The organism is Streptomyces sp. AHU1 (assembly GCF_045343905.1).
In the GTDB taxonomy this organism is placed as follows: Bacteria; Actinomycetota; Actinomycetes; order Streptomycetales; family Streptomycetaceae; genus Streptomyces; species Streptomyces triticiradicis.
The window spans coordinates 7,081,635-7,139,305 of the sequence record NZ_CP174283.1; the positions used below are offsets into that span (position 1 = coordinate 7,081,635).

49 protein-coding genes and 1 pseudogene (1 of these 50 only partly in view) are annotated in these 57,671 nt (G+C 72.6%); 39 read left to right on the forward strand and 11 right to left on the reverse strand.

All coding sequences use genetic code 11. The features are described from left to right. The first annotated feature begins 31 nt into the window (after positions 1-31). From ACICHK_RS31380 to ACICHK_RS31390, 3 genes are all read left to right on the forward strand, one after another. Complete coding sequence (locus ACICHK_RS31380) at positions 32-2,614, forward strand: hypothetical protein (RefSeq protein ID WP_406839514.1); 2,583 nt, start codon at positions 32-34, stop codon at positions 2,612-2,614. 159 nt (positions 2,615-2,773) lie between these two features. Further along, positions 2,774-3,250: a hypothetical protein gene (locus ACICHK_RS31385; protein WP_406839515.1), complete on the forward strand. Its 477-nt coding sequence runs from the start codon at positions 2,774-2,776 to the stop codon at positions 3,248-3,250. Between the two features lie 690 nt (positions 3,251-3,940). Then, positions 3,941-5,230 carry a hypothetical protein gene (locus tag ACICHK_RS31390; RefSeq protein ID WP_406839516.1) on the forward strand — a complete coding sequence of 430 codons (1,290 nt, stop codon included), beginning with the start codon at positions 3,941-3,943 and terminating at the stop codon, positions 5,228-5,230. A 262-nt stretch (positions 5,231-5,492) separates the two neighbouring features. Here the strand turns inward: ACICHK_RS31390 and ACICHK_RS31395 are convergent, their stop codons facing one another. Next, complete coding sequence (locus ACICHK_RS31395; protein ID WP_406839517.1) at positions 5,493-5,666, reverse strand: hypothetical protein; 174 nt, start codon at positions 5,664-5,666, stop codon at positions 5,493-5,495. A 514-nt stretch (positions 5,667-6,180) separates the two neighbouring features. Between ACICHK_RS31395 and ACICHK_RS31400 the strand changes: the two genes are divergently transcribed. The 5 genes from ACICHK_RS31400 to ACICHK_RS31420 all read left to right on the forward strand — a co-directional run bounded on the left by ACICHK_RS31400 (position 6,181) and on the right by ACICHK_RS31420 (position 10,665). Continuing rightward, on the forward strand, positions 6,181-7,176 hold the full coding sequence (locus tag ACICHK_RS31400; protein WP_406839518.1) for a helix-turn-helix domain-containing protein: 996 nt from the start codon (positions 6,181-6,183) through the stop codon (positions 7,174-7,176). Between the two features lie 334 nt (positions 7,177-7,510). After that, positions 7,511-8,347, forward strand: a complete 837-nt coding sequence (locus ACICHK_RS31405) for a calcium-binding protein (protein WP_406839519.1) — start codon at positions 7,511-7,513, stop codon at positions 8,345-8,347. Between the two features lie 157 nt (positions 8,348-8,504). Further along, positions 8,505-9,320: an AIM24 family protein gene (locus ACICHK_RS31410; RefSeq protein ID WP_151473813.1), complete on the forward strand. Its 816-nt coding sequence runs from the start codon at positions 8,505-8,507 to the stop codon at positions 9,318-9,320. A 127-nt stretch (positions 9,321-9,447) separates the two neighbouring features. Beyond that, on the forward strand, positions 9,448-10,056 hold the full coding sequence (locus ACICHK_RS31415) for a dihydrofolate reductase family protein (protein WP_151473812.1): 609 nt from the start codon (positions 9,448-9,450) through the stop codon (positions 10,054-10,056). Between the two features lie 216 nt (positions 10,057-10,272). Further along, entirely contained in the window at positions 10,273-10,665 is a 393-nt protein-coding gene (locus ACICHK_RS31420; RefSeq protein WP_406839520.1) for a ribonuclease domain-containing protein, read from the forward strand. Positions 10,666-10,693: 28 nt separating this feature from the next. Here the strand turns inward: ACICHK_RS31420 and ACICHK_RS31425 are convergent, their stop codons facing one another. Then, entirely contained in the window at positions 10,694-10,900 is a 207-nt protein-coding gene (locus ACICHK_RS31425) for a hypothetical protein (RefSeq protein ID WP_406839521.1), read from the reverse strand. Between the two features lie 169 nt (positions 10,901-11,069). Here ACICHK_RS31425 and ACICHK_RS31430 point away from each other — a divergent pair, with 169 nt between their 5' ends. The 4 genes from ACICHK_RS31430 to ACICHK_RS31445 all read left to right on the forward strand — a co-directional run bounded on the left by ACICHK_RS31430 (position 11,070) and on the right by ACICHK_RS31445 (position 15,122). Continuing rightward, a complete protein-coding gene (locus ACICHK_RS31430) occupies positions 11,070-12,353 on the forward strand; it encodes a histidine kinase (RefSeq protein WP_406839522.1) in 1,284 nt (427 codons plus the stop codon). Positions 12,354-12,707: 354 nt separating this feature from the next. After that, positions 12,708-13,379, forward strand: coding sequence for a response regulator transcription factor (locus ACICHK_RS31435; RefSeq protein WP_192582758.1), 672 nt, complete (start codon positions 12,708-12,710; stop codon positions 13,377-13,379). Positions 13,380-13,423: 44 nt separating this feature from the next. Then, the gene (locus ACICHK_RS31440) at positions 13,424-14,599 is read left to right on the forward strand and encodes a cytochrome P450 (RefSeq protein ID WP_406839523.1); all 1,176 of its coding nucleotides are present in this window, start codon (positions 13,424-13,426) and stop codon (positions 14,597-14,599) included. Between the two features lie 31 nt (positions 14,600-14,630). After that, the gene (locus tag ACICHK_RS31445; RefSeq protein WP_406839524.1) at positions 14,631-15,122 is read left to right on the forward strand and encodes a hypothetical protein; all 492 of its coding nucleotides are present in this window, start codon (positions 14,631-14,633) and stop codon (positions 15,120-15,122) included. A gap of 67 nt (positions 15,123-15,189) precedes the next feature. Here the strand turns inward: ACICHK_RS31445 and ACICHK_RS31450 are convergent, their stop codons facing one another. Then, on the reverse strand, positions 15,190-16,203 hold the full coding sequence (locus ACICHK_RS31450; protein ID WP_151473797.1) for a Gfo/Idh/MocA family oxidoreductase: 1,014 nt from the start codon (positions 16,201-16,203) through the stop codon (positions 15,190-15,192). A gap of 128 nt (positions 16,204-16,331) precedes the next feature. On the opposite strand from ACICHK_RS31450, the gene ACICHK_RS31455 reads away from it, so the two are divergent. The 11 genes and pseudogenes from ACICHK_RS31455 to ACICHK_RS31505 all read left to right on the forward strand — a co-directional run. Then, a complete protein-coding gene (locus tag ACICHK_RS31455; protein ID WP_151473828.1) occupies positions 16,332-17,069 on the forward strand; it encodes a GntR family transcriptional regulator in 738 nt (245 codons plus the stop codon). A 244-nt stretch (positions 17,070-17,313) separates the two neighbouring features. Then, positions 17,314-18,501 carry an ROK family glucokinase gene (locus ACICHK_RS31460; RefSeq protein WP_225860930.1) on the forward strand — a complete coding sequence of 396 codons (1,188 nt, stop codon included), beginning with the start codon at positions 17,314-17,316 and terminating at the stop codon, positions 18,499-18,501. After that, positions 18,498-19,079 carry a sugar kinase gene (locus ACICHK_RS31465; protein ID WP_151473796.1) on the forward strand — a complete coding sequence of 194 codons (582 nt, stop codon included), beginning with the start codon at positions 18,498-18,500 and terminating at the stop codon, positions 19,077-19,079. Before ACICHK_RS31460 ends, ACICHK_RS31465 begins: the two co-directional genes overlap by 4 nt. 127 nt (positions 19,080-19,206) lie before the next feature. Next, positions 19,207-22,206, forward strand: coding sequence for an SNF2-related protein (locus tag ACICHK_RS31470; RefSeq protein ID WP_406839525.1), 3,000 nt, complete (start codon positions 19,207-19,209; stop codon positions 22,204-22,206). Continuing rightward, positions 22,203-24,812: an SWIM zinc finger family protein gene (locus ACICHK_RS31475; protein WP_406839526.1), complete on the forward strand. Its 2,610-nt coding sequence runs from the start codon at positions 22,203-22,205 to the stop codon at positions 24,810-24,812. The genes ACICHK_RS31470 and ACICHK_RS31475 overlap by 4 nt, the downstream gene beginning before the upstream one ends. Positions 24,813-25,122: 310 nt before the next feature. After that, entirely contained in the window at positions 25,123-26,418 is a 1,296-nt protein-coding gene (gene pcaC / locus ACICHK_RS31480) for a 4-carboxymuconolactone decarboxylase (protein WP_151473795.1), read from the forward strand. A gap of 59 nt (positions 26,419-26,477) precedes the next feature. Continuing rightward, complete coding sequence (locus ACICHK_RS31485; protein WP_151473794.1) at positions 26,478-27,113, forward strand: MBL fold metallo-hydrolase; 636 nt, start codon at positions 26,478-26,480, stop codon at positions 27,111-27,113. 106 nt (positions 27,114-27,219) lie between these two features. Then, positions 27,220-28,002, forward strand: a complete 783-nt coding sequence (locus ACICHK_RS31490) for an exodeoxyribonuclease III (RefSeq protein WP_406839527.1) — start codon at positions 27,220-27,222, stop codon at positions 28,000-28,002. A 146-nt stretch (positions 28,003-28,148) separates the two neighbouring features. Next, positions 28,149-28,589 (forward strand): DUF6278 family protein, encoded by a 441-nt coding sequence (locus ACICHK_RS31495; protein WP_151473792.1) that lies wholly within the window; start codon positions 28,149-28,151, stop codon positions 28,587-28,589. Positions 28,590-28,736: 147 nt separating this feature from the next. Then, a complete protein-coding gene (locus ACICHK_RS31500; RefSeq protein ID WP_406839528.1) occupies positions 28,737-28,904 on the forward strand; it encodes a hypothetical protein in 168 nt (55 codons plus the stop codon). Between the two features lie 139 nt (positions 28,905-29,043). Further along, positions 29,044-29,298 (forward strand): annotated as a pseudogene (locus tag ACICHK_RS31505) (amino acid ABC transporter permease); the annotation flags it as partial. A 36-nt stretch (positions 29,299-29,334) separates the two neighbouring features. On the opposite strand, the gene ACICHK_RS31510 reads toward ACICHK_RS31505, so the two are convergent. Further along, a complete protein-coding gene (locus ACICHK_RS31510) occupies positions 29,335-30,909 on the reverse strand; it encodes an alpha/beta fold hydrolase (RefSeq protein ID WP_406839529.1) in 1,575 nt (524 codons plus the stop codon). 234 nt (positions 30,910-31,143) lie between these two features. After that, entirely contained in the window at positions 31,144-31,968 is an 825-nt protein-coding gene (locus tag ACICHK_RS31515) for a hypothetical protein (RefSeq protein WP_406839530.1), read from the reverse strand. 103 nt (positions 31,969-32,071) lie between these two features. Between ACICHK_RS31515 and ggt the strand changes: the two genes are divergently transcribed. Next, positions 32,072-33,889 (forward strand): gamma-glutamyltransferase, encoded by a 1,818-nt coding sequence (ggt, locus tag ACICHK_RS31520; protein ID WP_406839531.1) that lies wholly within the window; start codon positions 32,072-32,074, stop codon positions 33,887-33,889. Positions 33,890-33,949: 60 nt separating this feature from the next. Here the strand turns inward: ggt and map are convergent, their stop codons facing one another. Next, positions 33,950-34,717 carry a type I methionyl aminopeptidase gene (map, locus tag ACICHK_RS31525; protein WP_406839532.1) on the reverse strand — a complete coding sequence of 256 codons (768 nt, stop codon included), beginning with the start codon at positions 34,715-34,717 and terminating at the stop codon, positions 33,950-33,952. Positions 34,718-34,749: 32 nt separating this feature from the next. On the opposite strand from map, the gene ACICHK_RS31530 reads away from it, so the two are divergent. Further along, positions 34,750-35,004, forward strand: a complete 255-nt coding sequence (locus tag ACICHK_RS31530; RefSeq protein WP_406839533.1) for a helix-turn-helix domain-containing protein — start codon at positions 34,750-34,752, stop codon at positions 35,002-35,004. A gap of 165 nt (positions 35,005-35,169) precedes the next feature. On the opposite strand, the gene ACICHK_RS31535 is transcribed toward ACICHK_RS31530, so the two are convergent. Then, positions 35,170-35,697: a hypothetical protein gene (locus tag ACICHK_RS31535; protein WP_406839534.1), complete on the reverse strand. Its 528-nt coding sequence runs from the start codon at positions 35,695-35,697 to the stop codon at positions 35,170-35,172. Positions 35,698-36,702: 1,005 nt separating this feature from the next. Between ACICHK_RS31535 and ACICHK_RS31540 the strand changes: the two genes are divergently transcribed. The 8 genes from ACICHK_RS31540 to ACICHK_RS31575 all read left to right on the forward strand — a co-directional run bounded on the left by ACICHK_RS31540 (position 36,703) and on the right by ACICHK_RS31575 (position 47,082). Continuing rightward, entirely contained in the window at positions 36,703-37,572 is an 870-nt protein-coding gene (locus ACICHK_RS31540; protein WP_406839535.1) for a hypothetical protein, read from the forward strand. Between the two features lie 309 nt (positions 37,573-37,881). Beyond that, entirely contained in the window at positions 37,882-38,724 is an 843-nt protein-coding gene (locus ACICHK_RS31545) for a nitrilase-related carbon-nitrogen hydrolase (protein WP_406839536.1), read from the forward strand. Continuing rightward, positions 38,721-40,004 carry an aspartate aminotransferase family protein gene (locus ACICHK_RS31550; protein WP_151473785.1) on the forward strand — a complete coding sequence of 428 codons (1,284 nt, stop codon included), beginning with the start codon at positions 38,721-38,723 and terminating at the stop codon, positions 40,002-40,004. Before ACICHK_RS31545 ends, ACICHK_RS31550 begins: the two co-directional genes overlap by 4 nt. Before the next feature lie 148 nt (positions 40,005-40,152). Then, complete coding sequence (locus ACICHK_RS31555; RefSeq protein WP_406839537.1) at positions 40,153-41,742, forward strand: PucR family transcriptional regulator; 1,590 nt, start codon at positions 40,153-40,155, stop codon at positions 41,740-41,742. 193 nt (positions 41,743-41,935) lie between these two features. Further along, entirely contained in the window at positions 41,936-42,778 is an 843-nt protein-coding gene (locus ACICHK_RS31560) for a nitrilase-related carbon-nitrogen hydrolase (protein ID WP_037621540.1), read from the forward strand. 208 nt (positions 42,779-42,986) lie between these two features. Beyond that, complete coding sequence (gene hydA, locus ACICHK_RS31565; RefSeq protein ID WP_406839538.1) at positions 42,987-44,387, forward strand: dihydropyrimidinase; 1,401 nt, start codon at positions 42,987-42,989, stop codon at positions 44,385-44,387. A gap of 18 nt (positions 44,388-44,405) precedes the next feature. Further along, positions 44,406-45,428, forward strand: coding sequence for a TIGR03842 family LLM class F420-dependent oxidoreductase (locus tag ACICHK_RS31570; protein WP_406839539.1), 1,023 nt, complete (start codon positions 44,406-44,408; stop codon positions 45,426-45,428). Positions 45,429-45,555: 127 nt separating this feature from the next. Next, a complete protein-coding gene (locus ACICHK_RS31575; protein WP_406839540.1) occupies positions 45,556-47,082 on the forward strand; it encodes an NCS1 family nucleobase:cation symporter-1 in 1,527 nt (508 codons plus the stop codon). 20 nt (positions 47,083-47,102) lie between these two features. On the opposite strand, the gene ACICHK_RS31580 is transcribed toward ACICHK_RS31575, so the two are convergent. After that, on the reverse strand, positions 47,103-47,771 hold the full coding sequence (locus ACICHK_RS31580; RefSeq protein WP_406839541.1) for a hypothetical protein: 669 nt from the start codon (positions 47,769-47,771) through the stop codon (positions 47,103-47,105). 525 nt (positions 47,772-48,296) lie between these two features. On the opposite strand from ACICHK_RS31580, the gene ACICHK_RS31585 reads away from it, so the two are divergent. The 5 genes from ACICHK_RS31585 (at position 48,297) to ACICHK_RS31605 (ending at position 54,045) form a co-directional block, all read left to right on the forward strand. Further along, on the forward strand, positions 48,297-48,944 hold the full coding sequence (locus ACICHK_RS31585; RefSeq protein WP_406839542.1) for a DUF4232 domain-containing protein: 648 nt from the start codon (positions 48,297-48,299) through the stop codon (positions 48,942-48,944). 192 nt (positions 48,945-49,136) lie between these two features. Then, positions 49,137-50,957 (forward strand): gamma-glutamyltransferase family protein, encoded by a 1,821-nt coding sequence (locus ACICHK_RS31590; RefSeq protein ID WP_406839543.1) that lies wholly within the window; start codon positions 49,137-49,139, stop codon positions 50,955-50,957. 140 nt (positions 50,958-51,097) lie between these two features. Further along, entirely contained in the window at positions 51,098-51,964 is an 867-nt protein-coding gene (locus ACICHK_RS31595; RefSeq protein WP_406839544.1) for an inositol monophosphatase family protein, read from the forward strand. A 165-nt stretch (positions 51,965-52,129) separates the two neighbouring features. Continuing rightward, a complete protein-coding gene (locus tag ACICHK_RS31600; protein WP_151473775.1) occupies positions 52,130-53,539 on the forward strand; it encodes an NAD(P)/FAD-dependent oxidoreductase in 1,410 nt (469 codons plus the stop codon). Continuing rightward, on the forward strand, positions 53,536-54,045 hold the full coding sequence (locus tag ACICHK_RS31605) for an O-acetyl-ADP-ribose deacetylase (RefSeq protein ID WP_151473774.1): 510 nt from the start codon (positions 53,536-53,538) through the stop codon (positions 54,043-54,045). Before ACICHK_RS31600 ends, ACICHK_RS31605 begins: the two co-directional genes overlap by 4 nt. A 101-nt stretch (positions 54,046-54,146) precedes the next feature. On the opposite strand, the gene ACICHK_RS31610 is transcribed toward ACICHK_RS31605, so the two are convergent. The 3 genes from ACICHK_RS31610 to ACICHK_RS31620 form a co-directional block, all read right to left on the reverse strand. After that, on the reverse strand, positions 54,147-55,112 hold the full coding sequence (locus ACICHK_RS31610; protein WP_406839545.1) for an endonuclease/exonuclease/phosphatase family protein: 966 nt from the start codon (positions 55,110-55,112) through the stop codon (positions 54,147-54,149). Positions 55,113-55,468: 356 nt separating this feature from the next. Then, complete coding sequence (locus ACICHK_RS31615) at positions 55,469-56,368, reverse strand: M48 family metalloprotease (RefSeq protein WP_406839546.1); 900 nt, start codon at positions 56,366-56,368, stop codon at positions 55,469-55,471. Continuing rightward, entirely contained in the window at positions 56,365-56,748 is a 384-nt protein-coding gene (locus ACICHK_RS31620; protein WP_151473772.1) for a BlaI/MecI/CopY family transcriptional regulator, read from the reverse strand. The genes ACICHK_RS31615 and ACICHK_RS31620 overlap by 4 nt, the downstream gene beginning before the upstream one ends. Positions 56,749-56,976: 228 nt before the next feature. On the opposite strand from ACICHK_RS31620, the gene ACICHK_RS31625 reads away from it, so the two are divergent. Further along, positions 56,977-57,671, forward strand: partial view of a hypothetical protein gene (locus ACICHK_RS31625; RefSeq protein ID WP_406839547.1) — the start only. The gene runs 811 nt beyond the window's last position; only the first 695 of its 1,506 coding nucleotides appear in the window; it begins with the start codon at positions 56,977-56,979; the stop codon falls past the right edge of the window.

Genomic DNA, 57,671 nt, shown 5'->3' on the forward strand with positions numbered 1-57,671 from the left:
TCTTCCACGGCTCATAGGGACTTGAACCACTTTGCGCAATCGCAGAATCTCCACCGCGACGGCACTCGCCGTCCTCTTCAGTTCCGTGGCGCTGACGGGTCTGGGGGCCACGGCCGCCCACGCCGACGGCCACACCGTCCTGCCCGTCACCTCCGTCGCCGACGTCGTCGTGGACAGCGTGCACCACCGCGTCTTCGTCAGCGACCGGGCCGGCGGCAAGGTCGTCGCCACCGACTACGGCGGCAACGTCGTCGGGACGGTCGGCTCGCTGCCGGGGGCCAACGGCCTGGAACTCTCGGCCGATTCGCAGACGCTGTACGTGGCGGTCACGAGCAGCGACGAGATCGCGGCGATCGACACGGCCGGCCTCACCGAGTCCGCCCGCTACTCGACCGGCACCGCCGACGCCCCGACGAACCTCGCCCGCACCGGCGGCAAGCTGTGGTTCGGCTACGGCACGGCGGCGGACGGGAACATCGGCTCCCTCGACCTCTCGGGCCCGGAGCCCGTCCTCGCCGTGGCCCAGGACAGCAGCAGCCGCTGGTACTACGCGCCCCGGCTGGCGGCCAACCCGGCCGCGCCCGGCGTGCTGGCCGCCGCCGTGCCGGGTCTCAGCCCCGCCACCGTGGTGACCTATGACGTCTCCGGCCCCGACGCGCCCAAGCTCATGGCGCAGAGCCGCGAGGCCGGCAGCAACCTGCGCGACCTCGCGGTGACCCCCGACGGCAGCCAGGTCGTCACGGCGAGCGGTTCGCCCTACGAGCACCAGGTGCTGTCCGCCACCGACCTGAAGAAGGTCGGCAGCTACCCGACCGACGCCTACCCGAACGCCGTCGACATCGCCGCGGACGGCACCGTGGCCGCGGGCATCGACGGCTCGTACGAGCCCGACGTCTACATCTTCAAGCCCGGCACCACCCAGCCGGTCCGGAAGTACGACTTCGCCGACACCCGCACCGGCACCCTGGTCCCGGACGGTCTGGCCTGGGACCCGGACGGCGACCACCTCTTCGCGGTCACCGGCAGCGGCGGCACGTACCACCTCAACACGCTGGACGCGCCGACCAAGGCCGCCACCACGGTCACGGTGAGCGCGCCCGAATCGGTCGTCCCCGGAAAGTCCCTGACCGTCACCGGGAAGATAACCAGTGGCGACGCGTTGCCGGCCGGTACGTCGTTGACGGTCACCCGTACCGACGCGCAGTCGCCGTCGGGCAAGGCGCTGGACGCGGTGACGACCGACGAGGACGGGACGTTCTCCTTCAGCGACACCCCGTCGGTCGAGGGCGATGCGAAGTACACCGTCTCCTACGCGGGTGACGCCGGCCATGCCCCGGCGTCCGCCTCGCGGACCGTGGCCGTCGCCCGCAACGCCACCACGATCACGGTGAGCGCGCCCTCCTCGGTCGTTCCCGGAAAGTCCCTGACCGTCACCGGGAAGATAACCAGTGGCGACGCGTTGCCGGCCGGTACGTCGTTGACGGTCACCCGTACCGACGCGCAGTCGCCGTCGGGCAAGGCGCTGGACGCGGTGACGACCGACGAGGACGGGACGTTCTCCTTCAGCGACACCCCGTCGGTCGAGGGCGATGCGAAGTACACCGTCTCCTACGCGGGTGACGCCGGCCATGCCCCGGCGTCCGCCTCGCGGACCGTGGCCGTCGCCCGCAACGCCACCACGATCACGGTGAGCGCGCCCGCCACGGTCACCCTCGGCAAGTCGCTGACCGCCACCGGCAAGGTCGACAACACCGACGCGCTGCCGGCCGGCACGGTGCTCACCGTCAAGCGCACGGACCCGGGGTCGTCGTCCGGCAAGGCCCTGGCCTCGGTGACGACCAGCGCGGACGGGACGTTCTCCTTCACCGACACCCCGCCGGCCGAGGGCGACGTGAAGTACACCGTCTCCTACGCGGGCGACGCGACCCGCCTCGCGGGTTCGGGATCCGACACGGTGACCGTCTCCCGGGCCGCCACCACGCTGAGCCTGAACAACAACGGCAACGTGTACTCCTACGACAAGGACGTCACCTTCACCGCGCACCTGGGCTCGACCTACAAGAACCGCACGGTGGAGATCTGGGCCGACCCCTACGGCTCCGACAAGCCCAACAAGCTGCTGAAGAAGACCACCGTCAACTCCAGCGGCAACCTCTCCGCCGTGGTCGACATGAAGCGGGACACCACCGTCACCGCGGTCTTCGCCGGTGACGCCCGCACCGCCCCGAAGACGGTCAAGGTCACCGCGTACGCCAAGGTGAGCGTCTCCACGTCGCTGGCGAAGTACTACAAGACGGGCAAGATCGGTTCCGGCTCGACCTCGTACTACTGGTACCGCAAGACCGTCGGCCCGGTGTTCACCACCACGATGAGCTACTACTCGGGCCGTAAGCACCGGCTGGACATCGACGTCTACATCGATGGCGAGTGGCAGCGCGGCTACGAGAAGTTCTTCAAACTGAACAGCAGCGGCAAGAGCGTCATCGACCTCGGCGCCTCCGACGAGGCGGGCCTCCGCGTCCGGATCCGGTCGGCCTACATCAACGGCTCCTCCGGCGACGACGTCAACTCCACCACCTACGGCTCCTGGAAGTACATCTACTTCACCAAGTGACCCACGGTCCCGGACCGTCCGCCAGAAGCCCCGAGCCGCCCGTCGGCCGGGGCTTCCGGCCTCGTGCCCCGGCAGGATCCGAAACCGCTCCCCGTGGTTGCCCGCAACCGATCACTCGTTCACCGCGTCCAGTCCAACTGGTACGGGAGGAGGAAGCGCATGAAGAAGTCGGCTGTCTCGCTCGGCAGCGGCCTGCTGGTCGCCGGGATCACCGCGGGGGTGTGGTGGAACTGGTTCCACGAGCCCTATGCCCTGGCCGACGCGCCCAGGGTCGACGTGACCGTGCGCGCGGAGAAGTCCAGGTACCCCGACGTGCAGGAGACGGCCGAGGACGTCGACACTCTCGTACGGGTCTACGTGCAGCGCCTCAAGGACGGAGACGCGAAGGGAATCGCCGAGCTGGCCGGGCCCGCTTACGAACGACCCGGGCCCACCGCGGCCGAGTACGTGCGCGAGTACGGCCGGGCGGCCGGCGGTCCCGTCGAAGTCACCGTGCTGGAGGGAGCCGTCCCCTACTTCAACCCGGTGACAGTGACGTACGAACGAACCGGTCAGCGGCAGGAGTTGCTGCTGGTGAAGGACGACGGGCACTGGTGGATGGGCCTCGGTGACGGCGACCCCGCGGCGGGCTCGTGACGACGACCGCGGGAAACGCCCTTTGAGGCGCGGTCCCATCTTCACCGGGTCGATCACAGGCCGCTGTCGACAGCGGCCGACCCGCCCCGGAATTCGGCTGTGCTCCGCTTTTCCGCCTCGGCCGCGTCAGTCCGCGACGTAGTTGACGTAAAGGTGACCGCTCTCGTCGTCGAACACGCTGACGTTCAGGTCCGGCGGGTCGACGCCCTTGTACTCCCCCACAGGCGGACCAGCCGATCGGCCCCTTTCTCGCTGTAGTACGGGGCGTTCGCACGGATCGTCGCCGCATCCGGCGCCGAACTGTCCACCCTGGGCACCCCCTTCCACGGTTCACCGTGACCGTCGAGCACTTGCGGAACTCGATCGTCTTCGGGAGTGCCACGAACGGCTCGGTGTCCGCCGCGTACGGGAGGGGGGACCGCCGGCCTCTTGGCATGTGCGACAGCGGCCCACGCGGGCCGGTCCGGAACCACCGGCATCGGGACGTTTCCGACGCTCCGTCAGGACGCAACGGGCCAAGGACGTTTGCGTCCATCCGTTTCCTCTTCCAACCCGCGTGACCTGCGACGAAAGTAGTTCTTGCCACCGAGCGCCACACCCGGAACGGCCTTCACAGCTGCACCTGCAGGGCAGCTGTCCAGACCACGGATGTGCCTTCGTGCGCTCGACTCACACACCGCAGGAGAAATCATGAAGCTGAGCCATGCCATCCGCCGCACCACCGCCACCGTGCTCGCCGTCGGCGCGATGTCCCTCGGCATGGTCGCCACGACCGCCGGAGCCGCACACGCCGCCGCGTCGTGCAGCGGCGACGTGTCGATGTACGGCACGCTGTCCGACGGCCGGCTGACGTACACGCAGATCGCGCCGGACACCGGCAACCGCGTCAAGACGCTCACCGGCCCGAACCTCGGCTTCACGCCCAAGGCGATGGCGGCCCTCAACTTCAACACCGTCCTGGTCACCTCGACCACCGGCGACCTCTACCGGGTCGACGTGCAGACGAACAACACCTCCCTCACCCTCGCGGGCGTCACCAAGATCTGGGACGGCGGCTGGACCTTCGACAAGCTGGTCTACGACGGCGCCGGCCACCTCTACGGGACGGTCGACGGCCAGCTCCACCAGTACCTGGTGTCGCAGGCCAAGCCCGCGGGGTCGGCCCACATAGGCCAGCACGTCGTGATCGACTCCGGTTTCGTCCTCAAGACGCTCGCCGCCGCGGGCGACGACCGCATCGTCGCCTCCACCGCGGACGGCCGGCTGCTCAGCTACAAGATCAACGGAGTGGGCGACTGGGACCGCACGGTCCTGAAGTCGAGCGGCTGGTCGGCGGTGGACTCGCTCTCCTCGCCGGGCGGCGGCCTCTACTACGGCCGTACCAACGGCGGCCTGTACTGGTACTCCGACGCGGACCCGACCGACGGTGACGGCAGCGACATCGCGTACCACTCCGACGACCCGGTGGACGCCTCCGGCTGGACCCAGAGCCTGCTGTCGGCCTACGCGAACAACTGCTCCTACGTGGCACCGGCCCCGGCGGAGTCCGTGCAGGGCGGCACCATCTCCCGCAACGAGGTCATCGCCCGCGCCAAGAACTGGTACACCCGCAACGTCCCCTACAGCCAGAGCGCCTACGCCTCCGACGTCGACGGCGACCACACCTACCGCACCGACTGCTCCGGCTTCGTCTCCATGGCCTGGCACCTCACCACCTCGCTGACCACCGAGACCCTCCCCAGCGTGGCCACGCAGATCAACAAGGCCGACCTGCGGCCCGGCGACGCGCTGAACGACTACTCCGAGCACGTCGTCCTCTTCGCGGGCTGGAAGGACCAGGACGCGGGCAGCTTCTACTACTACGCCGAGGGCAGCACGGCCACCGACATGAACTACGACACCGCGAACATCAACAGCGGCAACATCGGCGGCCACCCGGGCTCGGACTACGTCGCCCTGCGCTACAAGAAGATCGCCTGACGCCCCGCCCCCGCCCGACACCCCGAAGGTCCCGCCGGTCCCCGGCGGGGCCTTCGGGCGTTCCCGGCCCGGAACGGCCTCGTCACCGGCCGCGTCCACCTCCCGGCCCACGCCGAAAAGGGCGGCGCCCCCTCTGATCGAGGGGGCGCCGCCCTTTTCGGCTCCGTCGGCATCAGTGCCGGACCGGTACCGGAAGTCCGCCTGCCAGAAGTCCTGCGCGCCGCACGGGGAGCCGTAGCGGCCGTCAGTGGCGGTGGAGGGCCTACTGCCAGCCGGCGTCCGTCGGAGCGACCTGCCAGCCGGCGTCACCGGCGAGAACGGAGGAGGCCGGAACCGCGTCCGTCGTGGACCGGTGGGTGACCACCGGGGCGGCGAGAACCGCGGTGACGACGAGAGAGGAGACCGCGGCGACCTTGGCGATTCGGGTGCGAAGCATGGCTGTTTCCGTTTCTTCCGGGACGAGATGCGGTGTCCGGTCCGCCGTCGCGCCCCGCGGTGGCGCTCTGCTCGGCCGGTGTTCAATAGGTTCGTCGCAGCTCAGGCCCGTGAAAAGGGTTCACGGATGGACGGAAGCGGCCTTGGACCGATGCGTCCACGCGGGCCGCTTCGGTCCACCGTCCGCGGTTCGAGGGCCGGCGGCATCAGCGGCACCCCCACGCCGGTCGGCCGTGCCGTGGACAACTGCGTCACGGAGAAGGGCGGTCGGCGGGCGGTCCGGACGGCCCGTTCCTCATGTGCTGCGGCAGTCCTTCGCCGGACGGTAGTTCCGGACATGTGCGGACCCGATGCACACGTTCCAGGGACTCAACAGGATTCGTGAGCAAGTCGACTTGTGGCATGGTCAGTTGGGGTCGTGGCCGCTTTGGTCCTGCCCCTGTGACGATCCCTCGTCCTCTGCGAAGATCATCGTCGGACAGGGGAGGAACCGTGCAGGAAACTGGGGGGATCGGATGCTGACCGCTCTTGGACTCGACGCCGCCGCGGAGGCGGTGTACCGCGCCATGCTCAGACATCCGGCCGCCGGTGTCGCGGCCCTCGCCGACGCCGTGGAGCTGTCCGGGGAGGAAGTGCGCCACGCCCTCGACACGTTGAGCGAGTTGGCCCTAGTGCGTCCCGCCGCCGGGGACGCGGGCCGGCTCCGGGCCGTCTCCCCGGACATCGGCATGGAGATCCTGATGCGCCGTCAGCAGGCGCAACTGGCCGCCCAGCAGCAGCGTCTCGAATCCTCGCGGGCCGCCGCGGCCCAGCTCATCTCCGAGTACGCCGAGCTCCGTCCGGCCACCAGTCATCCCGGGGTGGAACACCTGGTCGGCCTCGACCGGATACGCGACCGGCTGGCCGTGCTCACCCGCGAGGTGCGCGAGGAGTTCCTGGCCTTCGCCCCGGGCGGACCGCAGACCGCGGAGAACATGGCGGCCTCCCGGCCGCTCAACGAGGACCTGCTCGGCCGCGGGGTGCGCATGCGCACGATCTACCTCGACAGTGTCCGTACCAACCGGCCCACCGTCGAACACGCCACCTGGCTGACCCGGCTGGGCGGCCAGGTCCGCACGGTTCCCTCCCTGCCGACCCGGATGATCATCATGGACCGGCTGACCGCCATGATCCCGGTCAGCAGCGACGACACCGCCGCGGGCGCCGTCCTGCTGACCGGCCAGGGCACGCTCACCGCCCTGTGCGCGCTCTTCGAGACCACCTGGGAGGCCGCCCAGCCGCTCGGCGAGACCGTCCCCACCGACCCGAACGGGCTCACCGGCCAGCAGGCGACCGCCCTTAGGCTCCTGGCCGAGGGCCACACCGACGAGGCGATCGCCAAACGGCTCGGGGTCTCGCACCGCACGGCCCGGCGGATCGCCTCCGAGCTGATGGAGCGCCTCGACGCGCGCAGCCGTTTCGAGGCCGGCGTGCGCGCCGTCCAGCAGGGCTGGCTGCCGACCCGCCTCTGAACCGCCACCCGCGCGAAGGCGCCTCCGGTTCTCGGATTCCCGGAGGACCTTCGCGCCCCGGGAGGGATCCGAAGGGAAGGCCGCATCCCGGTGTCCCGTCGGTTAATGGACGGGAAATTGAATTCGCCTGCGGGAGTCCTGCGGAATTCCGCTACAACCACCGCTCGGGGTGCGGTGTCCAAACGGGTGAACAGAAACACGATCCCCGCACGCAACTGCGGGCTCACGACTCGACCGCTGCCCGCCGTGACGACGGCGGCGGTGACGACGTACGGGCCGGTGCCTTTCCCCGCCGGGCCCGATCACCATCCGTTCCCCGAAGGGCCATTTCCGCATGCGCACGTTAAGGACCATCGCCTCCACCGCTTCTCTCGCGCTCGCGCTCGGCGGAGGCGTGTTCGTGGCGTCCACCGCCCAGGCCGCCGCGAGTCCGGCCTCCATCGGCCGCACCTCCTGGGGCCAGTTCCGGTACCAGGCCGCCGCCGGACAGGCCAACGACCTGAGAGTGACCGCGAAGAAGGCCGACGCCCACTCCGAGGACTACTACTTCCTCCTCATCACCTTCCGCGACAGGTACGACATCACCCTCTCCACGGACAAGTGCCGCTATCCGTCGGCGACCGACCACAAGGTCGTCGAGTGCACGGAGGCGGTCGGTGTGGGGGGCACCGGCGACGGGGACGACTTCGACGCCTACCTCGGTGACGGCAACGACACCGCGACGGTCACCGGAACCACGCTGAACTCGGTCTACGGCGGCAAGGGCAACGACGTCCTCAAGGGCAACGGCGGCTCCAAGCTGTACGCGGAGGACGGCAACGACCGCGTCGACGGGGGCGGCGGCGTCTACGGCGAGGGTTCGTCCGGCGGCGCGGGCAACGACACGCTCACCGGCTGCGACTCCAGCTGCCACGGCGGTCCCGGCAACGACGTCCTCTTCGGCACCGCCTCGGGACAGGACGACGGCCTGTACGGGGACGACGGCAACGACGTCGTCCACGGCGGCTCCGGTGCCGACCTCCTCTCCGGCGGCCGCGGCAACGACAAGCTGTACGGCGACGCCGGCAACGACACGATCTACGGCAACACCGGCAACGACCTGCTGCACGGCGGCGCGGGCACGGACACGCTCTCCGGCGGCGCGGGCACCGACAAGGTCCACCAGAACTAGAGCCGGGACCTGGCGGGCCCCCGGGGCCCGCAGAGGGGCGTGAGCGGACACGGCCCCTCACGCCCCAGTCCCCTCACGCCCCGGCCCCTCACACCCCAGCCTCACGCCTCACCCGGTCGGCCGGAACTCTTCGCTCCGCCTCCCGCGTTCTTCCTGTGTGACCCTTCAGCAAGAAATCGTCGGCAACGCCATGCAGATGGCGGTCGTCAACCTGCGCCTCGGCCAGACCGTGTACTGCGAAGCGGGAAAGTTCCTGTTCAAGACGGTGAACGTGACCATGGAGACGCGGCTTTCCGGGCCGTCGGGCGCCGGTGGCGGAGGTCAGCAGGGTGGCGGGGGCGGCATGGGCGGCATGCTGCGCCAGGCCGTGGGCACCGCCATGCAGGCGGGCCAGCGCGCCCTCGCGGGCGAATCACTGGCGTTCCAGTACTTCACGTCGACGGGCGGCGAGGGCACCGTCGGTTTCGCGGGCGTGCTGCCCGGCGAGATGCGCGCCCTGGAGCTCGACGGCACCCGCGCGTGGTTCGCCGAGAAGGACGCCTTCGTGGCAGCCGAGTCGACCGTGCAGTTCGGCATCGCCTTCCAGGGCGGCCGGACCGGGCGCAGCGGCGGCGAGGGATTCGTCCTGGAGAAGTTCACCGGCCACGGCACGGTGATCATCGCGGGCGCGGGCAACTTCATCGACCTGAACCCGGCCGACTTCGGCGGCCGCATCGAGGTCGACACCGGCTGTGTCGTCGCCTTCGAGGAGGGCATCCGGTACGGCGTCCAGCGCATCGGCGGCCTCAACCGGCAGGGGCTGATGAACGCGGTCTTCGGCGGCGAGGGCCTGTCGCTGGCCACCCTGGAGGGCGACGGACGGGTGATCCTCCAGTCCCTGACCATCGAGAGCCTCGCCAACGCCCTGAGAAAGGCCCAGGGCGGCGACAAGCAGGGCCCGACGGGCGGGCTGTTCTCGTCCGACGCGGGGTGAGCCCTCGGCCCGCACGGACGCAGGGGCACGGCACCGGGTGACTTTCGGCGCGGAGCGATGAGTTGCGGGCACCGGTGGGGTCTGCCCTGATGACAGCAGACCCCACCGCAAGGAAGCAGGCACCGCCATGGGCAAGCTCACCCTCACCGCGTTCGTCAGCATCGACGGAGTCCACCAGGCGCCGGGCGGTCCCGAGGAGGACCCCAGCGGCGGTTTCACCCAGGGCGGCTGGAGCGTTCCCTTCGGTGACGACGACTTCGGGCGCTTCGTCGTCGACAACTTCTCCCACGTGGACGCGTTCCTGCTGGGCCGGCGCACGTACGAGATCTTCGCGGGCTACTGGCCGAAGATGACCGACCCGGCCGACCCGATCGCCTCCAAGCTGAACTCGCTGCCCAAGTACGTCGCCTCCTCGACCCTCACGGACCCCGCCTGGGAGGGCACGACGGTGATCACCGGTGACCTCGGCAAGGAGGTCACCGCTCTCAAGGAGCGCACCGAGGGCGAGCTCCAGATCCACGGCAGCGCCGTCCTCTCCCAGTCCCTGTTCGCGCTCGGTCTGATCGACACCCTGCACCTGATGACCTTCCCCGTGGTGCTCGGTGAGGGCCGCCGCCTCTTCGCCGACGGCGCCGCCCCCACCGCGTTCCGGCGCACCGGCGGCACGGTCACCGGCTCGGGCGTCGCGATCAACACGTACGAGCGTGAAGGCCGTCCGACGTACGGCAGCTACTAGCCACTGGCTGCGGGGTGTCGTGTGTCGTCCCGGTCGGAGCGGTGGCTGGGACGACACGAGGCGGCGGGGCCGGACGGGTGTGGTTCCGGGGCTTGTGGGGGGCGCGTGATGGTGCCGCGCGACAAGTTAACTCCCGGAAAATTCATGGGACTTGGCGATGGAAATCGGTTGTCTTGTCATTGACATGCCAGACTCTACGCGCGTCATTCTAGGGTCATGAGATTCCCCCCACGAACCACCCGCATCGGCGCCCTCGTGGCCCTCATGTCCGCCCTGCTCGTCGGTGGCACCGCCGTGGCTCCGGCCAACGCGGCGGCGGCCTCCGTCGGCAGCATCTGTTACGGCGCGCTGCCGTCCCAGGCGTACGACACGCTGGACCTGATCGACTCGGGAGGCCCCTTCCCGTACTCGCAGGACGGGGCGGTCTTCCAGAACCGGGAGGGTGTCCTGCCCGCCCGGTCGACGGGGTACTACCACGAGTACACGGTCAAGACGCCCGGCTCCTCGACACGAGGTGCCCGTCGCATCGTGACCGGCAGGAAGACCCTCGAGGACTACTACACCGCGGACCACTACGTCACCTTCAAGCTGATCAACTTCGGCTGCTGATCCGGGCTGCCGGACGTCCGGTCCCCGCTCATCCGGGTTTCCGGCTCCACGCGGCCGCGAACAGCGCGAACGCCAGGACGATGAGCGAGACGCTCGCGTAGACCTCGTGACCGTCGAGGAAACCCAGTCGCTGCACGAATCCCCACCCGTGCAGGCGGCCGGTCGCCTCGTGGACCAGCCCCAGGACGCCCTGAACGAGGGCGATGAAACCGAGCGTCTCCAGCGATTGCTTCATGGCACGACCCTCGCCCCGCGGACCCCCCGGGAACATCGGCCGCGGGGCGAGGCGCGTCCGACCTGAGTCGCGGGGCACCGGCCCCCCGGTCGACGAAAGTCTGAACCGCTGCGACTTCGGTCGCCGGCCGGGCTCGCGGGGAGGTGGCGGCGGGCTCCGCTGCGTAGATTTGTCGACCGTGAGTGGTGACAGTCCGGCGCCCGAGCCGCGTGACGTTCCATCGCCGGTCCTGTCCGCCCGGCGATGGCTGCTGCCGTCGGCCGTGGCCGCGGACCTCGACCCCGACGCCGAACGCGCGGGGTCCTCGGGGCGGCCCCGGCGCACCGTGCGCGACTGGATCGTCGACCTCGGCTGCTTCCTGCTGGCCGTCCTCATCGGTCTCGCGGCCGCGAGCACCGTGAACGACGAGCCGGACATCCCGCGCGGCCTCGCCGTCGCCGACCAGCTGATCGGAGCGCTCGCCTGCGCGGCGGTCTGGCTGCGCCGCCGGTGGCCGCTGGGACTGGCCGTCGCCATGATCCCGGTCGGGCTGGTCTCGAACACGGCGGGCGGTGCGGGACTCGTCGCCCTCTTCACCCTCGCCGTGCACCGGCCCTTCCGGTACGTGGCCTGGGTCGCCGGCGTCCAGCTCGCGCTGCTCCCGGCGTTCTTCTGGCTGCGGCCCGACCCCGAACTGCCGTACCCCGCCGCCCTCGCCGTCACCGCGCTGCTCACCTCCGCGGTGGTCGGCTGGGGCATGTTCGTGCGCTCCAAACGCCAGCTCATGCTGAGCCTGCGGGACCGCGCGCGACGGGCCGAGACCGAGGCGGCGCTGCGGGCCGAACAGGCGCAGCGGCTCGCCCGGGAGGCGATCGCGCGCGAGATGCACGACGTGCTCGCGCACCGGCTCACGCTGCTGAGCGTGCACGCGGGGGCACTGGAGTTCCGGCCCGACGCGCCCCGGGAGGAGGTCGCCCGGGCCGCGGGAGTGATCCGGGAGAGCGCGCACGAGGCCCTGCAGGATCTGCGCGAGATCATCGGGGTGCTGCGGGCCGGGGACTCCGACGAGGCGGGGCGGCCGCAGCCGACGCTCGCGGCGCTCGACGGGCTGGTCGCGGAGTCGCGCTCCGCCGGCGCGAAGGTCGTCCTCGACAACCGGGTCGTCGATCCGGCCGCCGTGCCCGCCTCCGTGGGGCGCACCGCCTACCGCATCGCCCAGGAGGGGCTGACCAACGCGCGCAAGCACGCGCCGGGGGCGGAGGTCACGGTGACGGTGCGGGGTGCTGTCGGCTCCGGGCTGACCGTGACCGTCGCCAATCCCGCGCCGCCGGGGCCGGTGCCGAAGGTTCCGGGGTCCGGGCAGGGGCTGATCGGGCTCACGGAGCGGGCGACGTTGGCGGGAGGGCGGTTGGAGCACGGGGTGGTGGGGGGTTGGGGGTTCCGGGTTCGGGCCTGGTTGCCCTGGGGGGCGTAGTCGCTTGCGGTGGTTCGCTGCGCCGGCGTTCTCGGTTCGGGTGCGGTTCGCTGCGCTGGCGTTCGCGGTGCGGTGCGGTGCGTCGTGGGGCGGGTGCGGTGCGTCGTGGGGCGGGGCCGTGCCGGTACATCCGCCCGCATCCGGACGGATCCCAGCGGGGTCGAAGAGGTGCGGGTCGGTTCCGATCCGTCCGGCCTGCGGGCATTCGATGTACCGGCACGGCCCCTCCCGTGCGTCGCCGGCTGCGGGTGCTTCGTGGTGGCCGACCGTTTCGGCCTCGGCCGGGAAGGTCCGGCCTCTCCGGTGTTCGGGGTCTGGGGCGGGGGAGGGTTGGGGAGCTGGTTGGGTGGGGGGATGACTGTGATTCGGCTGGTGCTCGTCGATGACGATCCGTTGGTGAGGGCGGGGCTGGTTCTCATGCTGGGGGGAGCCGAGGACGTCGAGATCGTCGGTGAGGCCGCCGACGGCGGTGAGGTGGAGGAGCTCGTCGACCGCACCCGGCCCGACGTCGTCCTGATGGACATCAGGATGCCGGGCGTCGACGGGCTGACCGCCACCGAGCGGTTGCGCGGGCGGGAGAAGGCACCCCAGGTCGTCGTCCTGACGACCTTCCACGCCGACGAGCAGGTGTTGCGGGCGCTGCGCGCGGGCGCGGCCGGGTTCGTGCTCAAGGACACGCCGCCCGCGGAGATCCTCGCGGCGGTGCGCCGTGTCGCCGCCGGTGACCCGGTGCTGTCGCCCACCGTCACCCGCCAGTTGATGGAACACGCCGCGGGCTCCGCCCTCGACACCCGCAGGTCCGGCGCCCGTTCCCGGATGGCCGTCCTGAACGAGCGTGAGCGCGAGGTCGCCGTCGAGGTCGGCCGGGGCAGTTCGAACGCGGAGATCGCCGCCGGGCTGTTCATGAGCGTCGCCACGGTCAAGACCCATGTCTCCCGCATCCTCGCCAAGCTCGGCCTCAACAACCGGGTGCAGATCGCGTTGCTGGCGTACGACGCCGGATTGCTGGAGGAAGGCGGGCACTGACCGGGCCTCTCGTCCGTTGGGGGATGTGACGGGAGGGAGAAGCCGTGATCGATCTGGGGGAGTACGGAGCGCGGTTCACCGAGGACCCGCACCCGGTCTACGCCGAGTTACGCGCGCTCGGCCCCGTGCACCGGGTGCGGCTGCCGGCACCGGACGCGGGGCATGAGACCTGGCTCGTCGTCGGGTACGAGGAGGCGCGGGCCGCGCTCGCCGACCCGCGGCTCGCCAAGAACCCGAACACGGGGGGCTTCGTCTTCTACGACGACGGGCTGATCGGCGAGCACATGCTTCTCGCCGACCCGCCGCGGCACACCCGCCTGCGGGCGCTGATCGCGGGCGAGTTCACCGGCCGGCGGGTCGCGGCGCTGCGTCCGCGGATCCAGGAGATCACCGACGAGCTGCTCGACGCGATGCTCCCGCTCGGGCACGCCGACCTCGTCGAGTCCTTCGCCCATCCGCTTCCGTTGACCGTCATCTGCGAGCTGCTCGGGGTGCCCGAGCCGGACCGGGCCGCCTTCCGGGAGCTGTCCACGGAGGTGGTCGCCCCCACCAGCGCCGAGAGCGAGCAGAAGGCCTTCGTCGAACTGGCCGCCTACCTGGGCGAGCTGATCGAGGACAAGCGGTGCGCGGGTCCCACGGGCGACCTGCTCAGCGGTCTCGTCCGCACCACCGCCGAGGACGGCGACCGGCTCTCCGCGCGGGAGCTGCGCGGCATGGCGTTCCTGCTCCTCGTCGCCGGACACGAGACGACGGTCAACCTCATCACCGGCACCGTCCGGGCCCTGCTCGGCCACCCCGATCAACTCGCCGCCCTGCGTGCCGACATGACGCTGCTCGACGGAACCATCGAGGAAACCCTGCGCTACGACGGGCCGGTGGAGAACGCCACCTTCCGCTGTGCCGCCGAGCCGCTCGACATAGGCGGCACGGCGATCGCGGCCGGGGAAGAGGTGATGATCTGCCTCAGCGCGGCCGACCGCGACGACGCGCGTTATCCGGCGCCCGAGCGCTTCGACCTGCGGCGCGAGGCCCGGGGTCACCTCGCGTTCGGGCACGGCATCCACTACTGTCTGGGCGCGCCGCTGGCCCGGCTCGAAGCCCGGGTGGCCCTCCGTTCCCTGCTGGAGCGGTGTCCGGACCTGGCGCTCGACGGGCCGCCGAGCGGCTGGCTGCCCGGCATGCTGATGCGGGGCGTGCGCCGTATGCCGGTGCGCTGGTGAGCGGCCCGGGACCGTGTGAGGAGTGTGGACCGTGCTGCGTACGGCGGAGATCACCGCGGAGCTGACCGGCCTGGAGGAGCGCCACCGGCTCTACTGGCGCTCCCGGCTGGAGTTCAGCCTCGACTGCTTCGTCTGCGAGCGGACCGGGCGGACGACGGTGTTCGAGCGCGGGGCCGAGCAGGCCCTGTGTTCGGGCAGCCGCAGCGGGTTCAAGAGCCATCGCACCGCCGCGAGGATCGCGGGATTCGACGCGACGAACGGCCGGGAGAGACTCGCGGTCCGGGCGCTGGTCGACTTCTGGTGGGCGCCCTTCACCGACACCCGGGACGGCCGGAGGGCCGCCGCGCCCACCAGCCACCCCTGGGTGCGGCTGCACCTCGCCTATCACTGCCCGGAGGCGAAGGAGTCGGGCACCGACAGCGTCCAGACCAATCTGGTACGGCCGTACCGGCTGACGTGCAAGCACTGTGACCAGGTGCTCGGCGTCGACAGCGAGACCCCCGCCGTCCGGCTTCTGGGGTGAGGGGCCGGGTCGGGCGCGGCGCGCTCCCCCTTCCGGTGACGGCCGTTCCGCCGGTGCCGGGCGCCTGTCAGAGCCTGCCGCCCGGGATCTCCGCCGGTGAGACCGGGCGGCGCTCGCGCCGGGACAGCTCGCAGGCCTCGGCGATCCGCAGCGCCTCCAGTGCCTCGCGGCCGTCGCAGGGGTTGGCGCGCTCGCCGCGGACCACCTCGACGAACGCGGCGAGCTCCGCCTCGTACGCGGGGCCGAAGCGTTCGAGGAAGCCCGTCCACGGCTTGTCCGCGGGCGGCGGTCCGGCCGGTTCGGTCGAGGCGATCGGCGTGCGGTCGTCCAGACCCACGGCGATCTGGTCCAGTTCGCCGGAGAGCTCCATGCGGACGTCGTAGCCCGCTCCGTTCATCCGGGTCGCCGTCGCCGTGGCGAGCATGCCGTCGTCGAAGGTGAGGACGGCCGCGCCGGTGTCGATGTCGTTCGCCTCGCGGAACATCGCGGGCCCGGCGTCGGAGCCGGTCGCGTACACCTGGACGACCTCGCGGCCGCTGACCCAGCGCAGCATGTCGAAGTCGTGGATCAGGCAGTCGCGGTAGAGCCCTCCGGAGAGCGGGAGGTAGCCGGGCGGGGGCGGCGACTGGTCCGACGTCATCGCGCGCACGGTGTGCAGGCGTCCGAGCCGGCCCGAGCGCACCGCCTCGCGGGCGGCCGTGTAGCCCACGTCGAAACGGCGCTGGAAACCCATCTGCAGAACCGTTCCAGCGGCATCGACCTCGGCGAGCGCGGCCAGCGTGCCCGCGAGGTCGAGGGCTATGGGCTTCTCGCAGAAGACCGGCAGTCCGGAGCGCGCCGCCCTGCCGATCAGTTCGGCGTGGGCCGAGGTGGCGGCGGTGATGACCACCGCGTCCACGCCCCAGGTGAATATCTCGTTCACGGTGGGCGCCGCCGTCGCGCCCAGCCGGTCCGCCAGCCGCTGAGCCCGTACGGGGTCGGCGTCCGTGACGATGAGGGAGCCGCCGACCTCGCGGTGGCGGCTGAGAGTGGCCGCGTGAAATGCACCGATACGGCCCGCTCCGATGAGTCCGATGCGCATGGGAACAAACTGGTGGGCGACCCGTCGCGCTGTCAATGCTTTGTCCGGACAACCGAACTTCACAACTTCCCGTCAACATCTCCCGGAGCTACGCTCGATCCGTGGCCAAACCAGATGTGGATCCGACCGTGTCGCTCCAGCTCGGCGTCGACCGCACCAGTCCGGTCCCGCTGTACTTCCAGCTGTCGCAGCAACTCGAGGCCGCCATCGAGCACGGATCCCTGACCCCGGGCAGCCTGCTCGGCAACGAGATCGAGCTCGCCGGGCGCCTCGGTCTGTCCCGCCCCACGGTCCGCCAGGCCATCCAGTCCCTCGTCGACAAGGGACTGCTCGTACGGCGCCGAGGCGTGGGCACCCAGGTCGTGCACAGCCAGGTCAGGCGCCCCCTGGAACTCAGCAGCCTCTACGACGACCTGGAATCGGCGGGCCAGCGCCCCGCGACCAAGGTGGTCCTCAACACCGTCGAACCGGCGTCCACCGAGGTCGCGGCCGCCCTCGGGGTGGCCGAGGGCGCCGAGGTCCACCGTGTCGAACGACTGCGTCTGGCGCACGGTGAGCCGATGGCGTACCTCTGCAACTTCCTGCCCCCCAAGCTGCTGGAGCTCGACAGCGACCGGATGGAGGCCACCGGCCTGTACCGGCTGATGCGCGGCGCCGGCATCACCCTCCACAGCGCCCGTCAGTCCGTCGGCGCCCGCGCGGCCAGCGCGGAGGAGGGCGAGCGGCTCGGAGAGCCGGCCGGGGCCCCCGTGCTCACCATGCAGCGCACCACCTTCGACGACACCGGCCGCGCCGTCGAGTTCGGCTCCCACATCTACCGGGCCTCGCGCTACTCCTTCGAGTTCCAGCTCCTCGTACGGTCCTGAGGGGTCGGCCTTCCTGCCGGGCCGGCCTTCCGTACGGGGCGCCGGACCGGGTGTTGTCTTCATCACCCATGATCCGCATCGCACCCATATGCGATGGATGATCGTTTCGCCCTGCCGAAGCGCGGGCCATGGCCCGGCAGGTCCAGGGGACCTGCCGGAACAGGTCACAGAAGGCTCTCGAGTCACCTGTGTCACCACGCTTCCACGGTGCGGCGCCGGTGCGGCGTAGGGCAGAATCGGCGCGATGAGCACCTACCGCGACCTCGCGCTGCCCCGAGCGCTCGGCTCCGCTCGCGCGGGGGGCACCCCCATCGGCTCCGCGCGGGCCACCGTCCTGCGGACCGTGGGCACACGCGAGCGCCGTTCCCATCTGACGGCACCCCGTGTCCCCACCGTCGGCATCGACATCGGCGGCACGAAGGTGATGGCGGGCGTGGTGGACGCCGACGGCAACATCCTGGAGAAGGTCCGCGCCGAGACGCCGGACAAGTCCAAGAGCCCCAAGGTCGTCGAGGACACCATCGTCGAACTGGTGCTGGACCTCTCCGACCGGCACGACGTGCACGCCGTCGGCATCGGGGCGGCCGGCTGGGTCGACGCCGAGCGCAACCGCATCCTGTTCGCCCCCCACCTGTCCTGGCGCAACGAGCCGCTGCGCGACCGTCTCGCCGGGCGGCTCGCGGTACCCGTCCTGGTCGACAACGACGCCAACGCCGCCGCCTGGGCCGAGTGGCGCTTCGGCGCCGGGCGCGGCGAGGACCACCTCGTGATGATCACGCTCGGCACCGGCATCGGGGGCGCGATCCTGGAGGACGGCCAGGTCAAGCGGGGCAAGTTCGGTGTCGCCGGAGAGTTCGGCCATATGCAGGTCGTGCCCGGCGGCCACCGCTGCCCGTGCGGCAACCGCGGCTGCTGGGAGCAGTACAGCTCCGGCAACGCGCTGGTCCGCGAGGCCCGTGAACTCGCCGCCGCCGACTCCCCGGTCGCCTTCGGGATCATCGAGCACGTCAAGGGCAACGTCGGTGACATCACCGGACCGATGATCACCGAGCTGGCCCGCGAGGGCGACGCCATGTGCGTCGAGCTCCTCCAGGACATCGGTCAGTGGCTCGGCGTCGGCATCGCCAACCTGGCCGCCGCCCTGGACCCCTCCTGCTTCGTCATCGGCGGCGGCGTCAGCGCCGCCGACGACCTGCTGATCGGTCCCGCCCGCGACGCCTTCCGCCGGCACCTCACGGGCCGCGGCTACCGCCCCGAGGCACGGATCGCGCGCGCCCAGCTCGGCCCCGAGGCCGGCATGGTCGGCGCCGCCGACCTCGCGCGTCTCGTCGCCCGCCGTTTCCGGCGCGCCAAGCGGCGCCGCGTGGAGCGCTACGAACGGTACGAGCGCTACGCCGAGACCCGCCGCACGACACGGCAGGAGTCGCGGTGACCGCCCCGCTCCCCCGTCAGGCGACGTCCCCGGACGAGCCGAAGCGGGCCCCCGAGGACCCGCGCCACAGGTTCCGCCGCCGCGCCCTGACCCTGCTGATCATCGTGCTGCTCATCGGCGTACCGGCCGGCTACCTGGTGATCTCCGCCGACCAGAGCCGCAACAGCGGCAAGGACAAGGAGGAGAAGTACTCGGCGACCGGCCTCACCGAGGGCTGGCCCTCGCGCGTCCAGCGCCGTCTCTACCAGGTGCCCGTCCCCGCCGATTCGACCGACCTCGCGTACTACGAGACGAACAACTGGAAGACCAGCCGGCTGTACGTCCAGTTCCGCACCACCCAGGGGGGCCTCGACTGGTTCCTCAGGACCGTCGGCACCGACAGGACAGCCCTGAAGAAGGACCGCATCACCGTCAGCGACCGCGACCAGAAGGTCGTCGGCTGGGAGTTCACGGGCCCCGGACCCTGGTGGGGGCTCGCCCACGAGCAGAAGGACCCCGCGCCCACCCAGGACATCGTCGTGAACGGTTCCGAGTCCGCTCACCCCATGGTGTACCTCGTCTCACGCACGATCCCGTAGCCCGGCCCCGGCCCCGGCCCGGTCAGGTCCGCGGCCGCCCGCAGCGGCCGTGGGAGCCGATTGTCAGACCCCGCCCGTAGAGTCGAAGACGACTGATTCGGCCGAAGGGCGGGAGGTGACCGGGCGTATGGGGGACAGGGTGGAAGCGATGACCGCGCGGGCGCTTTCCCCGGGCGCGCCGTCGGCGTGGGCACGCTCCGCGGTCACGCCCGGCCCCCGGACACGAGAGCTCGCGGGCTCGTCCCCGGGCGAGCCGCCCTCCGTCCGGCTCGCCGCCGTCTTCCTGCCCGCGCCGCTGCCCCGCGAGGGACGCGTCGCGTTCTGGGACCCGAGCGGCGAACCCCTGTCCGCCGAGGAGCACGGGGAGCACGGGGAGGACCCGCGGCCGGGGGAGCACCCCGACGGGGCGGCGCCGGCCGCACCCGGCGAGCGGGCGTCCGCGCGCGAGCACACCGGACTGACGGTCGTACGGCCGCACGGCTCGGGAGTCCGCCGGAGCACCGTGCCCGCCCGGATCCTCCCCCTCGGTGAGGCCCTGCCCCTGCTCGCGGGGGCGCGGCGGGACCCCGCGGCCCATCCCGCCACCGCCTGCTGGGGCGCCGCCGCACTGCACGCGCTGCGTCTCGTCGCCCGCGGACGGCTGCTGCCGGGACTCACCCCCGACGGCTTCGACGCCTGGCGCGCGGGTCCCCTGGACCCGGACGACATCGCCCACCTCAGGTCGGTCGCCGACGCCCTCCCGTACGAGGGACACGCCGTCCCCCTGCCCGGCAGGGGACCGGTCCGGCTGCCCGAGCCGGAAGCGCTGATGCGGTCCTTCCTGGACGCGGTCGCCGACACCCTGCCCCGCACCCCCGCCGCGCCCCACACCTGCGGCGGACCCTTCGCGGCCCGCGAGCCGCAGCGGCTGACCGGCGCCCACGACTGGGCCGCGGAGGTCGCGGCGGGCATGGACGCGGGCGTGAGGATCTCGCTGCGCCTGGACCTGTCCGCCCACCAGCTCTTCGACGACGTCGAGGGAGCGCGGCGCGCGGGCGCCGCCGTCGTCCAGGTGCACAGCCTCGCCGACCCCACCCTCGTCGCCGACGCGGCCGCCCTGTGGGCGGGGGACGCCGACGCGGTGTTCGGACCCCGCGCCCGTGTCGACGCCGCCCTCGCCGTCCGGCGCGCCGCCCGGGTCTGGCCGCCCCTGGACCGCCTGTCCGAGCAGGACGTGCCCGATGTGCTCGCCCTCTCCGAGGAGGAGCTGTCGGAGCTGCTGGGGGTAGCGGCGACCCGGCTCGGCGCGGCCGGTGTCGCCGTGCACTGGCCCCGGGACCTGGCGCAGGACCTGAGCGCCACCGCGGTGGTGCGTCCCGCGCCCGGATCGGCGACCGACGGGACCGGATTCTTCGAGAGCGAGGAACTCCTCCAGTTCCGCTGGCAGTTGGCCCTCGGCGGAGATCCGCTCAGCGAGGCCGAGATGGACGCCCTGGCCGAGGCGCACCGGCCGGTCGTCCGGCTGCGCGACCAGTGGGTCCTGGTCGATCCCGCACTCGTCCGCAAGGCCCGCAAGCGCGAACTGGGCCTGCTCGACCCGGTGGACGCCCTTTCCGTCGCGCTCACCGGAACCGCCGAGGTCGACGGCGAGACCGTCGAGGCGGTGCCGGTCGGAGCCCTCGCCACCCTGCGCGACCGCCTCACCGCGGGCGTGCCCCCCGTCGAGCCCCCGCCCGGCCTGGACGCCCGCCTGCGGGACTACCAGCTCCGCGGGCTGGCCTGGCTGGACCTCATGACCTCCCTCGGCCTCGGCGGCTGCCTCGCCGACGACATGGGTCTCGGCAAGACGGTCACGCTCATCGCCCTCCACCTGCGGCGGGCCCGCAGCGAACCGACGCTGGTGATCTGCCCCGCCTCGCTCCTCGGCAACTGGCAGCGGGAGATCACCCGTTTCGCGCCCGGCGTCCCCGTGCGCCGGTTCCACGGCCCCGACCGCACCCTCGACGGTCTCGACGGGGGCTTCGTCCTCACCACCTACGGCACCATGCGGTCGGCCGCCGCCCACCTCGCCGACCAGCGCTGGGGCATGGTCGTCGCGGACGAGGCGCAGCACGTCAAGAACCCCTACTCGGCGACGGCGAAGGCACTGCGGACGATCCCGGCCCCCGCGCGTGTCGCGCTCACCGGCACACCCGTGGAGAACAACCTCTCCGAGCTGTGGGCCCTGCTGGACTGGACGACCCCGGGGCTGCTCGGCCCCCTCAAGTCCTTCCGCGCCCGGCACGCGCGCGCCGTGGAGAACGGGGAGGACGAGGAGGCCGTGGACCGGCTGGCCCGGCTGGTCCGCCCGTTCCTGCTCCGCCGCAAGAAGTCCGACCCCGGCATCGTCCCCGAGCTCCCGCCGAAGACGGAGACGGACCACCCCGTGCCGCTCACCCGCGAACAGGCCTCCCTGTACGAGGCGGTGGTCCGCGAGTCCATGCTGGTGATCGAGACCACCGACGGCATCGCCCGCCGGGGACTCGTCCTCAAACTGCTGACCTCCCTCAAACAGATCTGCGACCACCCGGCCCTGTTCCTGAAGGAGGACGCGCGGGCCGCCGCACAGGGGGCCTCCGCCCGCTCGGGCAAACTGGCCCTGCTCGACGAGCTGTTGGACACCCTGCTCGCCGAGGACGGCTCGGCACTCGTCTTCACGCAGTACGTGGGGATGGCCCGCCTCATCACGGCGCATCTGACCGCCCGCGCGGTTCCGGTCGAACTCCTGCACGGCGGTACGCCGGTCGCCGACCGCGAACACATGGTGGACCGCTTCCAGAGCGGGGCGACCCCGGTCCTGGTGCTGTCCCTCAAGGCGGCCGGCACCGGTCTGAACCTCACCCGGGCGGGCCATGTCGTCCACTTCGACCGCTGGTGGAACCCCGCGGTCGAGGAGCAGGCCACCGACCGCGCCTACCGCATCGGCCAGACCCAGCCCGTCCAGGTGCACCGGCTCATCACCGAGGGCACGGTCGAGGACCGGATCGCCGAGATGCTCGAAGCGAAGCGGGCCCTCGCCGACGCGATCCTCGGCTCCGGCGAGGCGTCCCTGACGGAGCTGACCGACCGCGAGCTGTCGGACCTCGTCTCGCTGCGGAGGCCGGCATGAGCGGAACCGGGGACCACCCCGCCGACGAGGCCCGCCGGGCGTTGCGCGCCGCACGGAAGGCCGCTGCGGCCGACGGCCACGCGGCCGCGACCGCGGGTGCCGGAGCCGACGCGGGTGACGGACGGGAGACGGTGGCCGGTCCGCCGTCCGTGCCGTCGGCCCCGTCCTCTCCGTCCGGAGCGACCGGGGCGCCTCCGGGGGCGTCCGCTCCGGCGAGGCCGGGCGACGCGGCCCGCGAGGCCCTGCGACGGTCGGCGGCGGTCAGATCCGCCGCTGCCGACGCGGCCGCGAGGGCCGGCGACGAGGAGGGTGCCGACGCCGGTGCGCGTCCGGTCGCGGCCGTGCACCCGGACGCGGGACCGGACACCGGCATCAGTGCCGGTGCACACGCTCGTGCGCACGAGCACGGCCCGGGCGACGCGCCCGGCACGCGCGGTGCGGCGCTTCCGGCGTCCTGGGACACGATCGGGGCCGACCCGGGGCAGCGCCCCGCCGGAGCCTCGGCGGAAGGGCCCGGAGCGGCACGGCGAGCGACGGCCGGCCGTCCCGGCGCGGAGGCCGGGGGAGGGGCGCGCCCCGGCGACGTCGCCCGTGAGGCGCTGCGTGCCGCGCGGTCCGAGGCGCGGAGGCTCCGGTCCGGGGAGACGGACGGCGGCGGCGAGCGGTCGAAGGAGGGCGAGGACAGGGGAGCCGGCCCGGGGCGTCGGCCCACCAGGACGTCCCCGCCCGGTGCCCGGGGGCGCCGGAGTCACGCGCACCCCGTCACCATGGACCGGGCGTCCCAGCAGCGCCGGCTCCAGGACATGCTCGCGGACGCCTTCCGGCTGCCCCCCGAGGTGGCCGCCGAGACCGGGCAGCCGTCGCGTTCGGCCGGCGACGCCGGAGAGGGGATCCTCGACCGTACCCACGACCGCCTCACGCGCCCCCAGCACCCCGAACACGCCCAGCACCCCGAACACGCCCAGCACCCCGAACACGCCCAGCACCCCGAACACGCCCAGCACCCCGAACACGCCCGGCACACCGAACACGCCCGGCGTGTCGAACACTCCGCGCACCCCGAACCCGTCGAACACCCCGAAGGCTCCCCGTACCCCGTGCCCGAGCGGGAGGCGACGGCGGACATCGAGCCCTTCACGGTCGGCTCCCTCGTCCCGGAGCTCTTCACCTCCGAACCCTTCACCGAGACCCGGGAGCCCTCCGGTCGCTCGGAGCCCTCCGATCTCCCCGAGTCCTTCGAGTCCTTCGATCGCCTTGCCTCCGGTTCCCCCGACCGGACCGGCGCCGCGGGCACCGGTGGGCCGGCCGCTCCCGTCCCGGCCGAGCGGCTCCCCCGCTCCATGGCGGCGCCGGGCCGTGACGGTGAGCTGCGCCGTACGTTCCCCGCCTTCCCCGCGCGGGTCCGGGAGGACGACGACGGGTTCGCGGAGACGTGGTGGGGCGACGCGTGGGTCGGGGCGCTGGAGGAAGGGGCGCTGGACGCGGCACGGCTGGCGCGCGGACGGACGTACGCCGGGCACGGGAACGTCGACGCCGTCACCGTCACACCCGGCCTGGTGCTCGCCTATGTGCACGGGAGCCGGCCGCGGCCGTACCGCGTCCAGGTCAGGGTGCGGACGCTGACCGACGACGACTGGGACCGTTTCCTCGACGCCGCCGCCGAGCGGCCCGGCCACATCGCGGCGCTGCTCGACAAGGAGATGCCCAGGTCGCTCGCGGACTGCGGTGTCGAACTGCTTCCGGGCCCCGGCGAACTCGAACCGCACTGCAGCTGCCCCGACTTCGGGCACCCCTGCAAGCACGCGGCCGCGCTCTGCTACCAGACGGCCCGGCTGCTGGACCAGGACCCGTTCGTCCTGCTCCTCCTGCGGGGCCGTGGCGAGCGCGAGCTGCTCGACGCGCTCTCCCGGCGCAGCGCCACCCGAGCGGCCCGCGCCGCCCAGGAACGGGAACCGGAACAGCCGGCCGGCGTACGCGCCCGTGACGTCCTCGCACGACGTGTGCTGCCGCCCCTTCCCGCTCCGCTGCCGCCGCCCGCGCACCCCGAGCAGCCGCCGGCCTACCCGGGCGCACCGGGCGGCCCGGATCCGTTCGCGCTGGACCAGCTGGCCACGGACGCCGCCGCCCGCGCGCACGCGCTGCTCACCTCGGGCCGCGATCCCGTCGCGGAACTGACGCTCTGGCAGGACGCGGTGCGCATCGCCGCGGCCCGTCCGGGGTCGGGTCTGACGGCCTCCACCCGCGCCCTCTACTCCTCGCTCGCCTCCGCGACCGGCCGTACCCCGGTCGATCTGGCACGGGCGGTCGCCGCCTGGCGGCAGGGCGGTTTCGAGGCGCTCAGCGTGCTCGAGGAGGCCTGGGACCCCCCGGCGGGCCGGTTCGACCGGGCCCGGCCGCTGCTGATGGCCGCCGATCTCCCGGCCTTCCGTCCCTGGCGCAACCACCTCACCCACCCGCGCGGCCACACCCAGATCCGCCTCGGCCGCGACGGCCTGTGGTACGCCTACGAGTCCGAGCCGGGCCGTGACGACTGGTGGCCCCGCGGCACCCCGGACCTCGATCCGGTCGGCGCGCTGACGGAACTCGGCGTGCCGGACGAGCTCTGACACGGACGGGAGCCCCGGACCGGCCGGGCGGAACCGGTCCGTCCGCGCCGAGCCGCCCCTTCGCGGGCCGGTTCGTTCCCTCGTGGGCCGAGCTGTTACCTCCACGGTCCGAGCTGTTACCTGCGCGGTCCGAGCCGTTCTCTTCCGGGCCGAGCCGGTCCCTTGCGGTCCGGAGTGGTCCGATCCGGCCCATTTCCGGTCCGGTGGACCCGGTGTGAGCGGTGCGGACACAGGGGGCGGTCCTGTGGGGGCGGTGTGGACGAGCGGCCTCCATTTCCGTCCGAACGGGCGTGGAAGCTAGCGTGGTCCGGTGAGTGAGACGAAGACCCCTGCCCTCCAGTACCGCGTCGACGGCCCGGAAGACGCTCCGGTGCTCATACTCGGACCCTCGCTCGGCACCACCTGGCACATGTGGGACAGGCAGGTCCCGGAGCTCGCGAAGAGCTGGCGGATCTTCCGTTTCGACCTCCCGGGACACGGCGGAGCCCCCGCCCATCCGGCCGGATCGGTGGCCGAACTCGCGGGACGACTGCTGGTCACCCTCGACCAGCTGGGCATCCAGCGTTTCGGGTACGCGGGCTGCGCGTTCGGCGGAGCCCTCGGGCTCGAACTGGCGCTGCGTCGTCCGGAGCGCGTCGCCTCCCTCGCGCTGATCGCGGCCTCGCCCCGCTTCGGCACCGCCGACGAGTTCCGGCAGCGGGGAGTGGTCGTGAGGTCGAACGGCCTCGACCCGATCGCCCGTACCTCGCCCGAACGCTGGTTCACGAGCGGTTTCGCGGCGGCCCAGCCCGCGATCACCGAGTGGGCCGTGCAGATGGTGCGCACCACCGACCCCGGCTGCTACATCGCGGCCTGCGAGGCCCTCGCCACCTTCGACGTGCGGGGCGAACTGGGCCTGGTCGGCGTGCCGACCCTCGTCCTGGCCGGCTCCGACGACCAGGTCACCGGGCCCGCGGAGGCGCGCACGCTGGTCGCCGGGATACCGGACGCCCGCCTCGCGGTCGTCCCCGGCGCCTCGCACCTGGTCCCCGTGGAGCAGCCCGCCGCCGTCACGGATCTGCTCGTACGGCACTTCTCCAGCGCCTGGCTGCCCGCCTTCGACTCGTCCACCGGTCAGATGGCGGTCCAGGCCGCGCAGGCGTACCCCGCGCAGACCGCTCCGCCGCCCGTGGCGCCCTTCGCCGAGATCGCCCCGGCCCCCGTGGCCCCCGAGACCACGGGGCGGCAGGATCCCTACGACATCGGGATCAAGGTGCGGCGCGAGGTGCTGGGGGACGCGCACGTGGACGGGGCGCTGGCCGCGGCGGACGATTTCTCCGGGGACTTCCAGGAGTTCGTCACCCGGTACGCGTGGGGCGAGATCTGGGACCGCCCCGGACTCGACCGGCGTTCGCGCAGCTGTGTGACGCTGACCGCCCTGGTCGCGGGCGGCCACCTCGACGAGCTCGAGACCCACACCCGTGCCGCCCTGCGCAACGGCCTCACCCCGGTGGAGATCAAGGAGGTGCTGCTCCAGACGGCCGTCTACTGCGGTGTGCCGGCGGCGAACAGGGCCTTCCGGGTGGCGCAGAAGATCATCCGTGAGGAGACGACCCCCCAGGAGTGACGCGGGCGGAGTCGTCCGCGGGAACGGCCTTCCGGGAGGGCGCGGGGCAGGATGGACTCATGAAGCTCACGAAGAAGTCGCACGCCTGCGTCCGTCTCGAGAAGGACGGGCGGACGCTCGTCATCGATCCCGGGGGTTTCAGCGAGGAGGACGCCGCCCTGGGCGCGGACGTCCTCCTCGTCACGCACGAGCACCCCGACCACTTCGACGAGGGGCGGCTGCGGGCGGCCATGGAGGCCGACCCGGCGGCCGAGATCTGGACCCTGCGGTCGGTGGCGGAGAAGGTCTCCGCCGCCTTCCCCGGCCGCGTGCACACCGTCGGCCACGGCGACACCTTCACCGCCGCCGGTTTCGACGTCCAGGTGCACGGCGAACTGCACGCGGTGATCCATCCGGACATCCCGCGCATCACCAACGTCGGCTATCTCGTCGACGGCGGCCGCGTCTTCCACCCCGGGGACGCCCTCACCGTGCCCGACCGGCCGGTCGAGACGCTGATGCTCCCGGTGATGGCCCCGTGGAACAAGATCTCCGAGGTCATCGAGTACGTCCGCGAGGTCAAGCCACAGCGTGCGTACGACATCCACGACGCCCTGCTCACGGATCTCGCCCGGCCGATCTACGACCGTCAGATCGGCGCCCTCGGCGGCTCCGAGCACCTGCGGCTCGCGCCGGGAGCGTCGGTACAGGTCTGAACCGGGCCGTGCCGGACCGTGGGCCCCGTGCCGTCCCGGTGACGACGGGACGGCACGGGGTGTCCTCGGCGGACCCGTTGTCGTACCCGCCCGGTAGGTTGTGGGCATGCGCATCGCGACCTGGAACGTGAACTCGATCACCGCCCGTCTCCCGAGGCTGCTGGCCTGGCTGGAGAGCAGTGGCACGGACGTGCTGTGCCTCCAGGAGGCCAAGGTCGCCGCCGAGCAGTTCCCGGTCGAACCGCTGCGCGAGCTGGGTTACGAGGCGGCCGTCAACGCCACGGGACGGTGGAACGGCGTGGCGCTGATCTCCCGGGTCGGCCTGGAGGACGTGGTCAAGGGCCTGCCAGGTGGCCCCGGGTACGAGGGCGTGGAGGAACCCCGGGCCGTCTCCGCGACCTGCGGTCCGGTCCGCGTCTGGTCGGTGTACGTGCCGAACGGCCGCGAGGTGGACCACGCCCACTACGCCTACAAGCTCCAGTGGTTCGAGGCGCTGAGAGCGGCGGTGGCGGACGACGCGGCGGGCGGCCGGCCGTTCGCGGTGCTGGGTGACTACAACGTGGCGCCCACGGACGACGACGTCTACGACGTGGCCGCCTTCGAGGGACTGACCCATGTCACCCCGGCCGAGCGCGCCGCGCTGGCGGCCCTGCGCGAGACGGGCCTGACGGACGTGGTCCCGCGTCCCCTCAAGTACGACCACCCGTACACCTACTGGGACTACCGCCAGCTCTGCTTCCCGAAGAACCGCGGCATCCGCATCGACCTCGTCTACGGCAACGAAGCCTTCTCGGCGGCGGTCAAGGACGCGTACGTCGACCGCGAGGAGCGCAAGGGCAAGGGCGCCTCGGACCACGCACCGGTCGTGGTGGACCTGGACGTCCAGTAACGGTCCGCCCGGCCGTCCCGCCGCCGGTTCCGTGCCGAGGGGCGTCACGATCCGCCTTGTTCCGTGTTCAAATGCCGCGAGCTACATTTTGTTCACATACCAGGAACGCGGAGCTTCGACGATCGCACCCCACGGAGAGGCCGGTCATGAACATTCCTTTCTTGGACAAGCTGCTCAAACGGGATCCGGCGCTGCGGGACCGGCCTCTCGCCGCGGCTTTCGAGGACGACCCGGCGGGTGTGGCCGAGCTGCTCTCGGAGTGCGAACTGCTCCGCTCCCAGGCCTCGGCGGTGGGCCTCGAACTGGACGACACCCCGGCCTCGTTGGTGGCGCTCGACCAGCTGCTGCCGCTGTGGCGCGACGACCCCGAGGCGCTGCCCTGGCTGGGCAACGACGCCGGTCTCTATCTCGGCACCGTCGTGGTGCGCACGGTGCCGGGTGCCGCCTGGCACGTCTGGCCCGGCGGCAGCCCGGCCGTCCGGCTCCCCTCGGGCCGTGAGATCCCGGTCGTCGAGGCCGGTCTCGACTGGGCCGTGCAGGGTGTCCCCGAGCTGTCCCAGATGTACGCCGAGGCCGCAGAGGCCTGATGTGCCGGGAGGGACCCCCCCGAAGCACCCGCGGTGTCGTGATCCGTTCTTCGGACAGGCTCAAATACGGCTAATTGCCCGACGTGCGTGTCGATCGATATGTGCCGATTTGCGTCGATAGTTTGCATCGACCGACACAGTTCACGATTGGGCAGGACCGGAATGGCCGTCGATCCGTTGATCGAGCTGTACGACATCAACACGTACCTCGGGGAGTCGCATGTTCCGCAGGACCTCGACCTCGACCTCGCCGCCGGCAAGGGAGGGACGGCCGTGATCACCGGCCCGCCGGACCGGCCCTCGCCTTCCGGATGAGGCGAGGGGATCCGTGCCCGTGTCCCGCACGCGGAGGACGCGCCGGGCCCCGCCGTCCAGGAGTTGCCGCCGCCGCACCCCACCGGCGGCGGTCCCATCGGTTCCGGGGACGCGGCGGGTGCTCGCGCACCTCGCCGGTGAGGGCTTCCCCGGTGCCGGGAAAACGGCCGCGCCGATCCTCGACTACGATTTGTCGTTCATCCCCGTGGTGACGGTGATCTCGCCTCTCCGCATCGGGATGTGTGTGCTGCTCTCCCCGTTCGCCCCGTGGGCGTACGGGTGGGGGCGGCGCAGTCCCGAGACCGAGGCCGTGGACGTGGCTCCGGCCGAACCAGGGACGCTGCTGCCGGGTGGGACGAACCACCCGGCCCCGACACCGTGGGGGGAGCAGTAGCTCACAGGGCCAGGCCCGGCCGGCGCCAGCCGGAGATCACTGCTCGCGCAGGGGCACCGACACGTAGGACGGGTCGTGCTCCGGCGAGGAGAAGGTCAGCTGTGCGCCGGACGGGTTGTGCTCCATGTAGAGCGGGTCGACCGTGTCGACCACCACGGCGAGACGATGCCCGGCCGGGACGTCGTAGGCCGTGGAGAACAGGTCCAGGTCCACGCCGAACGGCTCGCCGGGCGTCTGCCCGTGGAAGCTGTACGGCGCGTTGCTGACCAGCTTGCCGATGCCGAGCGGGCCCACGTCGTAGAGATAGGCGATGAACGTGCCGCTCTCCTTGGTGCCGGTGACCGTGGTGTGCAGTCTGGCGGTGCCCCGCACGCGCTGGACGCTCGTGGACTTCTCCGACTGCCACACCGCGGTCCAGTAGCGCGGCAGCAGCGGGATCGAGGCCATCGGCGGGATCCGCGTCAGCTGGTCGAGGATGCTGGACAGGAAGATGACCCCGCCGTCCGCGCCCGAGTCGACGTTCGTGTGGATCCTGGTGCTGCCCTCGAGGGCGATCTTCCGCGTGGTGGCCCCGACCGACTTCCAGTCCGGGTATCCCTCGTAGCCGCCCGTGGAGCGGGACTTGAGCTGCACCGGCTGTTCACGGTCGATGCCGTTGTCCTCGCCGCGCAGATAGTGGTCGAACCAGCGGGCGGTGTCGGTCCAGACGTCGTTGGGGAGCCCGAACAGTCCGGTGATCTCGGCGGTGGCGTGGTCGCCGGGGCGGAACTCCAGCCGCTTGGGCCCGGACAGTTCCTCGTAGAACTTGGCGTACTGGTTGGCCGAGAAGATCGTGTCGCCCCAGGTGTTGGCCATGAAGACCGCGGGACGGTTCTTGTCGAGCTGGTCGACGTATGTCCCGGGTGAACGTTTCTTCCCCCAGTCGAGCAGATTCTGCTCCTTCGACAGGTCCCCGGAGAAGAAGTCCTTGAACACCTGCCGGGTCTCCGCGCTGGGATGGCCCACGACGTTCCCGACGCCGTCCAGCAGGGCGGCCGCCTGGGTGTGTTCGGTGCGGCCGGAGTAGATCGACGTGGTCAGGTCCGCCCAGCCGCTCAGCGCCGCGACCGCCTTGATGCGCTTGTCGTGCTCGGCGGCCAGCAGACTGATCCCGGCCCCGTACGAGACGCCCGCCACGCCTATCCTCCCCGCGTCGGCGGGGGTGTTGGCGAGCGCCCAGTCGATCACCTTGGACACGTCGGCGGTGTCCTTGGGGCCGGCGACGTCGATCTCGCCGCCCGACTGCCAGAACCCGCGGACGTTGTAACCGACCACCACGTAGCCGGAGTTCGCGAGCTTCTGGGCCTGTGCGAGGTATTCGACCTGGGGCAGGCCCCAGCTCGTGGGCAGCACGATGAGCGGGTAGGAGCGGGTGCCGTCCGCTCCCGCGGGGGTGGTGACGTTGGCCTTGAGGGTGGTGCCGCCGTCGCCCGAGATGTCGACGAAGCGGACACCGCCCGAGCCGCCGGCGGCCTGGGCGGCGGGTGCCAGGCCCAGGCCCGCGGCGGCGATCAGGGTGGCGGAGAGGGTGCCGACGGCGGATGTGCGCAGGGGGTTGCGACCGTTTTTCAACGGGTCACTCCTCACTTGGTCAGTGCAAGGGTGACCCGACGGTAGCCGCGGCGCCTTACTCGAAGTAACCCGTCGGTAAGTTACGTGCGAGTAACGATTGTTGAAGCGTTCATCTCCGCTCGCCGGGGCCTTGTCCGCCCGCGCCGCGGGGGGTGGCCCGAAAAGGGTGGCTGGAAAGGAGCGGCGCCCCGCGGGCCGACCGTCGGAGGGCGGAGCGCCGGGCGCACCCGGATGTCACGTGCGCCGACGCGCCCGGGGCGCGGCCGGCTTCGGCGCGGCCTCCCCGTCCTGGCCGGACTCGGACGCCGCGTCCGGCGCCGGGTCCAGGGCCGGCGGCGTCGGCAGCGGGGCCTGGGCGGCGCGGGTGACGTCCGCGACGAGTTCGACGACATCGGGGCCGTACGCCTGGGAGTTCACGACCTTCAGGAGCAGGACGAAGCTGTTGCCGCCGTGCTTGCGGGCGAGGCGCGTGTGGTGGCGGGCGAGATACCGGGTCGCCGCCTGGTTGGTGATCGCACGCTGGCCGCAGAAGAGGAACACCGGTCTCGCGTCACGGCTCTGGCCCGCGGTCAGCCGGGCGAGGATCACGTACTCGGCCTGCCCCGACTCCAGGCGATAGCGTTCGCCGCCTATCTGGAACGCGCCCCGGTCGGGCCCCCGTCCGGACTCGACGTTGACCTGCACACCGGGCAGCAGGGACTGCAGGTGCGCGGCCATGCGTCGGTTCGACGCCGGTCCGCCCACGCAGAACTCCGTGCGTTCGCCGAAACCCTGCTGTGTCGCGTCGTGCGCGATGACCTGGGCGTGCGCGCCGCAGTCCTTGATGAGCGCGGACAGTTCGAGGAGCGCGAACACGTCGTGACGCGTCACCGTGAGCTCGGGACCGCCCGCCTCGCGGTTCACCACAAGGAGTGACTCGGAGTTGTCGGGCAGCCCGAAGAACGCCTGCTTGCGGCGGAGCTTGCGCTTCCACAGGTAGGTCCGGGCGATCCAGCCGAGCGCGGCACTGATGCCGGCGGCCAGGACGCCGAGGACGATGTTGCGCACGTCGTCATTCATGTGCGCGCATGCTAGCGGGCCCGTGAAGGCGTGTTCGAGGGGGCCTGACGCGGTGACGGCGGTGAAGTTACGCTGCGCGGACGGCTGTTGACTGGAGGTATCGATGCGACGTCCTCTTGCGCGGAATCTGACGGTCCTGGCGGTTTCGGCCGCGACGTTATGGGTGGGCGCGGCGGCCCCGCCCGGGGCGCCGACTGCCGGCGCGGCCGCGAGAACGCCCGTCGCCAAGGTGCCCGTCGCGGTCGGGTACGGAGGCGCGGTGGCGAGCGTCGACGCGGACGCCTCCGCCGCGGGCATCGAGGTCCTGAGGAAGGGCGGCAACGCCGTCGACGCGGCCGTCGCCACGGCGGCGGCCCTCGGGGTCACCGAGCCCTACTCGTCCGGCATCGGCGGGGGTGGCTACTTCGTCTACTACGACGCCAAGTCCCGTACGGTGCACACGATCGACGGGCGCGAGACGGCGCCCCTGACCGCCGACTCCGGGCTGTTCCTGGAGAACGGCAAGCCGCTCGCCTTCGCGGACGCCGTCACCAGCGGGCTGAGCGTGGGCACGCCGGGCACGCCCGCCACCTGGCAGACCGCCCTGGACTCATGGGGCAGCAAGCACCTGGGCAGCGTCCTGGAACCGGCCGAGCGCATCGCCCGCTCCGGGTTCACGGTGGACGCGACCTTCCGCGCGCAGACCGAGCTGAACCAGGCCCGCTTCGCGAACTTCCCCGACACCGCGAAGCTGTTCCTGCCCGGCGGCGCCCTGCCGGTCGTCGGGTCGACCTTCAAGAACCCCGACCTGGCGCGCACGTACGAAGAGCTGGGCAGGAAGGGCACCCGGACGCTCTACACCGGCGATCTCGGCCGGGAGATCGTCGCCACAGCCGACAAACCGCCCGTGGACCCGGCCTCCGGCTACGACGCCCGCCCCGGCAAGCTGTCCCTGAAGGACCTCGCGGCGTACAGGGCGAAGCGCCAGGCGCCCACCAGGACTTCGTACCGCGGTCTGGGCGTCTATTCGATCGCGCCCTCCTCCTCCGGCGGCACCACCGTCGGCGAGGCGCTCAACATCCTGGAGGGGACGGACCTCTCGAAGGCGAGCGAGACGCAGTACCTGCACCGCTACATCGAGGCGAGCCGGATCGCCTTCGCGGACCGGGGGCGCTGGGTGGGCGACCCGGCCTTCGAGGACGTGCCGACCAAGGGCCTGCTCTCGCAGAGGTACGCGGACGGCCGGGCCTGTCTCATCAAGGACGACGCGGTGCTGACGAGCCCGCTCGCGCCGGGCGACCCGAACGGCCCCGCCGGCTGCGGCGCCACCGGGACGGCCGCCCCGACGACGTACGAGGGCGAGAACACGACCCATCTGACGGTGGCCGACAAGTGGGGCAACGTCGTCGCCTACACGCTGACCATCGAGCAGACCGGCGGCAGCGGGATCACCGTCCCCGGGCGCGGCTTCCTCCTCAACAACGAGCTGACCGACTTCTCCTTCGCACCGGCCAACCCGGCCGTGCACGACCCCAATCTGCCGGGTCCGGGCAAGCGCCCGCGCTCGTCGATCTCGCCGACCATCGTCCTCGACCGGCACGACCGGCCCGTCGTGGCGCTCGGTTCCCCGGGCGGCGCGAGCATCATCACGACCGTCCTGCAGACCCTGACCGAGTTCGTCGACCGCGGGCTCCCGCTGGCCGACGCGATCGCCGCGCCGCGCGCCAGCCAGCGCAACGCCGCCCAGACCGAGCTCGAACCGGGCCTGTACGACAGCCCGTCGAGGTCCGGGCTCGAAGCCATCGGCCACTCGTTCAAGGTGAACCCCGAGATCGGGGCGGCCACGGGCGTCCAGCGCCTCGCGGACGGCAGGTGGCTGGCCGCCGCCGAGAAGGTCAGGCGCGGCGGGGGCTCGGCCATGGTCGTGCGGCCCGCGTCCTAGCGGACGTCCGGTCGCGTGCCGCGGGGCGGGAGCGTTCCGCGGCGCGCGGCGACCGGGTGGTCAGCGGGCCGTCAGGACGCGCGGACCCGAGTCCGTGATGGCCACCGTGTGCTCCGCGTGCGCCGCCCGGGAGCCGTCGTTCGTGCGCAGGGTCCAGCCGTCGGGGGCCGCGTGGTAGCCGTCCGTGCCGCCGCCGATGAGCATCGGCTCGATGGCGAGGACCATGCCGTGCCGCAGGGGCATTCCTCGGCCCGGGCGGCCCTCGTTCGGGACGGCCGGGTCCTCGTGCATCAGGCGCCCGACGCCGTGACCGCCGAAGCCGTCCGGGATCCCGTAACCCGCGGCCCGGCACACCGTGCCGACGGCGTGTGCGATGTCCCCGATGCGGTTGCCGACGACGGCCGCCTCGATGCCCGCGGCCAGCGCCCGCTCCGCGGTCTCCACCAGCCGGACGTCGGCGGCGCGCGGCTCGCCCACGATGAAGCTGATCGCCGAGTCGCCCACCCAGCCGCCCAGTTCGGCGCCGAAGTCGATGGAGACCAGGTCGCCGTCGCGCAGCCGGTGGCCCGTCGGGATGCCGTGCACGATCGCCTCGTTCACGGAGGCGCAGATGACCGCGGGGAAGGGCGTGGGCGCGAAGGAGGGGTGATAGCCGAGGAAGGGTGACGTCGCGCCCGCGTCGCGCAGCACCTGGTGCGCCACCTCGTCCAGCTCCAGCAGCGAGACGCCCACGTCGGCGGCGTCCCGCACCGCCGTGAGCGCCCTGCCCACGACCTGGCCGGCCGCGTACATCTCGTCGATCGATCTGTCGGTCTTCAGTTCCACCATGCCAATTACTATACCGGTATTAGAATGGTGTCATGGTGCGAACCCCCCTGACCCCCGAAGAGCGTGAACGCGGCGAGCGGCTCGGGCAGCTGCTGCGCGAGGCCCGCGGCGGCCGCAGCATGGCGGACGTCGCCGGGGAGGCCGGGATCTCCGCGGAGACCCTGCGCAAGATCGAGACCGGGCGCGCGCCCACGCCGGCCTTCTTCACGGTCGCGGCGCTGGCGCGGGCCCTAGGGCTCTCGATGGACGAGCTCGTCGCGCGGTGCGCGCTGGTGCCGGCTGTCTGACGGGCCCGGGCGCACGCCCGACCGTGCGCCCGTCCGGAGCGCACCCGGGCGTGCGCCCCGTCGGCGTGCGCCGGTGCGCCCCTCGGCGAGCTCTCCGCGTCCGCGACGAAAACTCCCCGTAGTCGGTACGTAACACGACTGGTGTTACCTGTCGGGTCGAAGTGCTCACGGCGGGCGGGGCGTTGGTTGATGAATGTAGAACAACTCCCGGAACGGGTGCTGGAGTTCGCGCGGTACCTGAACGGGCTGGTGGAGCGGCTCGACCCCGGCGACGGCTGGTACGGGGTCTTCTGGCAACGGGACCCCGACGGGATGCGGGCGTGCCTCGAAGGCCGGGAGGTGCCGCCCTGGGACGTCGTCGAGGCGCTCCTCCAGGACGTCTTCGCGCGGTACGGGGAGCGTGCCGCCGCCCAGGAGACGGCGCGGGCCCGGGCGCTGCACGGGGCTTCGCTGGCCGCGTACGACGCCCGTCCGGGTGGCAGGGACGCCCTCGGTGACCGCCTGGACGTCATGCTGCGCGAACGGCGTTACGCCTTCGAGCGGCAGGCCGAACTGGGCGGGCGGCTCCGCTCGGCCGCCACCCGGGAGGAGGCGGAGGCGATCCGCCTGGACATCGCCTGGGCGCAGGACGATCACGAACGGGCCACCGCCCGCTGCGCCGAACTGCGCCACCGCATGGACGAGGTCGACCACCGCACCCTGAGGGCCCGTACGCGGGGCGCGCCGGGCTTCCCGGCTCCGGCGGCCGGAGGGGGCGCCGGGGCGCCGCACCCGGAGGGCCGGGCGGCCCCTTCGGAAGGCCACCTGCCCGGACGGCACCCGGCGGGAGGCGGCCGGTCCGACGGGAGGCCGTCCGCGGGAGGTGCCCCACACGACGGGGGGACGGGTGCGCCCGGCGCACACTCCGGCGCGAAGCGGGATGCGCGCGACACCGTCGCACGCCCCGCCGACCGCGCCCCACACCCCGGCCCGGAAACGGGCCCCGGCCCTGGCCCCGCGCCCACCCCGGAAGCCGCCCCCGCCTTCGGACCGGCCTTCGGCCCCGGACCAGCCTCCGGCTTCGGACCGACGCCAGCTCCGGACACTCTCCCCGGCCCTGGCCCCGGCCCGGGAACGGGTCTTGGCCCTGGATCGGTATCCGGCCCTGGACCGGCCTTCGGCTTGGGGCCGGCGCTTGCTTCGGAAGCCGGCCCCGGCTTCGGATCGACCTTCGACCCCGGATCAGTCTTCGGCTCTGGACCGGCCTCCGGCTCTGGACCGGCGCTTGCTCCGGAGACTGCCCCCGGCCCCGGCCCCGGCCCGGAAACGGGCCCCGGCCCTGGCCCCGCGCCCACCCCGGAAGCCGCCCCCGCCTTCGGACCGACCTTCAACCCCGGCCCGGCCTTCGGCCCCGGACCAGCCTCCGGCTTCGGACCGACGCCAGCTCCAGACACTCTCCCCGGCCCCGGCCCCGGCCCCGGTCCGGGAACGGGCCCTGGCCCTGGCCCTGGCCCTGGACCAGTCTCTGGTCCTGGACCGGCCTCCGGCTTCGGACCGGCTGCTGGCCCTGGATCGGCTTCCGACCCGGGAATGGGTCCCGGTCCTGGACTGGTCCCCGGCCCGGGAACGGGTCCCGGACCTGGGCCGGCGCTCGCTTCGGAAGCCGGCCCCGGCTTCGGGCCGGCCGCTGGCGCCGGGGCGGGCGCCGGTCCTCGGTCGGTGGTCGGTGAGGGGGCCGGGCACCGGTTTTCTTCGGCGGACTCCGTTCCGGGCGGTCACGCCGAGCAGGTCCACGGCCGGGCCGCCGAGCCCGCCCGGGCGCACGGCGGGAACCCGCCCGGCCCCGGGGCGAAACGGCCCAAGCGGCGCCGCAGGGGCAGCGCCCGCTTCGCCGGGATGGCCGAGCCGGACGTGGCGCCCGCGGTCGTACCGGAGACGGCCCCCGTGCTGCCCGACCCGTCCGCGCGGGGCGGGCGGACGCCCCGGGGCGCACGTTTCGCGGGGGCCGCCGAGGAACCCGTGCGCCCGCACACGACGGCGGAGCCGGAGCCGCCGGACGAGGAGGCACGGCAGCTCACCGCGGCGACCGTCGCGGCGCTCACCCGGCTGCGGAGCGAAGGCCGCAGCGGCGAGGCGCACGCCCTGCTGGTCGAAGCGGCGTACTGGCCCCCCGCCCGCTTCCCCCTGCTCGCCGCCGGACTGCACCGCGCCGGCCTCGACGCGGACTGGGCCACCTTGCTCTGGGAGGCCGCCTCGCTGCCCGTCGGCCGGCTGGTCGCCGCGGCCGACGCGCTCACCGCCGCCGACCGCACCCTCGACGGCCGGCAACTGCTGCGCCAGGGCGTGGCCCGGCCCGCGCCCGAGATCGGCGCCGCCGTGCTCGGCCTCGCCGAGGAGGGCCGCGGACGCGAGATCGACGCCCTCCTCGACGCGTACGTCCGCGTGCGCGCCCCGGAGGAGGCCGCACGGAGCGCCGAGGCGGACCCGGAGCGCCTCGTGCCGTTCCTCCTGCGGGCGGCCCGGGGCGTGTCCGACGCGTGCTTGTGGGACCTGGTCCACGCCTTGCGCGTCGCCGGGTTCACGGTGTGACCCTCCACCCGGCGGGAGGGCCGCGCCGCCCGGCCCTACCCGCCCTTCCCCGGCCCCCGCGTCCGCGCCCGCCCCCGCTCGCGGACGGCGGCGCGCCCGCGGGCGCCGGCCGCCGCCCGGTCCTCCGATCGGCCGTACCTCGGGCTCCACCGGCCACGTCACTCACCCGTGAGGGTCAGAAACGTGATCGACTCGACGGGTTGACGACAATGGTCTTGGCAAGGCTGTCCGGGAGGCTTACGTTCGAGCCTCCACAGCCTTTGTCTACGGGCGTAGAGGCTCTCTGACGTCCCGTCGAAGGAGCAGCTCATGGGCAACGTCGTACGCGCCGCCCTGGTCCAGGCCACCTGGACCGGCGACACCGCATCCATGGTCGCCAAGCACGAGGAACACGCCCGTGAGGCGGCCCGGCAGGGCGCCAAGGTCATCGGGTTCCAGGAAGTCTTCAACGCTCCCTACTTCTGCCAGGTCCAGGAGCCGGAGCACTACGCCTGGGCGGAGCCGGTCCCCGACGGGCCCACCGTCACCCGCATGCGGGAGCTCGCGCGCGAGACCGGCATGGTGATCGTCGTCCCCGTCTTCGAGGTCGAGCAGTCCGGCTTCTACTACAACACCGCGGCCGTGATCGACGCCGACGGCACCTACCTCGGCAAGTACCGCAAGCACCACATCCCGCAGGTGAAGGGGTTCTGGGAGAAGTACTACTTCAAGCCCGGCAACCTCGGCTGGCCCGTCTTCGAGACGGCCGTCGGCAAGGTCGGGGTCTACATCTGCTACGACCGGCACTTCCCCGAGGGCTGGCGGCAGCTCGGCCTGAACGGCGCCCAGCTCGTGTACAACCCCTCCGCCACCTCCCGCGGCCTGTCCGCCTACCTCTGGCAGCTGGAACAGCCCGCGGCGGCCGTCGCCAACGAGTACTTCATCGCCGCGATCAACCGGGTCGGGCAGGAGGAGTACGGCGACAACGACTTCTACGGCACCTCGTACTTCGTCGACCCGCGCGGACAGTTCGTCGGGGGGACGGCGAACGACAAGACCGAGGAACTCGTCGTCCGGGACCTGGACTTCGGCCTCATCGAGGAAGTACGGCAGCAGTGGGCGTTCTACCGCGACCGGCGCCCCGACGCCTACGAAGGGCTGGTGCGGCCATGACCGACCTGTACACCCGCCACCAGGCCGTCCTGCCGGACTGGCTCGCCCTCTACTACGAGGACCCGATCGAGATCACCCACGGCGAGGGCCGGCACGTCTGGGACGCCAGGGGCAACAAGTACCTCGACTTCTTCGGCGGCATCCTCACCACGATGACCGCGCACGCCCTGCCCGAGGTGACGAAGGCCGTCAGCGAACAGGCCGGCCGGATCATCCACTCCTCGACGCTCTACCTCAACCGGCCGATGGTCGAACTCGCCGAACGCGTCGCCCAGTTGTCCGGCATCCCCGACGCCCGCGTCTTCTTCACCACCTCCGGGACCGAGGCCAACGACACGGCCCTGCTGCTCGCCACCGCCCACCGGCGCAGCAACCAGATCCTCGCCATGCGCAACAGCTACCACGGACGGTCGTTCAGCGCGGTCGGGATCACCGGCAACAAGGGCTGGTCACCCACCTCCCTGTCACCGCTCCAGACGCTGTACGTGCACGGCGGCGTCCGCACCCGCGGCCCCTACGCCGGCCTCGACGACGCCGCGTTCACCGACGCCTGCGTCGAGGACCTCAAGGACCTGCTCGGCCACGTCCGCCCGCCCGCCGCGCTGATCGCCGAACCGATCCAGGGCGTCGGCGGCTTCACCGCGCCGCCCGACGGTCTGTACGCCGCCTTCCGCGAGGTGCTCCAGCAGCACGGCGTCCTCTGGATCTCCGACGAGGTGCAGACCGGCTGGGGCCGCACCGGCGAGCACTTCTGGGGCTGGGGGGCCCACGCCGCCTCCGGGCCGCCCGACATGCTCACCTTCGCCAAAGGCATCGGCAACGGCATGTCCATCGGCGGGGTCGTCGCCCGCGCCGAGATCATGAACTGCCTCGACTCCAACTCCATCTCGACCTTCGGCGGTTCGCCGGTAACGATGGCGGCGGGGCTCGCGAACCTCACCTACCTCCTCGAACACGACCTCCAGGGCAACGCCCGGCGCGTCGGCGGCCTGCTCATCGAACGGCTCCGCGCGGTCGCCGCCCAGTTCGGCGGGGTGCGCGAGGTGCGCGGGCGCGGACTGATGATCGGCATCGAACTGGTGGAGCCCGGCACCGACCGCGCGAACCCCCGGGCGGCCGCGGCGGTGCTCGAAGCGGCCCGCGAGGAAGGCCTGTTGATTGGCAAGGGCGGCGGCCACGACACCAGCGTGCTGCGCATCGCCCCGCCGCTCTCCCTCACCGTCGCGGAGGCGGAGGAGGGCGCGTCGATCCTGGAACACGCCCTGAGGAGGGCCCAGTAGCAGACGATCAGGGGCGGGTGAGCCGAAGGGGCGGTGGTGCCGGGACCCGGCGCGCGAGGACCCGGAGGTCCGGGTGCGCGGCGGTTCCCCGGGGCCGGCCGCAGCGCTCCGGAGGCGAACCGAGCCACGGACGAAGGGGAAATCCGCCATGACCACCGCCCTGGAACCCGCCCTCTCGGTACGCCAGGTCCTCGCCCTGGACCGGGTGCTCGCCGGAGAGCCCGAGGTGGTGGCCGGCGCCGGCCACCTCGACCGGCCCGTCCGCTGGGTGCACGTCGCCGAGGCCGCCGACGTGGGCGTCATGCTCAGCGGCGGCGAAATGGTCCTCACCACCGGGGTGTTGCTCGCGGGCGACCCCGATGCCCAGGCCGAGTACATCCGTTCGCTGCACCGTGCCGAGGCCGCGGCCGTCGTCCTCGGACTCGGCCGGGCCTTCCCGGCGCCCCCGGACGTGATGCGCCGGGCCGCCGAACGCTGTGGACTGCCGATGGTGGTGCTCCACCGTCCGTTCCCCTTCGTCGAGTTGACGGAGGAGGTCCAGTCCCGGCTGGTGCGGCACAAGTTCGCGGCCGTGAGCCTCTCCGAGGCCGTACGCACCGCGCTCACCGCCCTGATCACCACCGGTGCCCCGCTCCAGCACCTGCTCGACGAGATCGCCGTGCACGCCGCCTGCCCCGTCGTCGTCACCAACCTCGCCCACCGGGTCCTCGCCACCGCGGGCGAACGCTCCGCCGTCGACGACGTCCTGCGCGACTGGGACCGCATCGCCCGGCAGGCATGGGGATACCACCCAGGCCCTTCAGGCACTGGGGGAGGCAACCAGGGCGACGGATGGATCCGCGCCGAACTGGGCGGCCGCGGGGAGAGATGGGGCCGCCTCCTGCTGTGCGGACACCGGGGCGACGCGGCGACCGGGCGGCTGCTCGCCGACCGCGCCGCCGAGGCCCTGGTCCTGCACCGCATGCTCGGCGGCCCCGCCCACTCCTGGGAGGAGGAGTCCGCGCAGGGCCTGCTCACCGACCTGGTGAGCGGGGTCGTACCGGCCCGCCAGCTCCTGCCGCGGGCGCGCGCCGCCGGACTGCCCGTGAACCGCCGCACCTTCGTGCCGCTCGTCGTACGGGGCGGCGACCCCGCCCGGCTCGACCAGGTGCTCCGGCTGCTCGGCCTGCCGGGGCTCGTCGCCGAGCTGTCCGAGGGGGCCACCGCCCTGCTGCTCAGCCTCCCGCGCGACCAGGACGCGGAGGCGCTGGCCGAGCACTTCGCCGTACGGCTGCGGCACGAGACCGGGGTCCCCGCCGTCGTGGCCGCCGCCGGACCCCGTACCGCCTGGGACGACGTGCCCTTCGGACTGCGTGAGGCCCTGCACGTCGCCGAGGCCGCCGCCGGCACGCCCGCCGACCAGGACCGGCCCGTACTGGTCCGGCTGCGCGACGTCCACCTGCGCGGACTCGTCCGGCTGCTGCGGGACGACCCGCACGTCCAGTCCTTCGCGGAACGCGAACTCGACGGGCTGCTCTGCGGGCCGCGGGCGGACCCGCGGCTCCTGCCCGTCCTGCGGACCTACCTCGCCACCGGACGCAACAAGTCGCGCACCGCGCAGCTCCACCACGTCAGCCGCCCCGCGCTCTACCGCCGTCTGGAGGTCATACAGGAGCGCCTCGGCATCGACCTCGACGACTTCGAACAGGCCGCCTCCGTCCACATCGCCCTGCTCGCGCACGACGCGCAGCAACGGTGACACGAGGGTCCGCGCGAGCGGCGCCGATCCGGCGGGCAACAGCGGTGAAACACAAGACCATTCAGGCGCAACACGGCAGAGCACGGAGGTGACACCGTGGAACGGCACAGCACTTCGGACGTGACACGGTGCAACTCAAAGAACGCTCCGGGGCTTTCTAGTCTCCTCGCACACCGAGCGACCGGAGGTCCCGATGAGCAGAGTGATCCGCGCCGCCGTCTTCCAGACCGCGTGGACCGGCGACAAGGAATCGATGATCCAGGTCCACGAGCAGGCGGCCCGCGACGCGGCCGCGCAGGGCGCCCAGGTCCTGTGCTTCCAGGAGCTGTTCTACGGACCGTACTTCTGCCAGGTCCAGGACAAGGAGTTCTACGCGTACGCCGAGCAGATCCCCGAGGGTCCCATCGTCCGGCGCTTCCAGGCGCTGGCGAAGGAACTGGGTCTCGTCCTCGTGCTGCCGATGTACGAGGAGGAGCAGCCCGGCGTCCTGTACAACACGGCTGCCGTGATCGACGCCGACGGCTCCTACCTGGGCAAGTACCGCAAGACCCACATTCCCCAAGTACCGGGATTCTGGGAGAAGTTCTACTTCCGTCCCGGCAACTCCGGCTGGCCCGTCTTCGACACGGCCGTCGGCCGGATCGGCGTCTACATCTGCTACGACCGGCACTTCCCGGAGGGCTGGCGGGCCCTCGGTCTCGCGGGAGCGGAGATCGTCTTCAACCCCTCGGCCACCTCGCGCGGCCTGTCCGGCTACCTCTGGCAGCTGGAACAGCCGGCCGCGGCCGTCGCCAACGAGTACTTCGTGGGTGCGATCAACCGGGTCGGGCAGGAGGAGTACGGCGACAACGACTTCTACGGGACCTCCTACTTCGTGGACCCCGAGGCCCAGTTCGTCGGCGAGGTGGCGAGCGACAAGGAGAGCGAACTCGTCGTCCGCGACCTGGACATGGCCAGGCTCCGCGAGGTCCGCGACCGGTGGCAGTTCTACCGCGACCGCGCCCCGGGCGCGTACGGGCCGCTGACCGCGCCCTGACCGTCCGGGCCCGGCGCGCGCCGGCCGTCCGTGCCGCGGGTCCGGTGGACCGAGCGCCCGGCCCGCGGCACGGCATCCGGCACGGGCCCTCCCGCGAACCGCCCCACGGGCTCCGTCACCCGCGGGCGGCGCCGGCCCCGGCGCCGCCCGAAGCCCCCGACAGCCCCGCAACCCCCTCAGCGCACGCACGACCGGAAGGAGAGGGAGCATGAGCCGTACCGTCATCCGGGGTGGTCTCGTCATCACCGCGTCCGACGAGATCCACGCCGACGTCCTGATCGAGGACGGCCGGATCGCCGCCCTCGCCGCGACGGGCACGCCCGCGGCCGGGTCGTGGACGGCCGAGCGCGTCATCGACGCCACCGGCAAGTACGTGATCCCGGGCGGCGTCGACGCCCACACCCACATGGAACTGCCCTTCGGCGGCACCTTCGCCTCCGACACCTTCGAGACCGGCACCCGGGCCGCCGCCTGGGGCGGCACCACCACCATCGTCGACTTCGCCGTCCAGAGCGTCGGCCGCTCCCTGCGCGAGGGCCTCGACGCCTGGAACGCCAAGGCGGACGGCAACTGCGCCATCGACTACGGCTTCCACATGATCGTCTCCGACGTGAACCAGGAGACGCTCAAGGAGATGGACCTGCTGGTCGAGGAAGGGGTCACCTCCTTCAAGCAGTTCATGGCGTACCCGGGCGTCTTCTACAGCGACGACGGCCAGATCCTGCGCGCCATGCAGCGCTCCGCCGAGAACGGCGGGCTCATCATGATGCACGCCGAGAACGGCATCGCGATCGACGTGCTCGTCGAACAGGCGCTGGCCCGCGGCGAGACCGACCCGCGCTTCCACGGGGAGGTGCGCAAGGCGCTGCTGGAGGCCGAGGCCACCCACCGCGCGATCAAGCTGGCCCAGGTCGCGGGGGCCCCGCTCTACGTCGTGCACGTCTCGGCGGCCGAGGCCGTCGCCGAACTCACCCGGGCCCGCGACGAGGGCCTGAACGTCTTCGGGGAGACCTGCCCCCAGTACCTGTTCCTGTCGACCGACAACCTCGCCGAACCGGACTTCGAGGGCGCGAAGTACGTGTGCAGCACGCCGCTCCGTCCCAAGGAGCACCAGGCGGCCCTGTGGCGCGGTCTGCGCACCAACGACCTCCAGGTCGTCTCGACGGACCACTGCCCGTTCTGCTTCGTGGGCCAGAAGGAACTCGGCCGCAGTGACTTCTCGAAGATCCCCAACGGGCTTCCCGGCGTCGAGAACCGCATGGACCTGCTCCACCAGGCGGTCGTCGACGGGCACATCTCGCGGCGCCGCTGGATCGAGATCGCCTGCGCCACCCCGGCCCGGATGTTCGGCCTGTACCCGAAGAAGGGGACCATCGCCCCCGGCGCCGACGCCGACGTCGTCATCTACGACCCGCACGCCGAGCAGACCCTGTCGGCCGAGACCCACCACATGAACGTCGACTACTCGGCGTACGAGGGCAGGCGCGTGACCGGACGGGTCGAGACCGTCCTCTCGCGCGGCGAGGCGGTCATCACCGACCGGGAGTTCACCGGACGCGCGGGCCACGGCGTCTACACCCCCCGTTCCACCTGTCAGTACCTTCTCTGAGCGACCAGGAGTGGCGCCATGGACTTCGGACTCGTCCTGCAGACAGACCCCCCGGCCTCCCGTGTCATCGACCTGATGAAGCGGGCCGAGGCCAACGGCTTCACGTACGGCTGGACCTTCGACTCGGCCGTGCTGTGGCAGGAACCCTTCGTGATCTACAGTCAGATCCTCGCCAACACCGAGAAGTTGACGGTCGGCCCGATGGTCACCAACCCGGGCACCCGCACCTGGGAGGTCACCGCCTCCACCTTCGCGACGCTCAACGACATGTACGGCAACCGCACGGTGTGCGGCATCGGGCGCGGCGACTCGGCGATGCGCGTGGCCGGACGCAAGCCCAACACCCTGGCCCGGATCAGCGGCGCGATGAAGGTCATCCGTGCCCTCGGCCGGGGCGAGGAGGCCGACCTCGGCGGCACGGTCGTCAAGTTCCCCTGGGTCCGTCCCGGGGCCGAACTGCCGGTCTGGATGGCCGCGTACGGCCCGAAGGCGCTGAAGATGACCGGCGAGGAGGCCGACGGGTTCATCCTCCAGCTCGCCGACCTCTACCTCACCGAATACATGGTCAAGGCGGTCAAGGACGCGGCGGCCGGTGTCGGGCGCGACCCGTCCGAGGTGAAGATCTGCGTGGCCGCGCCCGCGTACATCACGGAGGACGACTCGCCCGGGGCGCTCGCCCACGCGCGCGAGCAGTGCCGCTGGTTCGGCGGCATGGTCGGCAACCACGTCGCCGACCTGGTCTCCAAGTACGGCGAGCACTCGGCCGCCGTTCCCGACGAACTCACCGACTACATCAAGGCCCGTGAGGGCTACGACTACTCCCACCACGGACGCGCCGACAATCCCGACACCGCGTTCGTGCCCGACGAGATCGTCGACCGGTTCTGCCTGATCGGCTCGGCCGAGCGGCACATCGAGAAGCTGAACGCCCTGCGCGCCCTGGGCGTCGACCAGTTCGCGGTCTACGACATGCACGACGCCCAGGAGGCCACGATCGACGCGTACGGAGCGCGGGTCATCCCCGCCGTCAACGGGCTTTGACCGAAGGCCGATTCCCTCAGTCTCCCCTTCCCGCCGTTCCGGGAAGGGGATCAGGGCGCACCACGCGCACCCCCCCGAGTCGTCCCCGCACGGCCTTTCCCGTCACTCCTCATTGATTGGCCTGCTCATGACAGAAATAGTCTCCCCGGGCGGTCCGCCCGCGGGACAAGTCACGCTCCCCGACGGCCGGGTGGAGATCGCGCCCGACGCTCCCGCTCCCACCGGTCCCTACGCCAACGACGACCTGCTCCCGGTTCCGGTCGAAAGACGCACCTGGACCACGTACAACTTCTCGGCCCTGTGGGTCGGCATGGCCCACAACACCGCTTCCTGGACGCTGGCCTCGGGCCTGATCGCCGTCGGCATGGACTGGAAGCAGGCCGTCCTCACCATCGCGCTCGCCAACCTGATCGTGCTGGTCCCGATGCTGCTCACCGGGCACGCGGGGCCGAAGTACGGCATCCCCTTCCCGGTCTTCGCCCGCGCCTCCTTCGGGGTCCGCGGGGCCAACCTCCCCGCTGTCGTACGGGCGTTGGTGGCGTGCGGCTGGTTCGGCATCCAGACCTGGATCGGCGGTGAGGCGATCTACTTCCTCGCCGGCAAGCTCTTCGGCGACGGCTGGCGGAACGCCTCCGAGATCGGCGGCCACGCCTGGACCATGTGGCTGTCGTTCGCGCTCTTCTGGGTGCTCCAGGTCGCCGTCATCTACCGCGGGATGGAGACGATCCGCCGGTTCGAGAACTGGGCCGCGCCGTTCGTGCTCGTGGGCGCCGGCGTGATGCTGTGGTGGATGAGCGACAAGGCGGGCGGCTTCGGGCCGCTGCTCGACCAGCCGTCGAAGCTCGGCTGGGGCGGGGACTTCTGGAAGCTGTTCTGGCCCTCGCTGATGGGCATGATCGGCTTCTGGTCCACCCTGTCGCTGAACATCCCGGACTTCACCCGGTACGGAAGGAGCCAGAGGGCGCAGACGGTCGGACAGGCCCTGGGGCTGCCCACCACCATGACGCTCTTCGCCTTCCTGTCCGTCATGGTCACCTCGGGCTCGCAGGCCGTGTACGGCGAGGCGATCTGGGACCCGGTCCAGCTGGCGGCCAAGACGGACAACGTCGTCGGCATCGTCTTCGCGCTGGTCACCGTGCTGGTCGCGACGCTGTCGGTGAACATCGCGGCCAACCTGGTCTCCCCGGCCTTCGACTTCTCCAACATCGCCCCACGGAAGATCAGCTTCCGGACCGGCGCGCTCGTCACCTGTGTCCTCGGAGTGCTGATCCTCCCGTGGAAGCTGTACTCCGACCCCCAGGGCTACATCTTCACCTGGCTCGGCCTGGTCGGCGGTCTGCTGGGGACGGTCGCCGGCATCCTCATCGCCGACTACTGGATCCTGCGCCGCACCAGGCTCGACCTCGCCGACCTGTACCGCACGGGCGGCCGGTACTGGTACGACGGCGGCTGGAACTGGCGGGCCGTGGCCGCCTTCGTCGCCGGCGGCGTCCTGGCCGTCGGAGGGGCGGACTTCCACCCCCTGGTCGACGGACGGCCCGTCCCGGCGCTGGAGCCGCTCGCCGACTACGGATGGGCGGTCGGCCTCGGCACGTCGATGGTGCTGTACCTGGTCCTGACGCTGTCACGCGGAAAGGCCGCGGTCACGGCCTGACCGCGGCGGGCGGAGGGCGGTCAGCTCTTCTGGCCGCCCTTCAGCGTGGCCGTCGCCTCCTTGGCCGCCTTGATGGCGCCCTTGTTGATCTCTTCCGTGCCGGGCGCCTTCTTGGTCTCGAAGTCGCTGCCGTTGTAGGTGACGACCACCAGTGCGTTGGACGCCCGGACGATCACCACGCCCTCGCGGGTCTGCTGCTTGTCCTCGGTGCTGAGGTTGACCACGGAGTAGGCCTCGTCGCCCGTGCCCGGCACCGCCCCGCCGCCGCTCTTGTCGGCGACCCGGTCCTTGTAGGCCTTCTCCGCCGCGGCCTCCGAGTCCTTGATCTCGTAGGAGACGTCGAGCCAGCGGTAGTCGAAGCCCTTCAGCGCGTTCCACGAGCAGGTGCGGCGCACCGCCTTGTCGGTCGACGCGATCTCCTGGCCGGCCGTCTTGGCGCCGGGCACGAGGGACTTGATCGTCGCGACCTGGACGCCGCCGCAGGGGGCGGGCGAGGCGGTGAACGTCTTGACGGCGGCGGAGGCCGAGGGGGCCGACGGTGAGTCGGGTGTCTGTTTCTGTGTCGATTTGTCCTCGGCATTGGGGGTCGCTTCGGACGGGCCCGCCGCCAGGGCCCAGCCCGCCGAGGCGAGCAGAGCGACCGGCAGCAGGCGCGCGGCGAGCGCGAGCGGCAGAGGAAGAGAACCCAAAGCGCACTTCTCGTGGGGGATGGTGCGGAGGAGGTCCGCACTGCGGACGGGATGCCAGTGTCACATGAGGTGACGTGGTGCGGAAGGGTCGGCCGACGTCATGCCCGTGTGATGACGGTGACTCACCTTGGCGTCGATTGACTGAAGCTGCAGCAAGATGTCTGATTTGTTCGCCCTGATGATCGCTGCTTTCTCCGTATCGCGGCGCATCGGGCTTGATCCGTACCGGGATCCGGGGGTGTCGGGCGGTCTGCCCCGACCGCTCGACCGGCGTGGCCGTCTGATCGCGGACGTCCTCAACTGGCCCCGCACGTCTGTGAGTCGGTCCTCGCGGCGGGCGCGGGTCCTCGCGCGGCGGTGTTCGTCACGGGGCTTCCGTGCCATGATCGGCCCATGATCGCGACGAAACGGCGACGGGCCGGCGCGGCGGACCCGGCCGGACCTCCGGCCCGGTCCGAAGTCCCCACCGTTTCCTTACCCGCGCGCGGTGCTCCGTGCCGTGCCGCCGCCCTCCGGGCGAGGACGGTGCGCACGGTTCTGCTCGTCTGCCTGATCGCGGCGGCCGCCGGCGCGTGCGGCCTGTCCGCCGAGATCGACCGTGAGCGCGACCCCGGGCGGACCGCCGTCCCGGACCCCGTCCCGAGCGTCGTCGGGACCGACGCCGCCCACCTCCCGTACCCGTCCGGGACCTCCACCGACGGCTCCCTCGTCATCGAGGTGCCCGGGCCGTCGAGGACCGCGCCGACGCGGCCGGGCCCCTGCCCGCCGTCCGGCCTGCGCCTCGACGCCGGACCCGTCGACGCGGCGATGGGCCTGCGCGGCATGACGCTCACCCTCACCGACTGCGGCAAGCGCCCGTACGAGGTGAACGGCCGCCCGGCCGTCGTCCACGTGCTCGACCGGGACGGCGCGCCGATCACGGGCGTACGCGTGGTGGAGGGGACGGACGAGGTGCCCATGGCCCCCGCCGACCCGGGGCCCGAGCCCTTCACGCTCCATCCGGGCGAGAGCGCGCGGGCCTCCCTGTACTGGAGGATGGCGGCCCAGGAGGGCGTGTCCCTGCGTATCGCGCCGCAGAAGGGGCAGCCGGCCGTCACCCTGAAGCTGCCGGACCCCCTCGACATCGGCCCCGAGAACACGCTGGGGACCACGGCCTGGGCGCCCGTGCGCTGAACCGGGAACCACGGACCGGACGCCCGCGCCCCGGGAACCACGGACCGGACGCCCGCGCCCCGGGAACCACGGACCGGACGCCCGCGCCCCGGGCCTCGTTCCCCGGGGCGCGCGTCCGCCCCGCCGCGCGGACCCGGGCGGATGCCATAGTCGGGGCCGAGGACGATCGCTCCGTACCGTGAGGCGGCAGGCATGTTCACGACCCGACCCACCCTCCAGGGCACCTTCGGCATGGTGTCCTCCACGCACTGGCTCGCCTCGCAGTCCGCGATGGCCGTCCTGGAGGACGGCGGCAACGCCTACGACGCCGCCGTCGCGGCCGGTTTCGTCCTGCACGTCGTGGAACCCCACCTCAACGGACCCGCGGGCGAGGTCCCGATCCTCCTGGCCCCCGCGGACGGACCCGTGCGGGTGCTGTGCGGACAGGGCGTCGCGCCCGCCGGAGCGACGATCGCCCACTACAGGAGCCTCGGGCTGGACCTCGTTCCCGGCACGGGCCCGCTCGCCGCCGCCGTGCCGGGCGCGTTCGACGCGTGGATGCTGCTGCTGCGCGACCACGGCACCAAGCCGCTCGCCGACGTCCTGAAGTACGCCGTCGGATACGCCGAGGACGGGCACGCCCCCGTGGAACGCGTCGGCGAGACGGTGGAATCGGTACGGGCGCTCTTCGAGACGGAGTGGACCTCCTCGGCCGAGGTGTACCTGCCCGGCGGCCGGTCACCGCGCCCCGGCGAACTGCTGCGCAACCCGGCCCTCGCCGCGACCTGGCGACGGCTGCTCGACGAGGTCTCCGGCGCGGGGGACCGGGTGGCCGAGATCGACGCGGCCCGGGAGGTGTGGCGCTCCGGATTCATCGCCGAGGCCCTGGTCCGGCAGTCCGGGCGGCCCACCATGGACACCAGCGGCGAGCGCCACGCCGGAACCCTGACGGCCGCCGACCTGGCCGGCTGGTCCGCGACGTACGAGGCCCCGGCGACGTACGACTGGCGGGGCTGGACCCTGTGCAAGGCGGGCCCCTGGAGCCAGGGCCCGGTCCTGCTCCAGCAACTGGCGCTGCTCCCGCCCGAACTGCCCCGCTACGGTTCCGCCGAGTACGTCCACCTGCTCGTCGAGGGCTGCAAGCTCGCCATGGCCGACCGGGAGGCCTGGTACGGCGACGCGGCCGAGGTGCCGCTCGACGACCTGCTGTCGGAGCCCTACAACGCCGCCCGGCGGGCGCTCGTCGGGGACGAGGCGTCGTACGAACTGCGCCCCGGCGGTCCGGGCGGCCGCGATCCGCGGCTGAGCGGGCACGCGCGCGTGGTGGCCTCGGGGGAGCCCGGCTTCGACGCGCTCGCGGTGCCCGGCGCGGGGGAGCCGACCGTGGCCCGCGCGGCCGCGGAACCCGAGGTGTCGCCCGACGGGGGCACCCGGGGCGACACCTGCCACCTGGACGTCGTCGACCGCTGGGGCAACATGGTCGCCGCCACTCCCAGCGGCGGCTGGCTCCAGTCCAACCCGGTCGTCCCCGAACTCGGATTCCCGCTCGGCACCCGGCTCCAGATGGCCTGGCTGGAGGAGGGGCTGCCCAACTCCCTGACCCCGGGCCGCAGGCCGCGCACCACGCTGACGCCCTCCGTGGCGCTGCGCGACGGTGTGCCGGTCATGGCGTTCGGCACCCCCGGCGGCGACCAGCAGGACCAGTGGCAGACGCACTTCTTCCTGGCCGTGGCGCTGCGCCCGCGGGTGCGCGGCGGACTCGACCTCCAGGGCGCGATCGACGCCCCGAACTGGCACACCGACGGCTTCCCGGGCTCCTTCTATCCGCGTGGCATGCGTCCGGGCAGCCTCACCGTCGAGTCCCGCATGGACCCGGACGTCGTGGAGGAACTGCGCCGCCGGGGCCACGACGTCACGGTCGCCGAGGCCTGGTCCGAGGGGCGGTTGTGCGCGGTGGCCCGCGACCCCGGGACCGGCGTCCTGTCGGCGGGGGCCAATCCGCGGGGGATGCAGGGATACGCGGTCGGACGCTGAGGGGCATACCGGTCGCATCGGGGCGTATGGGGGCGCATCGGAACATATCCATGATCGTCGGCCCCGGGAATTCATGGCGATTCCACCCCGAGTACCCCGGAGGGGTGGGGATTGTCAGTGGCGCGTGCTGTCATGGAGCCATGATCGAAGACATCGAAACCATCGACGAGTTTCTCGCACACCGCGCGTCCGACGTGGAGGACGCCGTCCGCAAGGCCGCTGCCGCCGAGATCATGCCCCGGTTCCGGCAGCTCTCCGCGGACGAGATCGACCAGAAGTCCGGCCCGCACGACCTCGTGACGGACGCCGACCGGCTGGCCGAGAAGCACCTCACCGCGGCCCTCACCGCACTGCTGCCCGGCTCGGTCGTGGTCGGCGAGGAGGCGGTGCACGCCGACCCGGCGGTCTACGAGGCGATACAGGGCACGGCGCCCGTCTGGATCGTCGACCCGGTCGACGGCACCCGGCAGTTCGTGCACGGCGACCCCGGGTTCTGCACCCTGGTGGCGCTCGTGCTGGACGGCGTGGTGCGGGCCTCGTGGACGTACGCGCCCGCCCGTGACCAGTTCGCCACCGCGATCCGGGGGCGGGGGGCCGTGCTCGACGGCGTGCCGCTGCGCTCCGGATCGCCCGAGCCCGGCCGTGACCTCGTCGTCGCGACCTCCCACCCGGACTACACCACGGACGAGCAGAAGCGCGCGCTCCTCGGACTGTGGACCGAGGGCGTCGCCCCGCGCCCGTGCGGTTCGGCCGGCCTGGAGTATCTGGCCATCGCCCGCGGCGAGTTGGACGCGACCGCCTTCTCGTGGGAAGCCGCCTGGGACCACGCCGCCGGGCTGCTGCTGGTCGAGGAGGCGGGCGGCGCCCATCTGACGCTCGACGGCGAGCCGTTCCGTGTCACCGGGGGCAACGCCCTCCCGTTCACGGCCGCCCGGGACGAGGCCACGGCCCGCCGGGTGACCGCCCTGCTCACGGCGCAGCCCGAGTGGGTGGCGGCCCGCGCCTGAGCGGGAGTTCCGTGCCCCGCACGGGTCCGGACCCCCCTTCCCGCGGCCGGCGCACGGCACCGGGCGCTTCCTTCCAACGCCCGGTGCCGTCAAGGCTGTCAGTCCTCCGGCATATCCTGATCCCCAGTGGCCGTCGGCTGACGAAGGAGTCCGAAGGTGCCGTCGATGCTCGATGCGGTCGTGGTGGGTGCGGGGCCGAACGGACTGACGGCTGCCGTGGAGCTGGCCCGCCGGGGCTTCTCGGTGGCCGTGTTCGAGGCCCGCGACACGGTGGGCGGGGGATCGCGCACCGAAGAGCTGACCCTGCCCGGTTTCCGGCACGACCCGTGCGCGGCGGCGCATCCGCTCGGCATCAACTCGCCCGCCTTCCGGGCGATGCCCCTGGAGCGGTACGGACTGGAGTGGCTGCACGCCGATCTCCCCATGGCGCACCCCTTCCCGGACGGCTCGGCGGCGGTGCTCGCGCGGTCCGTGGCCGAGACGGCGGCCTCCTTCGGACCCCGTGACGCGGGCGCCTACCGCAGACTCGTCGCGCCGTTCCTGAGCAAGTGGGACACCCTGGCGCACGACTTCATGTCGCTGCCGCTGACCGCGCTGCCCCGGGACCCCGTCACCCTCGCCCGGTTCGGCCTGGCCGGACTGCCGCCGTCGACCTGGCTGATGCGCCGTTTCCGCGACGAGCGGGCCAAGGCCCTGTTCGCCGGTCTCGTGGCGCACGTCATCGCGCCGCTGGAGGGCGTCGCCACGGGCGCCGTCGGCCTGGTCTTCGCGCTGGCCGCGCACGCCCGGGGCTGGCCCGTGGCGCGCGGCGGCTCCCAGTCCATCGCCGACGCGCTCACCGCGTACCTGAAGGACCTCGGCGGCACCGTCCACACCGACTACGAGGTCAAACGCCTGGACGACCTGCCCCCCGCGCGGGCGTACGTCTTCGACACCTCGCCCGCGGCGCTGGCCCGCATCGCGGGTTTCGGGCACCACTACGAGGGCTACCGCTACGGAGCGGGCGTCTTCAAGATCGACTACGCGCTGGACGGCCCCGTGCCCTGGACCGCCGAGGAGGCCCGCGCCGCCGGGACGGTCCAGGTCGGGGCGAGCCGGGCGGAGATCGGCGCCGCGCTGCGGGCGGCCTCGCGCGAGGGCCGGGCGCCGGACGCGCCGTTCCTGATCACGGTGCAGCCGAGCGTCGTGGACCCGTCCCGTGCCCCCGAGGGCAAGCACGTCTTCTGGGCCTACGGGCATGTCCCGAACGGCTGGACCGGAGACCTCACCGACGCGATCGAGCGCCAGCTGGAGCGGTTCGCGCCGGGCTTCCGCGACCGGGTGCTGGCCCGCGCGACCGCCGGACCGCCCGTCCTCGCGGCCCGCAACGCCAACTACGTGGGCGGCGACATCGCCTGCGGGGCCGCCTCCGGACTCCAGCTCATGCTCCGCCCCAAGCTGTCCCTGTCCCCGTACGGCACCCCGCATCCCGCCGTCTTCCTGTGCTCCTCGGCCACCCCGCCCGGGCCCGGGGTACACGGGATGTCGGGGCACAACGCGGCGAAGGCCGTGTGGAGGAGGCTGAGGGAGTCATGACCACGATCACGCTGGTGCAGGGCGACATCACCCGGCAGAGCGCCGACGCCGTCGTCAACGCGGCGAACTCCTCGCTGCTCGGCGGCGGGGGCGTCGACGGGGCCATCCACCGCCGCGGCGGCCCCGCCATCCTCGCCGAGTGCCGGAAGCTGCGCGCCGGCCACTACGGCAAGGGCCTGCCGACCGGCCGGGCGGTCGCCACGACCGCGGGCGACCTCGACGCCCGCTGGGTGATCCACACCGTGGGCCCCCGCCATTCCCGGGAGGAGGACCGGTCGGAGCTGCTGGCGTCCTGCTACCGGGAGTCGCTGCGGGTCGCCGACGAGCTCGGAGCCCGTACCGTCGCCTTCCCCGCCGTCTCCGCGGGCATCTACGGCTGGCCGATGGACGACGCGGCGCGCATCGCGGTGGAGACCGTCCGGGCCACCGAGACCGACGTCGAGGAGGTCCGCTTCGTGCTCTTCGACGAGCGGGCGTACGACGCGTTCGCCGGACAGCTGGGGTGAACTGCCGGACCCGGACCCGGACCCGGCCCCGGACGCAGGGGACCGGGGGCTGAGCGGACCGCGGTGGTACCGGGTTCCGCCCGGCGGGGCACCGGGCCCGGTCACAAGGGCAGCTCGACCACCAGCGGCCGGTGGTCCGAGACCGGGGTGCGCGGCGCGTGCGCGCCGGTGGCCGCGCCCGCCTCGATCCCGCTGGCCAGCACATGGTCGAGCTGGACGACGGGCCGGTGGGCCGGATAGGTGGGCGTACGGGCCAGGTCCCGCCAGCCGCGCGGCGACGGCGGGGTGCCACCGGGCCGCTCCCGGCGGCCGGCGGCCGGTCCCGCCGGGCCGAGGACCGTCCGTGGAAGCGCGCCGGGCAGATTGAAGTCGCCCAGCAGCACCCGGGGTCCGGGCAGGTCGGCGATCCAGGCGCGGACGGCGAGCAACTGGCGTACGTTCCAGCCGGGCACGAACGACAGGTGCAGCGCCACCACGGTGAACGGCCCGCGGTCTCCCTCCAGCACGGCGGCCAGTGCCGCCCGCGGCTGGTCCCTGGACAGGGTGAGCCCACGGCGTCCGGGCGTCCGCAGCGGCATGGGGACCGGGGCCGGGGCCAGCCGTCGCGCCCTCCAGTGCCGTACGGGCAGCCGGGACAGCAGGGCGACACCGTGCGAGGGCACGCCCTCGCCCGTCCCGCCTCCGCCTTCGCCCGATTCGCCCTCACCCGGCCCGTACACGCGCAGGCCGGGTTCGGACGGCGCCGGGACCCAGCCGCCGTCCGCCTTCGCCGTGCCGTGGAACGCGGACGCGTAACGCCAGTACCGCGCGCCGGACCCCGCGGCGGCCGCCGACGCCTGGTCCACCCCGCCCGAGCGTTCCTGCAGCCGGTCCACTTCCTGCAGCGCCACCACGTCGGCGTCGAGCGAGGCGACGGCCCGGACGAGCGGCGCCTCGGGGCCGCCCGAGTCCCGGACGGAGACGGGTCTGCCCTCCACCAGCGTCCGGCCGTGCAGCACGTTGAACGTCGCGAACCGCACGCGCCCGGAGCGCGCGGGGCCGGGGCGGGCCGACTCGGAAGGTGTCATGACCGCGACCGTACCCGGCGGGAGCAGCGGGCAAGGGCCCGGATTCCCATGTGCCGGGCGACGGCCCGGATTCCCGAGCGCCGGGCGATGTCCCGGGCCGGGCGGTGCCGCGGACCGAGAGCCGGGGGTGTCACAGGGCCGGGTCGATCCGGGCGGTGCCACGGGGCGTGTCCCGGCCGGGTGGTGCCCCGGACGGGGTGGTGTGACCGGCCGCGACACGGACCCGGCAGCGACACGGACCCGGCCCTGTCCCGGACCCGGCCGTGTCGCAGGCCGGGGGTGTCATGAGCCGGAGATGCCACGGCCCGGGGCAGCACAGGCCGGAGCGGCACAGGCCGGGGCGTCGGCCTGTCCTGTCACAAGCCCGGCAGCGTTCCGGCCAGGAGGTGCAGCAGGTCGCTCGTCGCGTCGGCCGCGCCCAGCGCGGGCAGCGCGCCGAGCGCGAGCACGGCCGCGCCGACGGACCTCATGACGGGCGGCGGAGCGGTCTGCAGGGCCGCGATCCGCCGGGTGACGGCGTGTTCGGAGAAGTGCAGGGCGTATCCGGGACGGGCGCGCCGGGAGACAAGGGCGGCGCGCGCCAGGGCGCGCGCCGTCGTGCGCCGGTCGCCGACGGCGGACGCCGCCTCCTCGTCGGCCCACCGCTCCAGCAGGAAGGCGACGGTCTCGCGGACCGGTACGAGCAGCGGGTTCGCCGCGGCGGCCAGGGCCACGGCGGTCGACAGCGCCGCGTGCCGGTGCGTCAGATGGGCGCGTTCGTGGGCGAGCAGGACCCGTCGTTCGGCGGGCTCCAGCGCACCGAGCATCGCGGCCGTGACGAGGATCCGGCCCGGCTTGCCGGGGATCGCGAAGGCGTGCGGGGTCGGCGAGGCGGCGACGACGAGTTCGCTGTCCGGAGGGTGCCCCTCGCACAGCCTGAGCAGGAGCCGACGGGTCGCGATGTGTGCTCGTACAACATGAAGGAGTCGATGGGCGATCATGGCGAGGGCGGCCACCGCCAGTACGGCGACGGTCTCCGGGACGGGCTCGGGCAGCACCCGGCCCTCCTCGCCGGCCTCGGCGATCACCGCCGGAGCCTGGTCGATCAGAGTGGCCCCGAGCAACAGCAGGGCCCAGGTGGACGCGGCCGCGGTCAGCGCGGCGGCCGTGACCAGGACGCGGGCCGCCAGGGCGGGCGACACCCGTCTGCCGACTCCCGGGGCGATCGAGGTGAGGAGCAGCGCCAGCACGAGCGGGACATAGACGTCGATCCTCATGGCCCGTTCCCTCCGAGGAGGTCGCGGAGGGCCGCCTCCTCCTGACGGCTGAGGCCGGTCACGAACTGCTGGAGGGCCGCGATCGGGTCGGGCCCGCGGTCCAGCGCCTCGTGCATGGCCTCGGCGGTCAGCTGGGCGGCGTCCTTGGCGGGCCGGTACGCGCCGCGCCGGCCGTCGACGTCCCGGAGCACGAGTCCCTTGTCGTACAGACGTTTGAGGATGGTGTGCACCGTGTTGTAGGCGAGTCCGCCGCCGATCTCGGCCTGGATCTCGGCGGGTGTCAGCGCGTCGGCGGTGGCCCACAGGGTGGCGAGGACTTCGCTCTCCAGTTCGCCCGCGCTGCGCCGTTCCGCCCGCCCGTGGGGACCTGTGCCAGCCATGCCCGTCACCTTACCGTGCGTAGCCAAGTCCGAGGCGGCGCCGATTCCGGGCGTACGCCCGGGGAGCGCGGGGGCGCGTACCGCTCCGGGTGCCTCCTCGGGTGCGCGTCCTGTCCGGCGTCTTCTCCCGGTGGGCGGTAGTTTGTCCATGATTCCCCGGCTCCCGGCCCGACCCTACACCTTGTAGGGTTGAGAAACCCTACAAGGTGTAGGGCTGAAGGGTGGACGATGGCCAAGACCCTGAACGTCCCGCTCATCGGCACCCGGCGGCCCGGACCGCCGGACGGGACGGCCCGTGCGTCCCGGCGCCCCGGTGGCCAGGTCCCGCTCGCCCTGGTCGCGGCCGGCTTCACCCTGGCCCAGCTGGTCCTCGTGCACCCCGGAACGGGCCTCGGCTGGGACGAGACCGTGTACGTCAGCCAGGTCTCCCCGCACGCCCCCACGGCGTTCTTCAGCGCGCCACGGGCCCGCGGGGTCTCCCTGCTCGTGGCGCCGGTGGCCTCCTGGTCGTCCTCCACCGCCCTGCTGCGGGTCTATCTCGCGCTGCTCTCCGGACTCGGCCTGTTCGTGGCCCTGCGCGTCTGGCGCGGACTGTTCCCGGTGCGGGTCCTCGCCCTGGCGGGCGCCCTGTTCGCGACGCTGTGGGTGACCCTCTTCTACGGCCCGCAGGCCATGCCCAACCACTGGGTCGCGATCGGCGCCCTGGTCTGCGTCGGGTGTTTCCTGCGGGCGCACGCGGGAGGCCGCGCCCTCGCGGCGCTGTGGGGGACCGGACTCGGCGCCGCGCTGATGGCGTGGATGCGGCCCCCCGACGCGGTCTGGGTGACGCTGCCCCTGCTCGTCCTCGCCGTGGCGGCCCCCCGGCGGCGGCGGGTCCGGCCCCTGCTCGCGCTCCTCGGGGGTCTGCTGGCCGGGGCGGCGGA

What these genes read in the sequence shown, in the direction of transcription:
- ACICHK_RS31390 (WP_406839516.1), top strand. Translation starts at nt 3,941, where the DNA reads ATGAAGCTGAGCCATGCCATCCGCCGCACCACCGCCACCGTGCTCGCC.
- ACICHK_RS31555 (WP_406839537.1), top strand. Translation starts at nt 40,153, where the DNA reads ATGACCACCGCCCTGGAACCCGCCCTCTCGGTACGCCAGGTCCTCGCC.
- ACICHK_RS31605 (WP_151473774.1), top strand. Translation starts at nt 53,536, where the DNA reads ATGACCACGATCACGCTGGTGCAGGGCGACATCACCCGGCAGAGCGCC.
- ACICHK_RS31435 (WP_192582758.1), top strand. Translation starts at nt 12,708, where the DNA reads ATGACTGTGATTCGGCTGGTGCTCGTCGATGACGATCCGTTGGTGAGG.
- ACICHK_RS31415 (WP_151473812.1), top strand. Translation starts at nt 9,448, where the DNA reads ATGGGCAAGCTCACCCTCACCGCGTTCGTCAGCATCGACGGAGTCCAC.
- ACICHK_RS31570 (WP_406839539.1), top strand. Translation starts at nt 44,406, where the DNA reads ATGGACTTCGGACTCGTCCTGCAGACAGACCCCCCGGCCTCCCGTGTC.
- ACICHK_RS31450 (WP_151473797.1), bottom strand. Translation starts at nt 16,203, where the DNA reads ATGCGCATCGGACTCATCGGAGCGGGCCGTATCGGTGCATTTCACGCG.
- ACICHK_RS31405 (WP_406839519.1), top strand. Translation starts at nt 7,511, where the DNA reads ATGCGCACGTTAAGGACCATCGCCTCCACCGCTTCTCTCGCGCTCGCG.
- ACICHK_RS31485 (WP_151473794.1), top strand. Translation starts at nt 26,478, where the DNA reads ATGAAGCTCACGAAGAAGTCGCACGCCTGCGTCCGTCTCGAGAAGGAC.
- ACICHK_RS31490 (WP_406839527.1), top strand. Translation starts at nt 27,220, where the DNA reads ATGCGCATCGCGACCTGGAACGTGAACTCGATCACCGCCCGTCTCCCG.
- map (WP_406839532.1), bottom strand. Translation starts at nt 34,717, where the DNA reads ATGGTGGAACTGAAGACCGACAGATCGATCGACGAGATGTACGCGGCC.
- ACICHK_RS31530 (WP_406839533.1), top strand. Translation starts at nt 34,750, where the DNA reads ATGGTGCGAACCCCCCTGACCCCCGAAGAGCGTGAACGCGGCGAGCGG.
- ACICHK_RS31615 (WP_406839546.1), bottom strand. Translation starts at nt 56,368, where the DNA reads ATGAGGATCGACGTCTATGTCCCGCTCGTGCTGGCGCTGCTCCTCACC.
- ACICHK_RS31425 (WP_406839521.1), bottom strand. Translation starts at nt 10,900, where the DNA reads ATGAAGCAATCGCTGGAGACGCTCGGTTTCATCGCCCTCGTTCAGGGC.
- ACICHK_RS31400 (WP_406839518.1), top strand. Translation starts at nt 6,181, where the DNA reads ATGCTGACCGCTCTTGGACTCGACGCCGCCGCGGAGGCGGTGTACCGC.
- ACICHK_RS31385 (WP_406839515.1), top strand. Translation starts at nt 2,774, where the DNA reads ATGAAGAAGTCGGCTGTCTCGCTCGGCAGCGGCCTGCTGGTCGCCGGG.
- hydA (WP_406839538.1), top strand. Translation starts at nt 42,987, where the DNA reads ATGAGCCGTACCGTCATCCGGGGTGGTCTCGTCATCACCGCGTCCGAC.
- ACICHK_RS31545 (WP_406839536.1), top strand. Translation starts at nt 37,882, where the DNA reads ATGGGCAACGTCGTACGCGCCGCCCTGGTCCAGGCCACCTGGACCGGC.
- ACICHK_RS31600 (WP_151473775.1), top strand. Translation starts at nt 52,130, where the DNA reads ATGCTCGATGCGGTCGTGGTGGGTGCGGGGCCGAACGGACTGACGGCT.
- ACICHK_RS31495 (WP_151473792.1), top strand. Translation starts at nt 28,149, where the DNA reads ATGAACATTCCTTTCTTGGACAAGCTGCTCAAACGGGATCCGGCGCTG.
- ACICHK_RS31610 (WP_406839545.1), bottom strand. Translation starts at nt 55,112, where the DNA reads ATGACACCTTCCGAGTCGGCCCGCCCCGGCCCCGCGCGCTCCGGGCGC.
- ACICHK_RS31595 (WP_406839544.1), top strand. Translation starts at nt 51,098, where the DNA reads ATGATCGAAGACATCGAAACCATCGACGAGTTTCTCGCACACCGCGCG.
- ACICHK_RS31575 (WP_406839540.1), top strand. Translation starts at nt 45,556, where the DNA reads ATGACAGAAATAGTCTCCCCGGGCGGTCCGCCCGCGGGACAAGTCACG.
- ACICHK_RS31590 (WP_406839543.1), top strand. Translation starts at nt 49,137, where the DNA reads ATGTTCACGACCCGACCCACCCTCCAGGGCACCTTCGGCATGGTGTCC.
- ACICHK_RS31550 (WP_151473785.1), top strand. Translation starts at nt 38,721, where the DNA reads ATGACCGACCTGTACACCCGCCACCAGGCCGTCCTGCCGGACTGGCTC.
- ACICHK_RS31515 (WP_406839530.1), bottom strand. Translation starts at nt 31,968, where the DNA reads ATGAATGACGACGTGCGCAACATCGTCCTCGGCGTCCTGGCCGCCGGC.
- ACICHK_RS31475 (WP_406839526.1), top strand. Translation starts at nt 22,203, where the DNA reads ATGAGCGGAACCGGGGACCACCCCGCCGACGAGGCCCGCCGGGCGTTG.
- ACICHK_RS31560 (WP_037621540.1), top strand. Translation starts at nt 41,936, where the DNA reads ATGAGCAGAGTGATCCGCGCCGCCGTCTTCCAGACCGCGTGGACCGGC.
- ACICHK_RS31395 (WP_406839517.1), bottom strand. Translation starts at nt 5,666, where the DNA reads ATGCTTCGCACCCGAATCGCCAAGGTCGCCGCGGTCTCCTCTCTCGTC.
- ggt (WP_406839531.1), top strand. Translation starts at nt 32,072, where the DNA reads ATGCGACGTCCTCTTGCGCGGAATCTGACGGTCCTGGCGGTTTCGGCC.
- ACICHK_RS31460 (WP_225860930.1), top strand. Translation starts at nt 17,314, where the DNA reads ATGAGCACCTACCGCGACCTCGCGCTGCCCCGAGCGCTCGGCTCCGCT.
- ACICHK_RS31620 (WP_151473772.1), bottom strand. Translation starts at nt 56,748, where the DNA reads ATGGCTGGCACAGGTCCCCACGGGCGGGCGGAACGGCGCAGCGCGGGC.
- ACICHK_RS31470 (WP_406839525.1), top strand. Translation starts at nt 19,207, where the DNA reads ATGGGGGACAGGGTGGAAGCGATGACCGCGCGGGCGCTTTCCCCGGGC.
- ACICHK_RS31420 (WP_406839520.1), top strand. Translation starts at nt 10,273, where the DNA reads ATGAGATTCCCCCCACGAACCACCCGCATCGGCGCCCTCGTGGCCCTC.